The sequence below is a fragment of the Nitrobacter sp. 62-23 genome, from assembly GCF_001897285.1.
In the GTDB taxonomy this organism is placed as follows: Bacteria; Pseudomonadota; Alphaproteobacteria; order Rhizobiales; family Xanthobacteraceae; genus Nitrobacter.
The window spans coordinates 1-55,992 of record NZ_MKSM01000095.1 but is presented as its reverse complement, the minus strand read 5'-3'; the positions used below and the strand labels follow the sequence as shown (position 1 = coordinate 55,992).

The 55,992-nt window shown below is 59.8% G+C and carries 41 protein-coding genes, 1 tRNA gene and 3 pseudogenes; 24 read left to right on the top strand and 21 right to left on the bottom strand.

From position 1 onward, the window contains the following. Nucleotides 1-1,538 precede the first annotated feature (1,538 nt). The 4 genes from BGO16_RS08605 to BGO16_RS08590 all read left to right on the top strand — a co-directional run bounded on the left by BGO16_RS08605 (nucleotide 1,539) and on the right by BGO16_RS08590 (nucleotide 8,819). Nucleotides 1,539-2,114: a hypothetical protein gene (locus tag BGO16_RS08605; protein ID WP_292618208.1), complete on the top strand. Its 576-nt coding sequence runs from the start codon at nucleotides 1,539-1,541 to the stop codon at nucleotides 2,112-2,114. Between the two features lie 27 nt (nucleotides 2,115-2,141). Continuing rightward, nucleotides 2,142-2,516, top strand: a complete 375-nt coding sequence (locus BGO16_RS08600) for a hypothetical protein (protein WP_292618207.1) — start codon at nucleotides 2,142-2,144, stop codon at nucleotides 2,514-2,516. Between the two features lie 284 nt (nucleotides 2,517-2,800). After that, nucleotides 2,801-6,286: a formylglycine-generating enzyme family protein gene (locus BGO16_RS08595; protein WP_292618206.1), complete on the top strand. Its 3,486-nt coding sequence runs from the start codon at nucleotides 2,801-2,803 to the stop codon at nucleotides 6,284-6,286. A gap of 175 nt (nucleotides 6,287-6,461) precedes the next feature. Continuing rightward, nucleotides 6,462-8,819, top strand: a complete 2,358-nt coding sequence (locus tag BGO16_RS08590) for a tetratricopeptide repeat protein (protein WP_292618205.1) — start codon at nucleotides 6,462-6,464, stop codon at nucleotides 8,817-8,819. Nucleotides 8,820-9,253: 434 nt separating this feature from the next. Here the strand turns inward: BGO16_RS08590 and BGO16_RS08585 are convergent, their stop codons facing one another. Both BGO16_RS08585 and BGO16_RS08580 read right to left on the bottom strand, forming a co-directional pair. After that, nucleotides 9,254-10,417 carry a DUF2235 domain-containing protein gene (locus BGO16_RS08585; protein ID WP_292618204.1) on the bottom strand — a complete coding sequence of 388 codons (1,164 nt, stop codon included), beginning with the start codon at nucleotides 10,415-10,417 and terminating at the stop codon, nucleotides 9,254-9,256. Between the two features lie 35 nt (nucleotides 10,418-10,452). Continuing rightward, a complete protein-coding gene (locus tag BGO16_RS08580; protein ID WP_292618203.1) occupies nucleotides 10,453-11,535 on the bottom strand; it encodes an endonuclease/exonuclease/phosphatase family protein in 1,083 nt (360 codons plus the stop codon). A 477-nt stretch (nucleotides 11,536-12,012) separates the two neighbouring features. On the opposite strand from BGO16_RS08580, the gene BGO16_RS08575 reads away from it, so the two are divergent. The 4 genes from BGO16_RS08575 to BGO16_RS08560 all read left to right on the top strand — a co-directional run bounded on the left by BGO16_RS08575 (nucleotide 12,013) and on the right by BGO16_RS08560 (nucleotide 16,888). Next, a complete protein-coding gene (locus BGO16_RS08575; RefSeq protein WP_292618202.1) occupies nucleotides 12,013-12,531 on the top strand; it encodes a sigma-70 family RNA polymerase sigma factor in 519 nt (172 codons plus the stop codon). Nucleotides 12,532-12,660: 129 nt separating this feature from the next. Then, nucleotides 12,661-13,668, top strand: coding sequence for a FecR domain-containing protein (locus BGO16_RS08570; protein WP_292618201.1), 1,008 nt, complete (start codon nucleotides 12,661-12,663; stop codon nucleotides 13,666-13,668). Nucleotides 13,669-13,849: 181 nt separating this feature from the next. Continuing rightward, on the top strand, nucleotides 13,850-16,309 hold the full coding sequence (locus tag BGO16_RS08565; RefSeq protein WP_292618200.1) for a TonB-dependent receptor: 2,460 nt from the start codon (nucleotides 13,850-13,852) through the stop codon (nucleotides 16,307-16,309). Between the two features lie 285 nt (nucleotides 16,310-16,594). Beyond that, nucleotides 16,595-16,888 carry a PepSY domain-containing protein gene (locus BGO16_RS08560; protein WP_292618199.1) on the top strand — a complete coding sequence of 98 codons (294 nt, stop codon included), beginning with the start codon at nucleotides 16,595-16,597 and terminating at the stop codon, nucleotides 16,886-16,888. Here BGO16_RS08560 and BGO16_RS18135 read toward each other — a convergent pair. Further along, nucleotides 16,867-17,046: pseudogene (locus tag BGO16_RS18135) on the bottom strand (hypothetical protein); the annotation flags it as partial. The gene BGO16_RS08560 and the pseudogene BGO16_RS18135 sit on opposite strands and share 22 nt — an antisense overlap. Nucleotides 17,047-17,191: 145 nt before the next feature. Next, nucleotides 17,192-17,267 (bottom strand) — tRNA-Ile (locus tag BGO16_RS08555). A gap of 445 nt (nucleotides 17,268-17,712) precedes the next feature. Between BGO16_RS08555 and clpS the strand changes: the two genes are divergently transcribed. Then, nucleotides 17,713-18,018 carry an ATP-dependent Clp protease adapter ClpS gene (clpS, locus tag BGO16_RS08550; protein ID WP_292618198.1) on the top strand — a complete coding sequence of 102 codons (306 nt, stop codon included), beginning with the start codon at nucleotides 17,713-17,715 and terminating at the stop codon, nucleotides 18,016-18,018. Between the two features lie 15 nt (nucleotides 18,019-18,033). On the opposite strand, the gene aroC is transcribed toward clpS, so the two are convergent. Continuing rightward, the gene (aroC, locus tag BGO16_RS08545; protein WP_292618197.1) at nucleotides 18,034-19,125 is read right to left on the bottom strand and encodes a chorismate synthase; all 1,092 of its coding nucleotides are present in this window, start codon (nucleotides 19,123-19,125) and stop codon (nucleotides 18,034-18,036) included. Between the two features lie 154 nt (nucleotides 19,126-19,279). Next, nucleotides 19,280-19,873, bottom strand: coding sequence for a histidine phosphatase family protein (locus BGO16_RS08540; RefSeq protein WP_292618196.1), 594 nt, complete (start codon nucleotides 19,871-19,873; stop codon nucleotides 19,280-19,282). Nucleotides 19,874-20,066: 193 nt separating this feature from the next. On the opposite strand from BGO16_RS08540, the gene BGO16_RS08535 reads away from it, so the two are divergent. Continuing rightward, complete coding sequence (locus BGO16_RS08535) at nucleotides 20,067-20,900, top strand: alpha/beta hydrolase (RefSeq protein ID WP_292618195.1); 834 nt, start codon at nucleotides 20,067-20,069, stop codon at nucleotides 20,898-20,900. 82 nt (nucleotides 20,901-20,982) lie between these two features. Here the strand turns inward: BGO16_RS08535 and BGO16_RS08530 are convergent, their stop codons facing one another. Continuing rightward, nucleotides 20,983-21,954 (bottom strand): J domain-containing protein, encoded by a 972-nt coding sequence (locus BGO16_RS08530; protein WP_292618194.1) that lies wholly within the window; start codon nucleotides 21,952-21,954, stop codon nucleotides 20,983-20,985. A 211-nt stretch (nucleotides 21,955-22,165) separates the two neighbouring features. Further along, a complete protein-coding gene (locus BGO16_RS08525) occupies nucleotides 22,166-22,690 on the bottom strand; it encodes an RT0821/Lpp0805 family surface protein (protein ID WP_363091708.1) in 525 nt (174 codons plus the stop codon). Between BGO16_RS08525 and pdxH the strand changes: the two genes are divergently transcribed. Together pdxH and BGO16_RS08515 are read left to right on the top strand one after the other, a co-directional pair. After that, entirely contained in the window at nucleotides 22,689-23,330 is a 642-nt protein-coding gene (pdxH, locus tag BGO16_RS08520; RefSeq protein WP_292618192.1) for a pyridoxamine 5'-phosphate oxidase, read from the top strand. The two genes, BGO16_RS08525 and pdxH, sit on opposite strands and share 2 nt — an antisense overlap. After that, a complete protein-coding gene (locus BGO16_RS08515; protein ID WP_292618191.1) occupies nucleotides 23,327-24,118 on the top strand; it encodes an SDR family oxidoreductase in 792 nt (263 codons plus the stop codon). Before pdxH ends, BGO16_RS08515 begins: the two co-directional genes overlap by 4 nt. A gap of 389 nt (nucleotides 24,119-24,507) precedes the next feature. On the opposite strand, the gene BGO16_RS08505 is transcribed toward BGO16_RS08515, so the two are convergent. Next, the gene (locus tag BGO16_RS08505; RefSeq protein ID WP_292618190.1) at nucleotides 24,508-25,494 is read right to left on the bottom strand and encodes a magnesium transporter CorA family protein; all 987 of its coding nucleotides are present in this window, start codon (nucleotides 25,492-25,494) and stop codon (nucleotides 24,508-24,510) included. Between the two features lie 347 nt (nucleotides 25,495-25,841). Between BGO16_RS08505 and BGO16_RS08500 the strand changes: the two genes are divergently transcribed. Next, on the top strand, nucleotides 25,842-26,519 hold the full coding sequence (locus BGO16_RS08500; protein ID WP_292618189.1) for a L,D-transpeptidase: 678 nt from the start codon (nucleotides 25,842-25,844) through the stop codon (nucleotides 26,517-26,519). A 106-nt stretch (nucleotides 26,520-26,625) separates the two neighbouring features. Here the strand turns inward: BGO16_RS08500 and BGO16_RS08495 are convergent, their stop codons facing one another. Further along, nucleotides 26,626-27,702, bottom strand: a complete 1,077-nt coding sequence (locus tag BGO16_RS08495) for an extensin family protein (RefSeq protein ID WP_292618188.1) — start codon at nucleotides 27,700-27,702, stop codon at nucleotides 26,626-26,628. Between the two features lie 132 nt (nucleotides 27,703-27,834). Here BGO16_RS08495 and BGO16_RS08490 point away from each other — a divergent pair, with 132 nt between their 5' ends. Further along, nucleotides 27,835-29,463: a fatty-acid--CoA ligase gene (locus tag BGO16_RS08490; protein WP_292618187.1), complete on the top strand. Its 1,629-nt coding sequence runs from the start codon at nucleotides 27,835-27,837 to the stop codon at nucleotides 29,461-29,463. A gap of 104 nt (nucleotides 29,464-29,567) precedes the next feature. On the opposite strand, the gene BGO16_RS08485 is transcribed toward BGO16_RS08490, so the two are convergent. Beyond that, a complete protein-coding gene (locus BGO16_RS08485) occupies nucleotides 29,568-30,449 on the bottom strand; it encodes a pirin family protein (protein ID WP_292618186.1) in 882 nt (293 codons plus the stop codon). A 121-nt stretch (nucleotides 30,450-30,570) separates the two neighbouring features. On the opposite strand from BGO16_RS08485, the gene BGO16_RS08480 reads away from it, so the two are divergent. The 6 genes from BGO16_RS08480 (at nucleotide 30,571) to BGO16_RS08455 (ending at nucleotide 39,900) form a co-directional block, all read left to right on the top strand. After that, the gene (locus BGO16_RS08480) at nucleotides 30,571-31,509 is read left to right on the top strand and encodes a LysR family transcriptional regulator (RefSeq protein WP_292618185.1); all 939 of its coding nucleotides are present in this window, start codon (nucleotides 30,571-30,573) and stop codon (nucleotides 31,507-31,509) included. A 219-nt stretch (nucleotides 31,510-31,728) separates the two neighbouring features. Beyond that, nucleotides 31,729-32,580, top strand: coding sequence for a DUF1499 domain-containing protein (locus BGO16_RS08475; protein ID WP_292618184.1), 852 nt, complete (start codon nucleotides 31,729-31,731; stop codon nucleotides 32,578-32,580). 213 nt (nucleotides 32,581-32,793) lie between these two features. Continuing rightward, nucleotides 32,794-35,268, top strand: coding sequence for a TonB-dependent siderophore receptor (locus BGO16_RS08470; RefSeq protein ID WP_292618183.1), 2,475 nt, complete (start codon nucleotides 32,794-32,796; stop codon nucleotides 35,266-35,268). A 245-nt stretch (nucleotides 35,269-35,513) separates the two neighbouring features. Further along, nucleotides 35,514-36,044, top strand: coding sequence for an RNA polymerase sigma factor (locus BGO16_RS08465; RefSeq protein ID WP_292618182.1), 531 nt, complete (start codon nucleotides 35,514-35,516; stop codon nucleotides 36,042-36,044). A 75-nt stretch (nucleotides 36,045-36,119) separates the two neighbouring features. Continuing rightward, nucleotides 36,120-37,103 carry a FecR family protein gene (locus BGO16_RS08460; protein WP_292618181.1) on the top strand — a complete coding sequence of 328 codons (984 nt, stop codon included), beginning with the start codon at nucleotides 36,120-36,122 and terminating at the stop codon, nucleotides 37,101-37,103. A 316-nt stretch (nucleotides 37,104-37,419) separates the two neighbouring features. After that, a complete protein-coding gene (locus BGO16_RS08455; protein WP_292618180.1) occupies nucleotides 37,420-39,900 on the top strand; it encodes a TonB-dependent siderophore receptor in 2,481 nt (826 codons plus the stop codon). A gap of 194 nt (nucleotides 39,901-40,094) precedes the next feature. Here BGO16_RS08455 and BGO16_RS08450 read toward each other — a convergent pair whose 3' ends face one another. The 10 genes from BGO16_RS08450 to BGO16_RS08405 all read right to left on the bottom strand — a co-directional run bounded on the left by BGO16_RS08450 (nucleotide 40,095) and on the right by BGO16_RS08405 (nucleotide 53,849). After that, a complete protein-coding gene (locus BGO16_RS08450; RefSeq protein ID WP_292618179.1) occupies nucleotides 40,095-42,524 on the bottom strand; it encodes a TonB-dependent siderophore receptor in 2,430 nt (809 codons plus the stop codon). 113 nt (nucleotides 42,525-42,637) lie between these two features. After that, complete coding sequence (locus BGO16_RS08445) at nucleotides 42,638-43,600, bottom strand: FecR family protein (RefSeq protein ID WP_292618178.1); 963 nt, start codon at nucleotides 43,598-43,600, stop codon at nucleotides 42,638-42,640. A gap of 88 nt (nucleotides 43,601-43,688) precedes the next feature. After that, entirely contained in the window at nucleotides 43,689-44,189 is a 501-nt protein-coding gene (locus BGO16_RS08440; protein WP_292618177.1) for an RNA polymerase sigma factor, read from the bottom strand. A 259-nt stretch (nucleotides 44,190-44,448) separates the two neighbouring features. After that, on the bottom strand, nucleotides 44,449-45,252 hold the full coding sequence (locus BGO16_RS08435) for an energy transducer TonB (RefSeq protein ID WP_292618176.1): 804 nt from the start codon (nucleotides 45,250-45,252) through the stop codon (nucleotides 44,449-44,451). Next, on the bottom strand, nucleotides 45,252-45,407 hold the full coding sequence (locus tag BGO16_RS08430) for a hypothetical protein (protein ID WP_292618175.1): 156 nt from the start codon (nucleotides 45,405-45,407) through the stop codon (nucleotides 45,252-45,254). The genes BGO16_RS08435 and BGO16_RS08430 overlap by 1 nt, the downstream gene beginning before the upstream one ends. 502 nt (nucleotides 45,408-45,909) lie before the next feature. Beyond that, complete coding sequence (mdoH, locus tag BGO16_RS08425; RefSeq protein WP_292618174.1) at nucleotides 45,910-48,048, bottom strand: glucans biosynthesis glucosyltransferase MdoH; 2,139 nt, start codon at nucleotides 48,046-48,048, stop codon at nucleotides 45,910-45,912. Next, nucleotides 48,048-49,523, bottom strand: a complete 1,476-nt coding sequence (locus tag BGO16_RS08420; protein ID WP_292618173.1) for a glucan biosynthesis protein G — start codon at nucleotides 49,521-49,523, stop codon at nucleotides 48,048-48,050. The genes mdoH and BGO16_RS08420 overlap by 1 nt, the downstream gene beginning before the upstream one ends. A gap of 937 nt (nucleotides 49,524-50,460) precedes the next feature. Continuing rightward, nucleotides 50,461-51,240, bottom strand: a complete 780-nt coding sequence (locus BGO16_RS08415; protein ID WP_292618172.1) for a sulfite exporter TauE/SafE family protein — start codon at nucleotides 51,238-51,240, stop codon at nucleotides 50,461-50,463. Nucleotides 51,241-51,254: 14 nt separating this feature from the next. Next, nucleotides 51,255-52,919: a bifunctional protein tyrosine phosphatase family protein/NAD(P)/FAD-dependent oxidoreductase gene (locus BGO16_RS08410; RefSeq protein ID WP_292618171.1), complete on the bottom strand. Its 1,665-nt coding sequence runs from the start codon at nucleotides 52,917-52,919 to the stop codon at nucleotides 51,255-51,257. 42 nt (nucleotides 52,920-52,961) lie between these two features. Beyond that, complete coding sequence (locus tag BGO16_RS08405) at nucleotides 52,962-53,849, bottom strand: MBL fold metallo-hydrolase (RefSeq protein ID WP_292618170.1); 888 nt, start codon at nucleotides 53,847-53,849, stop codon at nucleotides 52,962-52,964. A gap of 332 nt (nucleotides 53,850-54,181) precedes the next feature. On the opposite strand from BGO16_RS08405, the gene BGO16_RS08400 reads away from it, so the two are divergent. From BGO16_RS08400 to BGO16_RS08385, 4 genes and pseudogenes are all read left to right on the top strand, one after another. Then, entirely contained in the window at nucleotides 54,182-54,814 is a 633-nt protein-coding gene (locus BGO16_RS08400; RefSeq protein WP_292618169.1) for a peroxiredoxin, read from the top strand. Beyond that, complete coding sequence (locus BGO16_RS08395; RefSeq protein ID WP_292618168.1) at nucleotides 54,811-55,206, top strand: metalloregulator ArsR/SmtB family transcription factor; 396 nt, start codon at nucleotides 54,811-54,813, stop codon at nucleotides 55,204-55,206. The genes BGO16_RS08400 and BGO16_RS08395 overlap by 4 nt, the downstream gene beginning before the upstream one ends. 38 nt (nucleotides 55,207-55,244) lie before the next feature. Then, nucleotides 55,245-55,480 (top strand): annotated as a pseudogene (locus BGO16_RS08390) (ATP-binding domain-containing protein); the annotation flags it as partial. A 301-nt stretch (nucleotides 55,481-55,781) separates the two neighbouring features. Then, nucleotides 55,782-55,901: pseudogene (locus BGO16_RS08385) on the top strand (IS630 family transposase); the annotation flags it as partial. Nucleotides 55,902-55,992 lie beyond the last annotated feature (91 nt).

Genomic DNA, 55,992 nt, shown 5'->3' with positions numbered 1-55,992 from the left:
TTCGAGTGAATCCTGATGTCTACCTTGCCACATGCGCTGGCTTGGCTGCCGACGCCATCCACACCTTCATCTCCGACGACGCCTGCCTGGCAAGAGCTTTTCTTCGTTTTGGCTCGATGGTCGGTTGCGGTCATCTCTCCGGCCTCTTCACGCGGTTCGATGACCGCCGGCCTTAATGGCAAGTCCGCTGGCTCGGTCCCAATAACAGTGTCGCACGCGCGGTGCTTGCATAGGTTCGGGTTTTCCAAGTCGTCGGACATGCGACCCGTAGCCATTACGTCGTTTCTGCCCCGCCATTCCGTTGAGGTGGTTTGCTCCGGTTATATCGACCGATAGGATCAGGAGACCGTCACGGCGCCACCCCTGCTGATCGGTCCACTCGGGCATACAGAGGATAGACGCCCGCTTGCATCCGCTGACGATCCAGTTCAACGATATATCATGTACATATCACGTAATCATTGTGCACATATAGACACAAACCTAAGACGCAAAACATTTGCGGCGTCGCGGCATCATTGCCGTATTACATTGTGATAAACTGCGCTCATCAAAACGTGAAGTTGTATTTTGCGATTTAGCTTGAACAAACGACAGCGTTCAAAGAACTATCCTCACCATATCTTTCGATTGAATCCGGATCATATGAATCTCTCGCGATCGCGATTGGCCATGCAGGCTTGATTGGTTTCGTTGGGTGGGGTGTCCACATGAGCCAAAGGCTGGTTAGGGCGTTTATCGAATTCTTCAAAGCCGGATCGCATTGGCGCGCCTGCCTTAGGCACAATACTAGTTGATAGCTGTGCTGCTCTTGTGGCGGCTGCTTAGTTTTGGCACTGGAAGGTCTATTCGCTCTATCGATCAATCGGCGACCGAGTAGCGGACCATACGTACGTTTCCTTTTCCTACCAACTTCAACACCCATTCAGACGACAGCTCTGTTGGAAAGCTGATCCTTTGGCTTCGTTGCCGCCGGAGCTGTGAGCATGTGCGCAAACCGTCCATCGTCAGACCCGTTGGGCAGTTCTGATTATGGCCGGTTGGATAGGCTTCTTTTTGGCACTCTTAAGCACGATCTTCATTCATCAAAGTCAAGCACAAGGGCTGACGCAGATGAGCAACGTTTTGCCTTGACCGGAACTGTATCAGTTTCACGGATTCCCGAAGGTCTCTTTGCCGGACCGTATATGCTTTCGCAAGCCATGTTGACTACGTTGCCTCATTGAAACAAAAGCGCGTGGAGAATATCCGAAAGCAGATGTTGCGGTGTGGTTGCGCAGGCGTGTCTTGGACGCTTTTTGTCATTATGTTTGGCAGCAGACGTCATCCATGAGTAGAGCAATTGCCTTCGTGGGAACGGTAAATGGATCGATCTTTGCCGAAGGACTCTCTTTCGGGCCCCTTGTCTCGGGAAGGGTGGTTGCTCGCCCGGATGGAGAAATTAATTCAGTTGCCTCTGTCGGTATGCAAGTGGGAGCTGGAATTGGTTTCCCCTTTGTAGAGGGCGGCGTTCGAGTTCCGATATTCGAGGACAGAATATGAAGCCGCAGAGCAAGGCGTACGTTTTGCGCTCGATAATAGCTTTGCCTGTCGCGATTGGGCTCGCGTTTCTGCTTGAGCGGCCACTTTCTGCCTTCTTCCAGGCGGTCGGCATTAACATCGAGAACGCATCTTTCTTGATGCTTTCTAGGAAAAGCTACCAGTTTTTTGCACAGCGCAGCCTTGCCGACCAGACATCGATTCTTGATTTTTACATATTAGAAATGTTCATTTGGTTGGCTCTAATCCTGTGTGTCGTACATGTTGTTGCGACTCTCACCTCCACAAATTCTGTTAATAGTTATCTCGAAAAGCTCCAGGAGATTCGAGATCAGCGTCGATCGCAAAAGAAGCTGTTTGTTGTGCTTCTGGGCGGTGGCCTCACTGGTATGATCGTCGCTGAAAACTTTAGTTTGGCGTATCAAGCTGATCTGGCTCGTTTTGCAATGGAGACATCTCCACGTGTCTACATTGCCTTGAGCGCTATCTTATTTTGTTGGTCCGCGACCTTCTTCAGCGAAGGACTGTTGTTCCTTTGCTATTTCTTCACCCTCAGAGAGGCGCCGAGGCCGTAAACATCCAAACATTGGAAAGGGCGTCACATGTCTGAGCAGCAAGTTGGAAGTGAGCCATCGTTTGGTCCGTTTGACGCTGGTTTGCAAATGACTGCGAGCTTTTACGACGGAGCCTTTGCGTACATCAGAAGTGTAAATCCCGCCGGGGCAGGCGTGATCGATAATGCGTCGTCTATATTCGGCTATTCGTTTCTTGGCGGCAGCGCCGCAATGATCAAGCGCACGGGGCTGCCTGTTCGCCCTGCGGACAGCGCTTGCTCTGCATATGCCCTCTCGACTAACCTCTGTTCTTCCCCTGGGGGAGTGAACAAAGAAGATGGTGTTCGTTCTTTCATCGATCGTCGTGCTCAGCACTACGCCTGTCTTCGCGGCAACGATCTTTCCCGAAAAGCCGCCGGATGAGCAAATCGGAGAGACCCAAATGGTCGCCTATCGATCCAAATGGTGTGAGGCTCGCTATCATAACTCTCCGTTCGCGGTCGCAACGAGGCTACATGGAAAGGGCGTCGTTCTGGTTGGTTGCTTTTCAGAAAGCGGCGCGGCGGCCAAATAGCGTTTCGAAAGCATGGGCGAACGCAGGGCGCAATAGCTGAGCGTTGCATGACGGGACCCTGCGATCGACCCAATTCATTTCGTATGGTGAGTGAGCGATCCGCCTCGTATTCTATCGTTTCGGAGGGTGGAAGGTGAGCAAGTTCACGGCGTTATTGGCGCTACTGACGTTAATTGTTGGTGTCAATATTTCAGCAACCGGACGCGCCTCGGCCGAGGGATGCCAAGACCTTCAGTTTTTTCCCGGCAAAGACGGTCTCCTTCTGACGGGCATCGCACCGGCGGAAGGCGTGACCTGTTATAGGCTGGCTACCGAGATCGGCCAGGAGTTCACGCTGAAAATCCTCGGCGGAGACAATACCGTCTTCTCGATCCTCGATGTTGCGGATGCTCAAGATCGCTTCACATTCACCGCGCAGAGGACGGACTATGAGGTAAGAGTCGGCCAACTGATGCGGTCGGCCGGACCGGAGAATTTCCGCATCTCGATCCAACGACGCAGGGGTGAACAAGCGGCCCAGGCGACCGCGCCGGATGCGGCCCGGCAACTCGGCACGCCCATGCAGGCCGGAACAGTAACCAAAGTCGCAGGCTCGGCTGCGGCTGTCGGTCAGCCCTTCCGCGATTGCGCGAACTGCCCCGAGATGATGCCGCTGCCTCTTGGCTCCTTCATGATGGGCGCGAGCCCGAAGGAGGTACAGCAACTCAAATACGCAGATTGGTCCGTTCCGCAGCACAGGGTCACGATCGGCTATCCTTTCGCCATCGGCCGCTTCGAGGTCACGGTCGATGAGTTCGGAGCCTATGTGAAGGAAACCGGAGCGCATGTGGGCGGCAAGTGCGGCATACGGGTGATGGAAAGCGGCCCCCATGCGTTCAAATACACCGGCACGCCCGTCCCCGGCGGGGACAAGACCAAATCCGCGCCTTACGTGATCTATATCGGCGACGGTTCCTATGCGCAGCCGGGGCTGCCCGTGACCGGCAGGCAACCGGCTGTCTGCGTATCCCGCAATGAGATGAAGGGCTATCTCGACTGGCTGAGCACGAAAACTGGCAAGCACTATCGTCTGCCCACGGAGGCGGAGTGGGAATATGCCTACCGCGCCGGAACAGAAACATTCAGCTTTTGGGGGAACGATTTCAAGAGCACCTGCGACTATGCCAATTTTGCGGATCGCAAATCCGGCTATCAGGCCGCTCTCGCGGCAGCTTGCGCGGAAAAGATACATCCAGACTGGACGGCCGAGGTCGGCTCCTACAAGCCCAATCCTTGGGGCCTCTACGATATGGGCGGTAACGCACAAGAGACGGTCGAGGATTGTTTCCACAAGAGCTATCAGGGTGCACCTCCCGATGGCTCGCCGTGGAACGAAGCCGACTGCGTCGTCTTCGTCGCGCGCAGCGGCGACTATGAATTGACGCAGCTTTCGATGCGCGCGTCCGAGCGGCTGATCTTTGGTTACGACCGCGAGGGCAACGACGGCATGTGGAGCCCGCAGGAAAGTTCGGATGAACGCTTCAATGTCATGGGCTTTCGCGTAGCGGTCTCGCTCGACGGCACGGGCTGGGACAAGACAACGCGCGCCAGCCAGAACGAGCAGCCCTCGAACGTGAGGCAAGTGGCTGCCGAATTGCCGATGGCAACCACGGACGCGCAATATCAACATTTGCCTGCTGCGGTCAGGGCGTATGCTGAGACTGTCCGCAACAGTTGCAAGGAGTATAATTCGGAGGGAGTGCCCACTGATCGCATGGCGGGCATCACCTCGGTGACGCTCGACCACGGCCGCCCGGCGCTGATCCTGGACAATGAAACTCTCTGCGCCGACCATTACACTGGCGCGAATTGCAGCAATCGCGGCTGCGACGCCGTCATCATGATTCAGGGAGACGGTGCAGGGTGGAAAGAAATCTTCCACGAGCATCTCTATGAAAAAACCTTCAATATCAGCGCAGATAAAAAGCTGACATCGATTACTGCCCGTATCTACGCGGGCGATCCGCATTGCGCACCCCGTCGGGGCAGCAAGCTCATGTCCAGCGATTCCTGCGCCGTCGAGATTCGCTATCGGAATAATGACTGGATTTGGCGAAAAACCTCCGGCCTTCGTCAAGGTTCTGCTGATGCCCCACCGCGGTCTTCGCAACAATCGGCGAGCGCAGCAGCCTCGCCTCCGGCCGAATGGCCGGTCTTCGTGTCTCACGACCCCGAGCGGGTGAGTACTCAGCATAAAGCGACGGCGGGTCGTGCCTTCTTGACGATGGCGTGCAACACGGCGCTTGGCCCTGGCACAGGAGCCTCCCTCTATGACTACAAGGGAAACGCGCTGGAGAGAGCCGACGGCGTGGACCGGCCGGGCAGGCTGATCGTGACGCTGCAAGACGGGAGAACGATTCCTTTTCTCACAAGCATACGCTACTACGCGCCGGATAAGGCGTGGATCGTCGCCGAAGCCCTGCCGGCCGCATTTCTCGACGTGTTGCCGGGCAGTGCCTCTCTCAGCATCGAGAACTCGCGCGCTGAAAAAGCCGTGGATTTCGATCTCAGAGGCTCGGAGAATTTCGGCCGCAAAGCGCTGGAAGTCTGCGCAGGACGCAGTCAGGTGGCGCCTGTACCTGACCCGCACGCCCCCTCGGGCACGAAGGCTGGACAGTGCGAGGGTCTCTATACTTATTTCAACGTCAATGACACGAGCCATCTCGTGCCGATTATGGACAGGCGGATCGATCGTCGAGAAATCGACAACAACCCGGAGAATGCATCCTGGTATGATGTCGCCTGTGACACGGCGGGGCGGCCGACCATAGTCAAACGCTATGCCTTCAATCGGCTGGAATACACGAATAGCTACGAATACGTGAGAACATCCACCTATCTCGCCAAGATTACGACACGAAACCCGGACGACTCCATCCGTTCAATCACGCTCATAAGCCGCAACGGACACAACCAACCTGCTCGTGTTGAGATTGTCTCTGCGGCCGGAAAGATCGAACGATTCGGTGAATACAAATATTCCGATGATCGTCAGATATTTCGGATCGTCAATGCCCTGACCGGCGCGCAGATATTCGAGGTGGAGAAACAGCACTTCCCGGACGGCCGGCTTCGCTTCGCCAAATGGCATTATCCGAAACAAGGTTACGACTACTTATATGACCACGACACCGATCTCGTCGCAGATCAAACCAAGTTCAATGATACCGGGCCATTTGAGAAAACACAGTACGAATATGATACGTTCGGAAACACGCTCAAGCGCACGGGACGTTGCTTCGCTCCTCAGTGCGACACGCTTCAGACCGAGGGTTTCTTCACATTCGGGCTACTGACGAAAGAGACTGCTCTCAAGAAGACGGGTGAGCGGCTCTCCTGGGCAAACGAATACAATCAGGCGAGGCGTCTGGTGACGTCAACACTCGCCGTCAACGACCGCTTCGCGGTCAAATTCGTCGTTGAGATGAGCGGCGATACGGTTGTCAGAACCGTCGCTTATGCGCCGGATCAGCGCGTGCTGTTTATCTATCACGATCGTGCTGTTGTTTACATTAACCGCAACGGATCGCCAGTCGATGGTGGCCGCTTCGAGCGGGTCAGCGGCGTGGATGCATGGTAGCGATATGACTGGCAAGAAAAGACTGTCGCTTTGCGTTGCGTGGTAAACGTCGAGAAGGACGTATGCTGGCGAGAACTTCGACAGCCTCGATCGCCGTGGGCTACCTGTTTCGAGTGCTTGCGCTACACCGAAACTCTTCTTGATAGCCAGTGGGCGCAAGCGAGGGAAACGTTCGATGCGTAAATTGGCATTTGCTCTCGTGCCGTTGTTGTCCATGGCATCCTATTTTCCGGCGCTGGCTCAGGCACCGATCCAAGGTACTTGGCAAGGCCAATACATCTGCGGTGGCATCCCATATGCGCTCACACTCACGGTGTCCGGTGCTGATCAGACGCACATCGCGGCGCGGGCGACGGTTCGGCCTACCACAGGAACCACCGGCGCCGAATTTGAGATGACAGGGGTTGTCGATTCCAATGGGCTGTTCGAGTTGCGGCCAACACGACAGCTCAAGCGCTTTCCCGGCTTTCGCCCGGCCGGATATCGCGGCCAACTCTCATCGGACAAGCGAAAGGCCAATGCCTCCGTAATTTTTCCTGGCTGCGCTGAATTTTCCCTTCAGCAGACCGTGCAAGGAGCAGCAGTTACACAACAAGCTCCCCCACGCCTCGCGGCATCGAGGCCACCCGCGCCGGCCGCCCCACCGCGTTCGGAACTCCCCGGACCTATGACGGTGGCAACTCCGCGAGCGCCTGTCGCGGCGGCGCCCGTTGCATCTATGGCCCCGGCGCTGGAAGGCTCCGCCGATGTCATTTGCCAAGCCGAAAGCGACAACCAGACTTTGGCGCGATGCCTATGGGCGATCATCAAAGCTAACCCGGACCCGACCCGGCAATCCGTTGTGGGGTTCGGCACCGCACAGCTCATTGGAGCCAAAATATTCAAGGATGTCATACAGCAATATTCCGTCCCCTGTAGCGAGATGTCCCGTGATTTGACCACCGTTCTTGATGCAATTAAACGAGTCACGCGGAGCACACTGCGTTACGAGCCTAAAACGTGCGGCGAAATTGCGGGGCTTTTCCGCGCAATTTCCACCATCGACCCTCAATGGGCTGGCTGCCCGAATACAGATTATTCGATGAACCAGTTCGAAACGTGCATTCGCACGTTTCTGGACCGCGATGTTGAACCAGCGTTGCGTTACATGTTCTCGCAACTCACCGACAACCCAGACATGGCAGTGCCGGCACTCAAATTCACGCTTATGCGGACCAAATTGGACGATGCGCTGAAGGCTGCCGCCGAGTCGAAAGCGGCTCAGCGCCGGACAATCGCTTCCGACGCGGAGAACTGCCGCAAGTTCAATCCGAGTGCCTCCATGCTCCTCATTAGCCAGAGCTACGGCGTGCTTGCCACCGGGGCGATGGATGGTTCATCAAGCGATCGGTTTGCCGCTCTTCAGCAACGGCAGCACCAAGTCACCTGTCATGACATTATCGATCTGGCGGACACCCTGGAAGTTGCCGATCCGGGCACGCCTCCGGCCGTTGTGGCGGAAAAGAAATGCCGACGTGAAGCCGCGACAATCTACGAACCTGGAAGCAAGGGCGCAGGAGTTCCATGGGATCGGATCGACTCCGGGCGAGCTATAAAGTCGTGCGAAGAAGCCGTCAGATATTCGCCCGATGATCGCGTCATCAAATTAATGATGGCGCGAGCGTTGATCGTAAGCAGGCGCACGGACGAAGGAATAAAGATACTGCAGGATGAGGCCGCTCTCGGGAATCCTGTCGCCATGATGCTGATGCATGATTTATTTGCGGATGGTAGGGGACAGTTAGTCGATAAAGCGGTCGCCGCCAGTTGGGTCGCCACGGCAGCTCAAACTGGAAATGCAATCGCGCAAGGCATGCTCGGAACGCTGTATTTTACCGGCGATGGCATAAAAAAGGATTCGCAGCTCGCCGCGGAGTGGCTGAACAAAGCGGGTGACAGCAGACTTCCCGCAGCGACCACGTTGTTGGGGGTGTTGTACTACACCGGTGAAGGTGTTGGGCGCGATGATGTACGCGCGGTTAAACTCTTTGACTCGGCGCAAAATTTCGATTGCATGGCATTTCTTTATTACACACGAGCTCTCGAAGAGGGTCGCGGTGGATTGTCAAACCAAGGAGAAACTATCTACCTTGAATTGAAGGGTCGGTATGGCCGCGTGCCCGTCAATCCGAACTGTTCGCCAGAAATGACGGAGTTTGCAAATCGCCGTCGAGAAGAGGTAACCCTTAAAGGAGGCGTCGGTCCTGCACGCCCCGGTGACAAAGATTACAATCCTGGCGGAGGTTTTCCCGCGTGCGACGAAAGCGATAAGGTCAAGATATTATACTGTGGAATGGCGGCCTCGGTTCGACACTTCGCGCAGTTCCAGGTATTTTCGGATTTCCTCGATAAGTCTGGACTTATTTCAAAGCAGCAGCAGCTAAGCGTGGCAAAGAGCGTCGAAGAGAATTGGGACAGGCATCAGAAGGCGTTGGAAAGAGACTGTCAGCAGAAAGGGTTTACCGGCGTAAGCCCGTCGGGGCTTTGTTACTAACGTTCGGTGATTATGCGACACCGTTCCGGCCAGTAGGGCGGGAGTTCAGCCCGCCATCAAAGCAGGCGCTCAGAGACTTGAGGATCGCGATTGAAAATTATAGAGGCCCTGCAATGATATAGCCGTGCCCAGTTTCATCCTTTCGGGTGCGCCAGCTTTCTCCAATATAATCATATAATTACGTGACATCATCTCACGAGCGGTCAGGAACGAGATCGGAGTTGCAACCACATTGCAACCACGATGCCCACTGACTATTCCTGCGGCACCCGGGTTGCTACTGGTCCGAAGCACTCATGACGTTGACGTCTCTGCGAAGTGCCGCGCTTCATCGGCCTGCGTGGCGTGACGACCTGCGAGGCGGCGTTAGCAACGTACAAAGCGCGCAACGTCATCGTTCAAGACAAGGTCATGGGTTGCCGCGTCGGCCAACATCATGGCTCGATGTCAAATTCGTCCGGAAAGTTGACGGGCGCATAGTCAGACGTCTGCGCCTTGCGATCGACAACGGACTGGTGGATGCGAGGTTTGACGGACGGATCGGCTAAAACTCTTGGCTCCCCATCGGGAATGTAAAACCCGAGAAGTTCGCGACGCTCCCATTCCTTCCACTTCGCGGATTTCGGCAGCCACTCCAGAATTTTCCAGGCTGATGTCAGCGAATCGTGCAGCGGCCCTTGCGCATCCGGCGCGACATAGACGTGTCGCCCACCCTCGCGTGGCCGGCCGAGCACGAGGTGGTTTTTCATCGCGGTGTTGATCTTCAGTCCGTGGGCGACCGCCTCATCGATCATCCATACCAGGAGGAATTTGGAGAGGCCGCTTTCGGTTTCGGGGTAGCCGCCGCCGACGTCGGCATGGACGCCCGCAAACCATACCTGCTTGATGTCCTGGGCCTGAGGCGGCGCGGATGAATCGAAACGATTAGCGACGAACGGTTGCGGCGCGGTCCAGCGGTTCAGGCGGAACATGCGACGGCGTTCGTCGATCGCCATCGCGTGGCGGAAGACTTCGACGCTCGGATTGACGCGCGTGAAGGGTAGCATCAGCAGCGTCGGAATGATGCGGTCGCGACGTGGCACCAGCACCGAGGCGACCGTATCCCATGCGCCAATGAACTTGATGGTGGCGCGGCGGCCGCCGGCGATCTGGCTAAAATTCCAGGCAATGCTGAGATTGTTCTCCTCGCTGGCGCGCTTGTAGGCCGTCAGCGCGTAGTCCGCGATATTGAGCTGATCGGGCGGCAACAACCCGACCATGTGGATGAAGCCCGCCAGCGCGCGCACGGTGTAGGCGCCGCGGCTGAAACCGAACAAGAAGATCTGGTCGCCATCTTCGAATTGCTCAGCGATAAAGCGATAGGCACCGAGAATGTCGTCGTCCAGGCCGTAGCCGGTCGCCAGTCCGAACACAGCCCTGGTGTTCTGCTTCAGCCGCATCCAGGCATCGCGACTGCCGATCGTACCAATTCCAGGGTTGTAGTAGACGCGCTGATGTTCGTTCTTCTGAGCGATACGGAATAACTTGAGAACGTTCGAGAGATTGCCCTCGACCTCGTTGCCGGTGCCGTCGCAGCAGACAACGATGTTCTTGCTCATGCGAACAGCTCCTGGCCGGAAGACGGCGTGACCGATCAGCTATCGGAGGTCGGCCCGGCCTCGGGGCGCGGACCTGATTCAGGAGTGAATGTCGCCAGAGGCGTCGCGCCGGATTTCAGGCTGGTGAGATAGGATTCGGTGAAATCCATCTTGATCTCGGTCCACAGCGGCAGATGGTCCGACATCTGCCACGTGCGCCAGGTTTTATATGCCTTGTTGTCCGTCTTTGCGTCTTTGCCGGTCTTGGTCTTGGTCGGCATCAAGGGCTTATAGGCCGCATAGTCTGCTTCGTCGCGAAACACATAGTCCTGCCAGCGGAAGCAGCCGGCATTCCTGATCTCGACCAGCTTGTTCTGTGTTCTCAGCGCGATTTGATCGTAATAGTTCTCGCTCGCCAGCGCGGTTGGCTTGCGCAAGGCCGCCGGCACCTCGAAGCCGCCGCCCAGCAGCGCGTTCATGGTCGGATCGGAGGGGTTGAGGATATTGAAGTCGCCGAGCAGGATATAAGTCTCGCCGTCCTTCTTCTGCCGTGCCGTGAAGAACGATGCGATGTCGGCGATCTCACGCTTACGCTGCGCGGTGTCCTGCGCGGAGCCATAGTAGATATGCACGGTGCAAATGTTGAACTTGAACCAGCCCGCCTGGAAAGCGACAAGGAATGGCGTGCGGTTGAACTGAGCAACCTCTTTGCCCTTCTTCGCAGGCAGCACGATCTCGCCGGCGACATGGCGAAACCGGATCTTGCGCGTGTCGAACACGAACGCGAGGCGCTCCATGTTTCCGCTCTGGTCGGTTACGATATAGTCCCAATGCGGGCCAAGCAGCTTCATGACCTTCTGGAAGTCGGTCATGTTCTCGTTGACCTCCTGCACTGCAACCAGATCGAAGGCGGATATAACCTCCGCGATGTAGAGCAAAGATTCCGGCAGGCGTGGCGACGGGTTCAGCCGGCTGCCGCCGAAATCCCGGATATTCCAGGTCGCGAGGTGAAAGGAGTCCTGCTTGTTATTAGGCGTGACATCCTTGGTGAGGCCGGCGCGCAACGCCAACAGGCGGTCGATGGCGCGATCCCTTGCCCCAGCATCGCTCCAGAAGCGCAGTCCTGAATATTGAACCATGACCCACCCCCTTCGATCAGGAGGCTGACCTTATCAGAAAACAAGATGCTCGATCGTGGAAGGCGCGCGAGGGGTCGTGCTCCACAGTTATGGCGGAGGTGCCAATGGTAGTTCATGCTCTTTCGGCCGGGCGCACGCTGTTGGTCGAGGGCATCGGTCGGGTCTGGAGATGACGCTCTACCTCATGTCTGGCTCCGCTTGATATCGTCCGAGGCGGGGCGGAGCGTTGCCGAGCGTTCGGAGCCAAAGAACACAGCGCCCTGTCACTTTGGTACGACACTCACAAAAATAGACGTATTTTCAATGTGATGCGCTACGGAAACGTTCGACCAGATTTTCTGATCGTTCTCATTAAACTCATTCTAAATCATTGTGTTTGTGAAGGAATTTCGGCCACGTTAAGAGGCTCATGTCGATCGGTTGGCAGTTTTGCATTTGGAGTGACGCCCACCGCGCGCGTTGGTCAGGAGACCCGATATGCTCGTGACGTTGGTTCAGGAGTTACAGCAGACGGAGGAAAGTCGGCTTCGCCGGTTTTTCCTGCGCCGCTTCCGCAATAGGGCGGATGCCGCGGACGCGACTCAGGAAACCTTCCTCCGCCTTCTGGCATCGGCGCAGCGCAGCCTGATCGAAAATCCGCAAGCCTATCTGTTTCGGACCGCGCGCAATATCGCCGTCGACCAGGAGCGTCTGCAGAATCGTCGCGCCCAGGTCGAATGTCCGATCACGGATGAGAAGGCCATTCTCAATATTCCCTGCGACGCGCCGTCCCCGGAAATGGCGCTCATCGACAAGGAGCGGCTCCATCTCTTTGAGCAAGCGCTTATCGGACTTCCCGAAAGGCCGAGAAAGGTGCTTCTCCTGAGGCGGATGGAAGGCTGGTCCTATCCAGCTATTGCCCAGCATCTCGGTGTCTCTCCGAATACAGTCTATAATGACGTGCGGCTGGCGATGGCGCATTGCATGGCTGCCATGGCGCGGCCAAATCGCCTCTAGCCGAGCAGCCTCTCGCTCGTGTCTCACCCCGGCCGGCCTTGCCCAGGTTCTGGCGGCCTCTTTTTTTGTGAGATCGGATCGTGCATGGAGTCATACATTATGAGGCTCCCAAGCAAGCAGGCGATCTGAGTGACACGGGACAATCCTGCCGGCCCTGAAGAACGCAGTTCTTCAAAGCATGACGCCGACGACGATCCGTTCGCCGCCGAGGCGCTAGACTGGTTCGTGCGCTTGCAGGGGGCCGCCGGCGATCCCGGAACCAGCCGCGCCTTCAGAGCCTGGCTCGATGGCGATCCGCGTCGTGCGGCAGCGTTCGAGAAGGTCACAGAGGTTTGGGGCGCTCCGGAATTCTTGCAGGCGACCAGGAATGTTGCCAAGGCCACGGGATTCGTCGCGCCACGGAAAAAATCGCGCCGACGATCGCTGGGCAAAAAGGCGGCCGCCATTGTTTCAGCGGTGATCGTCGCGTTCGCACTAGCAAAAGCTCCTGATCTATCACTCCGGCTGCGCGCTGATTACGTCACCGTCGCTGGCGAACAACGGATCGTCGCACTTCCCGACGGTTCTCGCGTGACATTGAATACCGAGAGCGCGGTTGCTCTCGACTTTGCGAACGGACAGCGCAACGTCAGGGTGCTGAAGGGAGAGGCCTATTTCGATGTCCGCGCCGGCTTGCCGATTCCGTTCCGGGTCGCCGGCCGGTTCGGAGATGTCGAAGTCAAGGGCACGACCTTCTCCGTGCAACTGGATGACAGCCAAGACAACGTGGTTCTCAGCCGCGGCGTCGTGGAGGTCGCGAACCGCGCGCAGCCGCAAGAGCACGCCTCGCTGTCGCCGGGTGAGATGGTCAGCGTGACGGCGACCTCGATCTCGCCAGTTAGACAAATCGACACAGAACGTTCGCTCGCGTGGCTGCAAGGCCGCATTCGTTTCGATGACCGACCGTTTGGCGAAGTTCTAAACGATCTGCGCCGTTACTATCCAGGACGAATCTTCGTCACGAATAGCGCGATCGAGCGCGTCTCGGTGAGCGGAAATTACAAACTGGATCAACCGCTTCTTGTGATTCAATCGCTGGCGGAAGCGGCCGGCGGCACGGTGACGACCTTGCCAGGCGGCATCATCATCCTGCGCTGATCCGCGCAAACTTTTTTTGTGAGATTGGTGATCGTCCTCAGTCTTCAGGGATAGGGCGCGACGTTCGCATTCAGCGAGCGCGCGAACCCGGGGCTGACTGGGGGCGTTATAGATGGCATTTCGAAGTGAGGCAGTGAGAGGCAAGCAGGAGATTTCGGTTGCGACTGGAGGGCTCCGGCGCATGACGTCATGGCTGCTGGCTTCGACGATCCTGTGTTGTGCTGGCGCGGGTCTGTCATCGCCGTTATTTGCCCAACAGTCGGCATCTGCCTCAGTCCAGAGCCGGTCGGTTCAGTTCGCAATTCCCGCACAGCCATTGCCGGCCGCGCTCGATGCTTTCATTCGCGCAACGGGGTGGCAAGTCGGCTATTCGACCCGCATCACGGACGGACATCGCTCCGCCGCTGTCAACGGTACGATGCCGCCTGCACAGGCGTTGCGCACGTTGCTCGCCGGCACGGGAATTAATGTCCGTCTCACTGGAGCCAATACGGCCACCCTTATTTCCCCGAATGTCGCTGTTGGTGGTCTTCCTGATGGAGCGATCTCGCTCGATACGATTGATGTTCAAGGCGCTTCGCGGAACGATCCCGGCAGGACCGAAGGCACCGGCTCCTACACGCCAAGCGTCACCGCGACGGCAACGCGACTCCAACTTACCCCGCGAGAAACACCACAGTCGATCAGCGTTGTCACGCGACAGCAGATCGAGGATTTCAATCTCGGCACCATCAGTCAAGTGCTGGATCAAACGCCCGGCGTCAGCGCCATCGACTATGAAAACGGTCGACGTGAGTACTTTGCGCGCGGCTTCACGATCCAGAACTTTCAGTATGACGGCATACCGTCGTTCTACAACGTCACATATCCTGCCGGCGAAGGTCGTGGGGATACCGCAATTTATGATCGCGTTGAAGTGCTCAAAGGTGCGACGGGCCTGATGACGGGCAGCGGTGACCCGAGTGCGACCATCAATATGATCCGTAAGAAACCGACCTCAATTTTTCAGGGACATACGACCCTCAGCGCGGGCTCGTGGAACGACTATCGCGGCGAATTAGATGTCTCAGGTCCATTGAACAAAGAAGGCACGGTTCGTGGGCGCTTTGTCTCAGCCTATCGTGATGCGAATTCTTATCTAAATCATGTCCAGCAGAATGATGCGGTGGTGTATGGGGTTTTGGAAGCAGACTTGACGCCAGATACGACGCTGACAGTGGGCGCAGACTATCAAAATTACAAACCTGTTGGAATGTACCAGAGTCGCATACGATACTTTGACAAGAATGGTAATTTCAACTTTGTGCCGGATCGTTCATTCAATCCAGTAACGCGGTGGAGCACATGGGAAGAAGCAACCCGGACGGTTTTTTCTACCCTCGAACATCGCTTTGATAACGGTTGGTATGCAAAGCTCCAACTTAGGAATCAGGAAAACAGCTACAAGGCAAAACGTGGTGGGGCAGTCTACGGCGACCCAGACCCGATTGACGGTTCCGGTGTGTATGTAGAGCCAGCTCTGTTTAATGGCACCACAAGAAGCAACGCGGCGGATTTTTACGCGACTGGGCCGTTTCAGTTATTCGGTCGTGAACACAATCTAGTCTTCGGAGGTAGCGTTTCTCATCGCAGATGGAACGATATTTTTACTAGTACTAGCGGTTTCGCTGATATCGACATTCCAAACTACTACACTTGGGATGGTAACGTTCCGGAACCAAATTGGGTTGCTCCTACCACCAAACGAACGTTCATTGATGAAGTCACCCAGGAGAGTGGATACTACGCCACCGCTCGCTTCAATCTCCACGACAGATTCAAGATAATAGCTGGTAGTCGCGTCGCAAATTACGAGAGGCTGCGAAGCTCGATCGTTCAGATGAAAGCGTCAAATGTAGTCGTGCCGTATGTCGGTGGGATTTATGATTTGACTGAGAACATCTCAGCCTATGCTAGTTACACAGAAATTTTTAAACCGCAATCCAGACTGGATGAGCAGGGCAACACGCTTGATCCGCAGACTGGCAAGAATTATGAAGCCGGCCTCAAGGGCGAGTTCTTCAACAAACGCCTCAACGCCAGCGCGGCCTATTTTATAATTGAGCAGGATAATTATCCGGTGCCGACTGGAGGTCTGACGCCAAGCGGCGGCGCGGCTTATCGTGGAATAGATGGAGTGCGGACGGAGGGCTTTGAGATCGAAGTCTCGGGGTACTTGACTCCCAATTGGCAGCTGCACGGAGGTTTTACGCATAGTATTTCGCGTCGAGACGGCGTCAGGGTATCAACTGGGATTCCTGCGAACCAGGCCACACTTTATGCCACCTATAAGTTTGATGGTGCGTTGACTGGACTTACGCTTGGTGGCGGTGTGCGCTGGATGGACAAGACCTGGGATATTGCGGCGAACCCGAGTTGGGACCCCACAATGGACCCTGCCTATAAAAATGCACCGATCACTGCACCGAGCTATTGGGTTGTCGACATGATGGCGAGCTACAAATTCAACGACAATCTGAGCGCGACCCTTAACATCAGAAATCTGACGGACGAAAAATACTACAACATCATGGGCTATTACGGCAGCTACACTTGGGGTGCGCCGCGCAGCGTTCGTCTAAGTATGAAATACACGTTCTGATGCAACGACGAATGTGCTGGTCTGTTTCGCTCTCTCTCTACTGATGTAACAGGAGCATTCCACAGGTTTGAGAGATGACCATAAAAAGAGCTTAAAGAAGCAAACACGAATGGCAATTCCAAACCTTCCCGAGCCCGCATATGGTTCGTGGTTCACGGCTGGCTGGCGCTGCCGATCTGGGCGTTTCTGTTCTTCGTCTGCTTGACCGGATCGATCGCAACCATTAGCGAAGAAATCGTATAGCTGGCGAACCCCGCAGCGCGGGCTAACGCCCCAAAGGGAGACGTGCGGCTTCTTAGCTACGACGAGGTACTAGCGGCGGTGGAGCGCGAAGAGCCTGGCGCACGAGTACGCACGATCTCCCGACCGGTGAAATCGATCTTTGCTCTAACCGTCTCTGTCATTCGTCCCGACGGTGCCTCCAGCACGCTGTGCGTCAACCCCTATACCGGCGCGGTGCAGGGCGAACAGAGCGCGTTCGACTTCCGGCAATTTGTGCGCGCGCTACATGGCTGGCTTCTCTGTCCGGGGACGGATTCCGAATTGGCTGGTACGTCCCAGCGCGCCCGCGCGTCCTGAACCATCTGATCGCCGGAGACGGACGCGGCGTATTGTTGAGGGTAGAGCTGCTTGACCTGCTGCTCCAGCGTCCGCGCTGCCGTCAGCGCGTTCTGGCTGTAGTTGCTGGGATCGAACACCACGAGCGCTGGCCCGAAGGCTTCTTCCCGCTCATGCATCTCCGATCGAGCGGAACATGTGTCAACATTTGTTGACGTTACGAACACTTTACGATCAGGTCACCCGCATTGTGCCGACAAGCAGCCATCCAGGTCTGGCCACAAAGTGACGTGGGGAGGTCAATATCACGACTGGGAAAACTACTGGTGGGCCCGGAGGGACTCGAACCCCCAACCAGACCGTTATGAGCGGCCGGCTCTAACCATTGAGCTACAGGCCCGGGCCGGAGGTCGCGCATGCAACCGCCCGGCGCAGCCATCCCTTACAATGTCGGACGCCGCGCGGCAATCGGTGTCCAGACGCCGAGAATCGTCCGCGATGTCCAGCACGCGACCCCGGCACAGCGGCGCGAAATCGCCGCCAGGCACCCCGACGCGAGCCGCGGCACCGCGAAACCGGCCCGGGGTTGAGCCAGGTCCTGTCCGGGCGCAAGCACCGTCCACCAAAAATACACAACTGGAGATGAAAATCGAAAAAGTCCCCTGGACACGGCCGTGGGCCTTAGCGGAAGGCTGGGTGGCGCCGGATAACCCTGCCCCCTTTTGCAGTGGCCGCCCACGCTATATCCTGCGGGTTATCTTCTTTGTCGGTTGCAGTTCCGTATTTGACGCGTCTTTCGGCGCGAGCCGGTGCCCGAAACCACTTCAGTCGAAGATTGAGCCGGAATGAGCCATACCGCCATCAAACCGCGGACAAAGGTTGAAACCAGAACCGAGCGCCCGCGTCTGCACAAGGTCATTCTGCATAACGACGACTACACGCCGCGCGAATTCGTCGTGGCGGTACTGAAGGCCGAATTCGGCATGACCGAGGATCATGCGCACAATGTGATGATCACCGCGCACCGACTCGGCTCCTGCGTCGTCGGCGTGTTCGCAAAAGACATTGCAGAGACCAAGGCCACCCGCGCCACCGACGCCGGTCGTGAAATGGGTTTTCCGCTGCTGTTCACCACCGAGCCGGAAGAATAGCGGCTTCGAGGAGCGTCAGCGCGCGCCCATCTGGCCGCGATGACGCAGGAAATGGTCGGCCAGCACGCAGGCGACCATGGCTTCGCCCACCGGCACCGCCCTTATCCCGACGCAGGGATCGTGGCGGCCTTTGGTCAAGATATCGGTTTCGGTGCCGTTGCGATCGACGGTCTTGCGCGGCGACAGGATCGATGAGGTCGGCTTGACAGCAAACCGCGCCACCACCGGCTGGCCGGTCGAGATGCCACCCAGAATGCCGCCGGCATGGTTCGAGGTGAACACCGGACCGTCATTGCCCATCCTCATCTCGTCCGCATTCCCCTCGCCGGTCAGCGCGGCGGCATCGAAGCCCGCGCCGATCTCGACGCCCTTCACCGCATTGATGCTCATCAGCGCCGCGGCGAGATCGCCGTCAAGCTTGGCATAGATCGGCGCGCCAAGTCCTGCGGGCACGCCTTCGGCCACCACTTCGATCACGGCGCCGATCGAGGATCCGCTCTTGCGGATGCCATCGAGATAGCTTTCGAAAAACGCGGCCTTGTCGCTGTCGGGACAGAAGAACGGATTCCTCGCGGTTTCGTCCCAGTCCCATTTCTCGCGGTCGATCTTGTGCGGCCCCATCTGCACCAGCGCGCCGCGCACGCTCATGCCCGGGATGATCTTGCGCGCGATGGCGCCGGCCGCAACCCGCATCGCCGTCTCTCGCGCCGAAGACCGCCCGCCGCCGCGATAGTCGCGCAGCCCATACTTTGCCTCATAGGTGAAATCGGCGTGGCCGGGGCGAAACTTGTCCTTGATCTCGGAGTAGTCCTTCGAGCGCTGGTCGGTGTTCTCGATCAGCAGCCCGATCGGCGTGCCGGTCGTCACCTGCTCGCCGCTATCGGGATGCGGCATCACTCCGGACAGGATCTTCACCGCGTCTGCCTCCTGCCGCTGCGTGGTGAAGCGCGACTGGCCGGGACGTCGCCGATCGAGATCGCGCTGGATTTCCTCCACGGTGAGCGGCAGCAACGGCGGACAGCCGTCGACCACGCAGCCGATCGCAACCCCATGGCTCTCGCCAAAGGTCGTGACGCGGAACAGATGGCCGAAGGTGTTGTGGGACATAGCTTAAGCAGGCCCGCGATGGGATCGGTCAGAACCGACTTCTGATCGTTTGGTAACGTGCGGAGTCCGGTGCGTCAAACCTCCCCTGAAGCCCCCGCCCTCGCCTTGCTCGGAAAACCCTCTCCCGCAAGGGAGAGGGAAAACGCTGTCCTGGCTAGCTATGCTTCGCCAGTCCATCCTCGCGCAGGACATACACAGCGCCCTGCTCGATCCGCAGACTGGCGGCGGCTTGCGGCGTCTGGAGGCCGAGCACCACCAGCAGCGCTCGAGCCGTGCCGCTATGCGCCACTGCGACCGTGCCCGACTTCAGCGAGTGATACCAGTCACGCAACCGCGCCGTGGCCGAGGCGTAGCTTTCGCCGCCCGGCGGCGCCACGCTCCATTTGTCGGCCTCGCGGGCTGCAAAGACCTCGGGATGAGCGGCCTTCATCTGCGCCAGGGTCAGGCCTTCCCAGTGGCCGTAACCGACCTCGCGCAACCGGTCGTCGACTGAATAGTCATGCGGCGGCAGGCTCAGTGCACCGCGCATCAATTCCATGGTGCCGCGCGCGCGGGACAGCGGGCTCGTGACGAAGCCCAATCCAAGGGGATCGCGCCCCTCGCGCGCAAACAGCTTGCGCAGAATGTCACCCGCCTTCACCGCCTCGGCGCGGCCGAGATCATTGAGCGGAATGTCCTGCAGTCCCTGGAAGCGGCCATCGGCGTTCCATTCGGTCTTGCCGTGGCGGATGTAGTAGATGGTGTGCATATCAAGAGGACAGGATCTGGCATCGGCAGGGCGGGTTGCTGCGGGATATACACCATTTCGGCCCGACGACATACATCAGCGGCGATACGCCGCTGAACTGCGGCCACGGCATCGAGAACGAAGACGCAAGCCTCTTTCCCAGCCGATACATTTTGGTCATGGTCCGCACCACATCATGCGCGGAGGGGGATTTATGGCAACGACCGGAAGCATCACCACGGACGCGGGCCGGATCGCGTACCGCCAATCCGCCGGCACCGGCAGCGCCATCGTTCTGGTTCACGGCAACTCGGCCTCCTCGAAGGCTTTTGCGCAACAACTGGATGGCAATCTCGGCAGGGCGCATCGCGTGATCGCATTCGACCTGCCGGGACATGGCGAGTCCGACAATGCGGCCGATCCCAACTCCACCTACACCATGCCGGGCCATGCGCGCGTGATGCGCCATGTCGCCGAGCACCTGGACGCAGGGGACGCAATTTTCGTCGGCTGGAGCCTCGGCGGACATATCGTGCTGGAGGCCGCACCCGACCTGCCGCGGGCCAAGGGTTTTGCAATCTTCGGCACGCCGCCGTTTGCGTTTCCGCCCGCGGTCAAGCAGGCGTTCCTGATGCATCCGGCGATGGCCTGCACCTTCGCGCAGGATCTCACCGAAAAACAGGCTAAAGGCTATGTCGCCGCGGCTTTCAGGCCGGGCGTCGCCGACCTGCCGGCTTTCATGATCGACGATGTCCTGCGAACGGACGGCCGCGCCCGCAAGACTCTCGGCGCGAGCATCACGCCGGAGGGCTTCCGTGACGAGGTCGAGGTTATCGCTAGCCTGACCCGGCCGCTCGCGGTGCTGCACGGCGCGGAGGACCAGCTCATCAACGGCGATTATGTCAGGACGCTGGCGATGCCGACGCTGTGGCGCGGGGCAGTCCAGAGTATCCCCGACGCCGGCCATATCCCGCAGTGGGAGCAGGCCGACACCTTCAACGCGCTGCTCAATGCGTTTGCCAGCGACTGCGAACGACAAGAAGGCTAAATACTTTTCCGGTCATGCCAAATTGGCGAACGCGGGTGCGGACGGAGCACACAAACCGCATCGATGCTTTCGCTCGAATGCTCTATCCCTGATCGCGGCGGGGATTGTAGGGGTGCGCGTCGCGCCACTTCTCCATCAAGCCCTCAAGCTCGGCGTCGTTGCCGTCAGGCAGGATGATGCGCGTGGTGACGAACAGATCCCCGGATGCGCCGCCCTTCGGAATGCCTTTACCCTTGAGACGAAAGGTGCGGCCGCCGGAGGTATTCTTCGGAATGGACAGTTCGACCGCGCCGCCGAGCGTCGGCACTCGCACCTTGCCGCCGAGCACCGCCTCATAGAGGGTAATCGGCAAATCCGCGCGCAGGTCGTTGCCATCGACTTTGAAGACCGGATGCGGCGCCACGGTCACCGTGATGAGGAGATCGCCAGGGCGATGGCCGGGCGCGGTGTCGCCCTGTCCCCTCAGCCGAATCTGCTGGCCGTTAATGACGCCGGCCGGAACCCTGACGTTGAGTTCCTTGCCGCTGGGCAGACGGATGCGCTTGTCGCCACCCTTGACCGATTCTTCCAGCGACACCGTCATGGTGACATTGAGATCGAGATCAGGCGCGCCGAAGGTGCTGGTGTCGAAGTCGAACTGCGCGCCGCCGCGGCGTCCGCCCCGCGCACCGCCGGCCGGACCGCCACCGAACATGGTGTTGAGGATGTCCTCAAATCCACCGCCGTCATAGCCGGGGCCGCCACTTCCGCTGCGAAAGCCATACTGCTCGAAGCCACCGCCGGGCCGCGAGCCGCGCGGACCACCGCCGCCGGGGAAACCTTGAAAGCGCGGCTTGCCGTCGGCACCGATCTCGCCGCGGTCGAACTGCTTGCGCTTGGCCTCGTCACCGAGGATCTCGTTGGCGGTATTCAACTCCGCGAAACGTTCGGCGGCCTTCGGATCGTTCTTGTTGGCATCGGGATGATGCTTCTTCGCGAGCTTGCGAAAAGCACTTTTGATCGCCGCCGCGCTGGCGCCCCGCTGCACCCCCAAGACCTCATAGGGGTCGCGCATCCGTCTCAGTCTCCTTCAGGAAATTCGGACCATGGGCCCCCGGACCCACGTCTCTATCATCTGGGGCATCCGTGGCATTTTTGCAACGGGCCGGCGGGCCATTCGCCCCTGCAATCTATAGCCTTTTCGAGCAATGTGGGCACGACGCGTCGAGAAACACCCAGAAAAAGCCGAGCCGGCTTTTTAAGTCCATGCAGGCGGGAAAAGAACGCTAGCTTCGCTGCCAGGGTTTGAGCGACTGGATTTCCCACCGGCCGCCACCTGACCTGCAGGCGGCGCCCTGCAGCCAGCTTTCGGAATTTCCGTTAACGTAACTCGCCAAAAAATCGCGGCAGGTGCGACCCTCAGCCGTATAGGCCTGCGCCAACGGCGTTACCGAGCCCCGCGCGCCGGTCGAGGGATTTTCCCATGGCTGGCTCGCGTCCTTGCTTCCTTTGGTCAAGACGTCGGAGGCGGCGGTGCGGGCGAAGGCGAGATCGGTATCCGTCGGACCGGTGCGTGCGGGCGCTCCGATCGACCCGGTGGCGTCTCCCCCCGTCATCTGCGCGAAGGCCCCCTCGTTGCGCGCCAAACTGCAACCTCCGGCCGACGCCCCGATCAGGATCGCCGTCACCATCGCCGCGGCGGGCCTGATCGCAAATAGGCCAACGCGCGGACGTGCCCTATCCAGGTTTGCCCTGTATAAGGACCGCAACGGACTATCGACGATGGACCGGCGCAACCTGGACTCCCACATGAACGACACCACGCACATCAAGGACACAAGCCAGTTAACGTCCGGTGATTTCACGGAGAGCCCGGAGCCGTTTGCACTGTTCGCGGCGTGGTTCGCGGAAGCCGCCGCGTCGGAACCCAACGACCCCGACGCCATGGCGCTCGCCACCGTCGACGCGGACGGCCTGCCCGACGTGCGCATGGTGCTGATGAAGGGCTACGATACGCAGGGCTTCGTGTTCTACAGCCACATCGCCAGCGCCAAGGGCCGCGAACTCGCCGCGAACCCCAGAGCCGCGCTGCTGTTTCATTGGAAGTCGCTGCGCCGGCAGGTCCGCGTGCGCGGACCGGTGGCGCCCGTCACCGACGCCGAGGCCGATGCCTATTTCGCCACCCGCCCGAAGCAGGCGCAGATCGGCGCCTGGGCCAGCAGGCAGTCGCAGCCGCTGGAAAGCCGCTTTGCATTTGAACAGGCGATCGCGAAGGAAGCCGCAAAATACATTGTCCGCAGCGTGCCGCGGCCGCCGGGCTGGAGCGGCTGGCGGATCGCGCCGATGCAGTTCGAATTCTGGCACGACCGCCCGTTCCGCCTGCACGACCGCATCCAGTTCCGCCGCACGGCGCCTGACGCGCCGTGGACCAAGACAAGGCTGTACCCATGACCCCCGACAAGGCAAACCCTCGAACCGATATGGCGACGGTGGTCGACCCCAACGCGCCGCGCCGCACGCTGCTGCTGACCGGCGCGAGCCGCGGCATCGGCCATGCGACCGTGATCCGCTTTTCCAGCGCGGGGTGGCGCGTTATCACCTGTTCGAGGCATCCTTTTCCGGAGCAGTGCCCGTGGGATGCCGGGCCCGAGGATCACATTCAGGTCGACCTGTCCGACCCTGAAAATACGATGCAGGCGATTCAGGAGATCCGCTCCCGGCTCGAGGGCGGCAGACTGCACGCGCTGGTCAACAATGCCGCGATCTCGCCGAAGGGCGAAGGCGGCGCGCGGCTCGGCTCGCTGAACACCGACATGGAAACCTGGGAGAAGGTGTTCCGCGTCAACTTCATGGCGCCGATCATGCTGGCGCGCGGACTGATCGGCGAATTGAAGGCCGCGAAGGGTTCCGTCGTGAACGTCACCTCGATCGCCGGCTCGCGCGTGCATCCATTCGCGGGCGCGGCTTATGCGACCTCGAAAGCGGCGCTGGCCTCGCTGACCCGCGAGATGGCGGCGGACTTCGGCCGCATCGGCGTGCGCGTCAATGCGATCGCGCCGGGCGAGATCGACACCACGATCCTGTCGCCGGGCACCGAGAAAATCGTCCAGCGGCAGATCCCGCTGCGCCGACTCGGCACGCCGGATGAGGTGGCGAAGATCGTCTACGTGCTGTGCACGGAGACGAGTTCATACGTCAACGGGGCCGAGATCCACATCAACGGCGGCCAGCACGTATAGCTTCGCCGCAGCACCGGTCACTCCGCACAAAACCGGCGTGGTGGCGCCCGTAGCGCGGACGTCCCGACTTCCGCGCTGGAACAATCGTCATCGCTCTCGCCATCGAGCAGCGCGGCGCCGCAATGCCGACATGTGCGCGCGGGCGAACGACGCACGGTGCCGTTGTCCGAGCCGAATCGACGCAACTGTTGATAGCTGCGAAAATCGAGGACATTACGATCCCCCGTTATGATTTTCTCAACCATTGCGGTCCCCGTGATTTCATTCACAGGTTATGGCAGCAATTTTTTTTGAAAACCGTTCAGGCGAACGCTCAAATTTTACGAGGAAAAATGTGGCGGACGTGCGCGATCTTCAATCGCGCAAACTCCGCATTGCCTTACTTCCGCTCACAGCCACTTCTTCCACTTGAACACCATGTAGGGCAGCACCGCGGCGATCACCATCATGGCTAGCGCAAACGGATAGCCGTGCGGCCATTCCAGTTCCGGCATCATCTTGAAGTTCATGCCGTAGACCGAGGCGATCAGCGTCGGCGGCATCAAGACCACCGCCATCACCGAAAACAGCTTGATGATGTTGTTCTGCTCAAGATTGACGACGCCGAGCATCGCATCGAGCACAAAGGTGATCTTGTTCGACAGATAGGAGGCGTGATCGGTCAGCGAGGCGACGTCGCGCTGCATGGTCTTGAGTTGCGCGCGCATCTCCTTCGACCATCTAATGCTGTCGGATTCGGTGGCGGTCGCGACGAAGGTGACGAGGCGGCCGATCGAGACAAGGCTCTCGCGGACCTTCGAGGTGAGGTCGCCCTTACGGCCGATCGCGATCAGGATTTCGGAATAGCGCTTGGCGTGACCGGTGCGCGCGGATTCATCCGGCTCGAAGATATCGTGGCTGACCTGATCGACGTCGGCGCCGGCGCGCTCAAGGATGTCGGCGCAGCGGTCGATCACGGCGTCGAGCAGTTCGAGCAGCACACCCTCGCCGGTCAGGCCGTGCGGGGCGGCGCGCGCGAGCTTGTTTTCCACCAGCATGAAAGGCCTCGGCGCATCGTGGCGCACGGTGACGAGTCGATGGTTGGACAGGATGAAGGTGACCGGGGTGATGCGCGGCGCGCCGGTCTCGCTGCCGCACATCAGGCTCGCGGTCATGTAGCGCGCGCCCTTCTCAAGGTAGAGGCGGCTGGATATCTCGATCTCCTGCATATCCTCCCGGGTCGGCACCGCGATCCCGACCAGCCGCTCCACGGCGCGATCCTCGCCCAGGGTCGGCTTCTCGAGATCAATCCACACCGCGTTATCGGGCAGCGCGGCAAGATCGTCCGGGCAGGTCTTCAGCAGCGCGGTTCCGACCGGCGCGAAGATCGAGAGCATGGAACCTCCGGAGATGACGGCGTGGGTTCCGCGCGTGACGCGGACAATCTGAAGTGCGCCAGATCGCATCGATTTGGCAAGCCGCAAAGGCCGCCGCGGTGGCCGGATGCCGTTTGCCTGCCGCGGTACCGCACGCATCCCGCTTGGAGCGGAGGGAACAGCGGCGACGTCCCTACGGCGAGCCGCATTTTTGCGGCAAAAATACCACAGATACGACGCTGCGTAGCGGCAGAATCTTCTAAGTGCTGGAGTTTCGGGGAAGTTTGACAATAATAGATGGCAGAGGAATCGTGGCGGTTCGGGTGCAAGCGACCACGATTCAACGGGGTATTTGGAAGAAGACCACAATGTCGTCTTTTCGGGTTATGCTTGGAATCCTGGCCGCGGGCCTGATGCTGTCAGGCTGCATGCAGGCCACGCATTACGAGGCCGCCAGCACCAGCAACTTGAAGCCGCGCGACAGGGAGTTGCTGTCGAAGGTTTCCTACGTGAGGACGCCGGTGGCCGCGCCGTTCCGCCGCGCCATCGTCGACTATCATCGCAAGGAAACGCCCGGCTCGATCGTGGTCGATTCCGACAACCACTACCTCTATTACGTTCTCGATGGCGGCAAGGCGATCCGTTACGGCATCACCGTCGGCGAAGAAGCGATGGCGTGGTCCGGCATCGCGAAGGTGGGCTCCAAGACCGAATGGCCGGCCTGGCACCCGACGCCTGGCGAAATCGAACGCCTCGGCGTGCCGAAGTTCGTGCCTCCGGGTCCCGACAATCCGATGGGATCGCGGGCGATGTATCTTTACGCCAACGGCAAGGACACGCTGTTCCGCATCCATGGCACCAACCAGCCGGAATATATCGGCGCATCGATTTCATCGGGCTGCATCCGCATGACCAACGAGGACGTCATCGATCTCTACGATCGCGTCAGGCTGGGAACGGTGGTGGTCGTGCTTGAGCCGCATCACGGCGACTCCCCATACAGTTCCAGGATGGCGTTGCAGGGCGGCGGCGGCAGTTTTAACTGATCGAAACCACTTCCCAAATTTGTAAAAGCGCCGGTTCACCGGCGCTTTTGTTTTTCTCCGCCGTCTGTTTCCACGAATTGGACGTGGAAAGCATTATAACTGGCTATCAGTCGAACAACGGCCTGAGAAACAGCGGCACGTCAGAGTGCCGCCTGCGCTTGCGTTTCACAGGCTTTGCGGTTGAAAGTCGCGTTGACGGCCCCGAAGCAGATGGCGACGACCCCGTTTTGCCAGCCGCATCTGCGGCCGCAGGTCGCTTCCGAGGGTCGGGGACCACCTTCCGAGCGTCGGGGACCACCTGCGCCGGTGGAGATGCCACGGGCACCACTCGTGGTGAGGGTGAGGCGGCACGAGACGTCGCCGCATGTTCCGGTGGCGCTTCCAGCGCCTTGCCCTTTTCTTCCACCATTTCGCGCGGTGATGCTTCCGCCGGGCGTTCGGCTGGCAGCAACGGCGCGAGCACGGGCATCGGATCATGGATCGCCCATTGACAGATCCGGTAGCCGTTCCGGCGTTCGGCGAGATCGAGATGGATGTGGTCTTCGTGGTACCCGTCCGAGCCCGGCCCCAGCACGGTCATGAACCGCATGCAGGCCGACTTCATCATCGTTTCACGCAACTCGTGCGGGACGTTACGATCGGTCAGCGCAATGGTCCGGCCATTGGCAAGCCTGATCGCACGAATATCGAGCGCATTGGCGCGCCCGTGCTCGGACAGTTTTGCACCGGCAACCCGGTTGCGTCCCCGGCATTCGAACGAATCAAAATTGTCGAGTTCGCTGACACGACTTCCCAGCCCCTCCGCCAGCGAGGCCATGTCGGTGCGAATCCAGTCGGCGATCGCAGACGCCATCGAACAGCGCAGCGTGGCGGCCGGTTTGACAGGGACGCGGCTTCGATCCGCCAGCACGACCGCTTCGAGCCGCACCAGATCGTCACCACCGCACGCGCCCGGGCCGATGATGGCGGGAACGCTCGGGGCGATGGCCACAGCATCGGTCAACGCCAGACGGCAGGCTGAAGGCGCTGTCGGCATTTCAGACATCGTCGGTGCGGTCTCGCTCGCCTGCCTGCCTTCCTGTCCCGCGGGCGCCAGTGCGGCGGGGCGAGGTTGCGGCAACGGAATCCTGGTTGCCGCTGACACCGCCGCCGGCAACATAACGACGGCGGCGAACACAACCATGGCCAATCGGTCGCGGCCCAATCCTGTGCAAGGCCGTATGCGACGCGTCATCCCCGCGTTAAACTTGTTCATGCTACCCCCTTGCAAGGCCACGATAACCGACGCCGGGCGCGGATCAGGAGGGATATTCGAATGCACGGCTTGATGCAGGACTGGCCCTTGCTGTGTCATCGGATCATCGATCATGCGGCGAAGGTTCATGGCAAGCGCGAGGTGGTGACGCGATCGGTCGAGGGTCCGATCCATCGGACGAACTACGCCGACATTCGCCGTCGCGCACTGAAAGTCGCGCAGCGGCTCGATCGTGAAGGCATCAAGCTCGGGGATCGCGTCGCCACGATCGCATGGAATACCTGGCGTCATCTGGAGACCTGGTACGGCATCATGGGCATCGGCGCCGTCTGCCATACCGTCAACCCCCGTTTGTTTCCTGACCAGATCGCCTGGATCATCAACCATGCGCAAGACCGCATCGTGATGATCGATATCACGTTCATTCCCATCCTGGAAAAGATCGCCGGCAAGTTGCCGAGCGTCGAACGCTACATCGTTCTCACCGACAGCGCGCACATGCCGCCGACCACCTTGAAAAACGCGGTCGCATACGAGGACTGGATCGCGGAAGCGGACGGCGACTTTGCCTGGACGATGTTCGACGAGAATACCGCGGCGGCGATGTGCTACACCTCCGGAACCACGGGCGATCCGAAGGGCGTCGTGTATTCGCATCGCTCCAACGTGCTGCACGCGATGATAGCCAACTCCGGCGACGCGCTGGGTGCGGCATCGAAGGATACTTTGCTGCCGGTGGTGCCGTTGTTCCATGCCAATAGCTGGGGTATCGCGTTCTCGGCGCCGGCCATGGGCACCCGGCTGGTGATGCCGGGCGCCAGGCTCGACGGCGCATCGGTCTACGAACTGCTGTCGACGGAGAAGGTCACCGTCACCGCCGGCGTGCCCACCGTGTGGCTGATGCTGTTGCAGCATATGGAAAAGAACAACCTGAAGCTGCCGGACCTCAAGGTTCTGAACTGCGGCGGCTCGGCGATGCCGCGCTCGACGATCAAGGCCTTCGACGACATGGGCGTCGAGGTTCGCCACGCGTGGGGCATGACGGAAATGTCGCCGCTTGGCACGGTGGGCGCGCTGCAGGGCGACTTCAGCCACCTCCAAGGCGACGCCAGGCTGGACCGGTTGCAGATGCAGGGATATGCGCCGTTCATGGTCGAAATGAAGATCACCGACGACGACGGCAAGGAACTGCCGTGGGACGGCAAGACTCCGGGACGGCTCAAGGTGCGAGGGCCCGCGATCTCCGGCGCCTACTATCGCATCAAGGACGATATCCTCGACGCGCAGGGCTTCTTCGACACCGGCGACGTCGCCACCATCGACGAGCAAGGCTACATGCGGATCACGGACCGATCGAAGGACGTGATCAAGTCGGGAGGCGAATGGATTTCCTCAATCGATCTGGAAAATCTCGCGGTCGGCCATCCCAAGGTGGCGGAAGCCGCCGTGATCGGCGTGCCTCATCCGAAGTGGGGCGAACGCCCGCTCCTGATCCTTCAGCTCAAGGAGCGTGAGAGCGTGACGCGCGAGGAGATTCTCGGGTTCATGGACGGCAAGATCGCCGGGTGGTGGATGCCCGACGACGTCGCCATCGTCGACAGCATCCCCCACACCGCCACGGGAAAGATCCTGAAAACGGCGCTGCGCGAACAGTTCAAGGACTACAAGCTGCCAAGCGCCGCGGCGTAAGTCACCCCCGTCAAGGAGACACCCCATCGAGGAGAGACACCCCATCGAGGAGCGACAATGTCAAAAGCGGGAAGCGGCGTACCGCCTCCCGCGTGCCGGTTCGATCAGACGTCAGACGCGACCGGCTCCAAGGTTCCAAAACGGCCGCTCTGGAAATCGATCATGGCCTGACGAATTTCGTCCGTCGTGTTCATGACGAACGGGCCTTGCATCACCACCGGCTCCTCGATCGGTTCGCCCGAGAGCACCAGCACCGCGGCTTCGCCGTTGGCTTCCAGCCTCACTTCGCCGCCGCTGCGGTCGAGCAACGCGAACTGCGCCTCACGCGCGATCTCGCCGCCGTTCACCAGCACCGTGCCCTTGAGCACCACCACCGCGACGGTATGGCCCCCGCGCGGATTGATCGTCGCGATGCCGTTGCGGTTGAGCTTCACGTCGTAAATGTCGATCGGGGTGAAAGTCTTCGCCGGTCCCTTTCGGCCGTCGAACTCGCCCGCAATCACCCGCAGCCTGCCGGCGCCGTCCGGAAGATCGACCGCCGGAATGTCGGCGTCGAGCAAGGTCTGGTAGCCGGGATCAGCGTTCTTCGCTTTGGCCGGCAGGTTGACCCAGAGTTGCACCATCTCCAGCATGCCGCCCTTTTTGGTGAAGGCGCGCGAGTGGAACTCCTCATGCAGGATGCCTGAGGCTGCCGTCATCCACTGCACGTCGCCCGGCCCGATCAGCCCGCCGTTGCCGGTGGAATCGCGGTGTTCGACCTCGCCCTGATAGACGATCGTGACGGTCTCGAAGCCGCGATGCGGATGAACGCCGACGCCGCGCGGCTGCTCGGCCGGGGCGAAATTCGCCGGGCCGGCATAGTCCAGCAGCAGGAACGGACTGACATGGTCGCCGTGGCTGGCGTGCGAGAATAGCGATCGCACCGGAAAACCGTCGCCCACCCAATGCTGCCGGGGACCGCTGAAAACACCGAGAACCTTTCGCATGATGAACCTCCTTCGGCGCGGCCGGAATCGGCCGCTGTGTGTTGCCATGGAGGATATTGGCGAGACAAATAGCCCGGTAGCTGGCAATACCGCGCCTCACTGTCCTATAAATGAGACAATGATGCGAGACCTCAACGATCTCTATTATTTCGCGCAGGTGGTCGATCACGGCGGCTTCGCCGCAGCCGCCCGCGCACTGGGAATGCCGCGCTCCCGGCTGAGCCGCCGCATCGCGGCTCTGGAGGACCGGCTGGGGGTGCGGCTGATCCAGCGTTCGACCCGGCGCTTCAGCGTGACCGAGATCGGGCAGGATTATTACCGCCACTGCGTTGCGATGCTGGTGGAAGCCGATGCGGCGCAGGAACTGATCGACCGCTCGCGCGACAAACCACAAGGCGTCGTTCGCATGAGCTGCCCGCCACCGCTCCTGTACTTTCAGGTCGGCGAGATGGTCGCCCGCTTCATGGCCGAGTGTCCGGACGTCGAGGTGCATCTGGAAAGCACGCCGCGCCGGGTCGACGTAATCGCCGAGGGCTTCGACATCGCGCTGCGCGTGCGCTTTCCACCGCTGGAGGACAACGATCTGGTGATGCGCGTGCTGGCCGAGAGCACACAGCGGCTGGTGGCAAACCCAACGCTGCTGAAAGGACTGAGCCACCCGCCCGTTCCCGCCGATCTCGTGATGCTTCCGAGCATCGGGTGGGGGCCGCCGCATCAGCGTCACCAATGGTGCCTCGACGGCCCCAGTGAGGCCACCGCGCTGATCCCCTATTCGCCACGCCTGATCACGGAAGATATGGTGGCGCTACGCTTTGCGGCCTTGCACGGCATTGGCGTCGGGCAGTTTCCGACCATGGTGGTGAAGGCCGACCTCGACGCGGGCGCGCTGGTGGACGTGCTCCCGCAGTGGAGACCCCGCGCCGGCATCGTCCACGCGGTGTTCTCGTCACGACGCGGGTTGCTGCCTTCGGTGCGGGCGCTGCTGGATTTCCTGGCGGCCGAGTTCGCCGCACTCGCCCGCGCCGACGCCGACGTTTCGCCGCATGACAAAATGCGCTAGTGGAATTTGGATTTGACATTCGCATCGCTAACTCGCGGGTCGAATGAGGTCGCGAATGTCAAATTCAATCCACCAGAGCATGATCCCGAAAAGTAGAAAACCGGTTTTCGGAAAAGGTCATGCTCAAATATAAAGATAAACGACGGGTCTGATTCAACGTATTGAAACAGACCCCAGGTGATCCCGCGACGAACCACCTGTCGCAACGAGATGCGCCCCATGGCTCGCAGGTTTTCCGCACCGTATCAATCCGAACCGTTCTCCGCGCTGGCGACGTGGTCGAGACGGCTTGCGGTGTTCTCGGCGATCGCGACGGTGGTCTCCGTCATGGTCGTCAGGTTCGGCTTCCTCGAGACCAAGTTTGCGCTGGCGACGCTGTTCGGCGCACTCGCCTTCGCGGGACTGTCGATCCTGGCGGCGTTCGCGGGCCTGGTGGCGATCTGGCGGGACGGCTCGCGCGGCATAGGCCGCATCCTGACCGCGCTGCTTCTGAATACGCTGGTGCTGGCCTATCCTGCATACCTTGCCGTGCGGTATCGCAGCCTGCCGGCGATCCACGACATCACCACCGATCCGATCAATCCGCCGCAGTTCGAGGAACTGGCGCGGCTGCGCGGCACCGATGGCGCCAATACCGCCGTCTACGCCGGTCTCTATTCCGCCGAGCAACAGCGCTTGGCCTATCCGGAGATCGAACCGGTCGAGTTGGACCTGACGGCCCAACGTGCCTTCGACATCGTCCAGAAACTTGTCGCCCGGCGCAAATGGCTGGTGATCGATGCACGCGCGCCGCAGCCGCGGCAGCCCGGCCATATCGAGGCCGTAGCGAAAACGCCGGTCCTGGGACTGCGCGAGGACATCGCGATCCGCATCGCGCCCGACAGCGACGGGTCGCGGGTCGACATCCGTTCTGCGTCGCGTTATTTCGAACACGATCTCGGCAGCAATGCCGAGCGCGTCAGCAAATTGATCGACGATATCAATACCGCCGCGGAAAACATCGTCGAGAAGCCGACGAAGCAGCCGCGCGCGCCGGTCAAGACTCCCGTCAAGGGCGAAGGCAAGCGATAGGGGCCAGAGCCTGACCCCGAGAGGCTGAAATCGCGTGCCGGATAAGGCGCCGAGTTAGAATCGCTCAAAATTTTTTTCTTTCCTTTTAGATCGCCCCCCGCCGCGCGTCTTGCCTGCGAGGAGATGATAGCGGTGAGCCGCTGCTCCTCGCCTCGCTGCCCCTTCCAGGGCTTGCTGAGAGAGTTTGACCGAGAGGCAAGGGGGACTTGGGGAATGGCCGTTATCAATAGCGGCGGAACGCCGAGAGGCATCCGCCGATTGTCGCGCGCGCTTCTGATGTCAGCGGCGATCGGTGCATTGACTTTACCCGTAATGCCGGGAACCAGAAGCGCCTCAGCACAGTCGCAGGCTCGCAATTTCGCCATTCCCCCACAGCCCTTGTCGTCGGCGCTGCGTGCGTTCGCCGATCAGTCGGGAATGCAACTCGCTTATCGGACGGCCGACCTCAGCGGCATCCGCTCCCCCGGCTTTTCCGGGACCGCATCTGGCGGACAGGCGCTTGCGCGGCTCCTCACCGGCACCGGCGTGACCTACACCGTCACCGGCGCCAACACCGTCACCATTCAACAACCCTCGGCCGCGATCGGCGGCGCGGCGCCGGCCGGCGCCATCTCGCTCGACACGATCGATGTACAGGGAGCCTCGACGAGCGATCCCGGCATGACCGAAGGCACCGGCTCCTACACGCCAAGCGTGACCGCGAGCGCGACCCGGCTTCAACTCACGCCGCGCGAAACGCCGCAGTCGATCAGCGTCATCACACGCCAGCAGATCGAGGATTTCAACCTGAACACCGTCGACGACGTGATGCGCCAAACCCCCGGCATCTCGACGGTGACGTATGAAAACGAGCGCGTCGAATATTACGCGCGCGGCTTCGCCATCCAGAATTTTCAGGATGACGGAATGCCCGGCCACTACGACAGCGGCTATCCCGCCGGCCAGTCGCTCAGTGACACGGCGATGTATGATCGGGTGGAGGTGCTGAAGGGCGCGAACGGCCTGATGACCGGCAGCGGCGATCCCGGAGCCACCGTCAACCTGATCCGCAAAAAGCCGACCCGGACTTTTCAGGGGCACGCCACTCTCAGCGGCGGCTCCTGGGATACCTATCGCGGAGAAATCGACCTGAGCGGTCCGCTGAACAAGGAAGGGACCGTGCGCGGCCGCTTCGTTGCAACCCATCAGGATCGCGGATCCTACATGGATCATTTCACGAACCGCGGCTCGCTGGTCTACGGCATTCTCGAAGCCGATCTGACTCCGGACACGCTGTTCACGGTGGGCGCGCACTATCAGCGCAACCAGCCGAAGGGGACATCCTTCGGCGGCATTCCGCTGTTCGACAGCAACGGCGACTTCAACGACATGCCTCGCTCCTTCAATCCCGGCGCGCGCTGGAGCAGTTGGGAACAGTATGTCTACAGCGTGTTCACCACGCTGGAGCATCGCTTCGACAACGAATGGCGCGTCAAGGTGCAACTCAAGCGCCAGATCAACGGCTACGACACCCAGCTCGGCTCCGCGAGCAACGGCAACCCCAATCCTCTGGACGGGTCCGGCGTCAGCATCTGGTCCGGAGCGTTTCTCGGCAAGACCCAGCTCGACGTCGCCGAAGCCTATGCCACCGGCCCCATCTATTTGTTCGAGCGCAAGCATGACCTCGTTTTTGGAGGAAGCATTTCCAGAAGACATTGGGTCAATTCGATTTCCTCAGCCGATCCTGCCTATGACCCCACGGTTCCGAACTTCTACAGCTGGACCGGGAACATTCAGGAGCCGGCATGGGTCCTCGACGGAACGGGTAACGAACTGGTGCAGAACCGCGCAGCCTATGCCGCCTTCCGGTTCAACCCGCACGACCGGCTGAAGCTGATCGCCGGCACGCGCCTTGTGCACTACGAATCCGCGCAGCGTCCCTATTGGGATCCTGCGAATGAACAGCGCATCGACAAGTCGGTGGTGGTGCCTTACTTCGGCGCGATCTTCGACATCAATGAGCACATCTCGATCTACGGCAGTCATACCGGCATCTTCCAGCCGCAATATGAGCAGACCGAACAGGGATTAACCCTGCCGCCGCGGGAAGGCACCAGCAACGAGGTTGGGCTAAAGTCCGCTTTCTTCAACGGACGTCTGAACTCCAGCGCCGCCTATTTCGAGATCGAGCAGAACAACTATCCGGTCGAAACAGGCGGCCTTGCTCCGGATGGCAATCCTGCCTATCGGGCGGTCGATGGCGTCGTCACCAAGGGGTTCGAGCTGGAAATCTCGGGCCAGCTCTCGCCGCAGTGGCAGATCCAGGCCGGCTTCACGCACAATATCTCGAAACGCGACAACATCAAGGTTTCGACGCTGACGCCCGAGAACCAGTTTACTCTCTATACCACCTACAAACTCGATGGCGCGCTCGACGGACTGACGGTCGGTGGCGGTGCGCGGTGGCAGGATATCACATGGAGCGATGAAGTCTGGAACGGGGTCATTGGCGAAGACGTCAGGAGCACGGCACCGAGCTATTGGGTCGTCGATCTGATGGCGAATTACAAGATCAACGAGAATCTTTCGGCCTCTCTCAATGTTCGAAACCTGTTCGACAAGAAATATTACTCAATTTACAACTGGTACAGCAGCTACACCTGGGGCGCGCCGCGCAGCCTGCAACTCAGCATGACGTACAAATTCTGATGGCCCACGTGTTCCGATCCTTTTGAAGGATGACGGTGAATTGCCGGAGTAAACCGGCAATGGCTGCATGGAAAGCGCTTCGAACTGAAGGGTCGGACTCATGCCCTCTGACCATTTTATTAGAAGCCATCTAAACTATCGACGTTGCGACGATTTTGCGGTTCTTCTATCAGGATTTGCGGAGGATCCTTCTCCGCTACGGCTGAAGGTTTGCCGCCGGCACTCCTGGAATCGCGCATCGCAGCATGGATACAGCGGCCACAACAGGCACCGATGATGACGTGATGTCGGTTTATCTCCGGCAATGGAAGGCGCTGTGCGCGCATTTGAAGAAGCGGACCGGGTCGCAGGAACTTGCTGAGGATGCGCTTCAGGAAACATGGCTGCGACTCGCGGGGATGAAGGGCGACGCCGTCGCGATTCACGATTATCACGCTTTCATTTTGCGGGTCGCCGGCAACATTGCGATCGACCTCGTCCGCAAGGAGCGGCGTCATAGCGTCCATTGCGTCAGTGACGAGGCGCTGCTGGCGGCGGTCGCGGATAACGCGCCGTCGCCGGAGATCTGCATCATCGATCGCGACCAGCTTCGTCTTCTGGCCCTTGCGCTGGCCCGGTTGCCAGCAAAGCCGCGGGCGGCGCTGCTCCTGAGCCGCTGCGATGGCCTGTCCCATCGGGAGATCGGCGCGCGGTTGAAGGTCTCGGAGAGCATGGTCGCGAAATATCTCGGGCAGGCGCTGCGCCATTGCCGCAATCATTACCGTCATCAGGTCTGATTTCTTTGCCGGACCGGTCTATGTTCGGCCGCCTCGCTTCGTCCTAGAAGAGGACCCGGCGCGTTGGGGCGCGGGATGAGGCCGGCGGGTGAAGGGCTGATTGCGATGAGGCCGGATAACGAGCGGCAAAAAGCCGATATTGCGCTGAGCGATGCCGCGATCGACTGGCTCGTCAGGCTCAAGTCCGGGCGGGCCACGGCCGACGATCATGCCGCTTTTGCGGCATGGCGGGGGCAGAGCGCGGAGCATGAAGTGGCGGCGTGCGAGGCCGAATCCATCTGGCATGGCGTCGGCGTTGCCGGCGATCGCGCCAAGAGGCTGGATCGAAAAGCGCGGCGTGCCAGGGTGACGCGACGGGCCGTGCTGGGCGGGGGAACGCTGGCGGTGGCCGGCTTTACTCTCGCGAAGTCCGGCGTCATCGGGCCACGGCTGCTTGCCGATTACGCCACGGACGTAGGAGAGCAGCGCACGGTCGCCCTCGCCGACGGGTCATCCGTGTTCCTCAACGCCAGATCGGCTTTGTCGGTGAAGTTCGGCGCGGCGGAGCGCCGGCTGTCCCTGCTGGAGGGCCAGGCAACCTTTGCAGTCGCGCACGATGCGGCCCGGCCTTTTATCGTCGAGGCGGGAGACGGGCAGACGCGCGCCGTCGGCACCGTTTTCGATATCGATATCCGCGCCGACGAAGCCATCGTGACGGTCGTGGAAGGCGTGGTCGCGATCACCACCGATGAGGCTCCCGACCCTGTCGTCGCGCGGGTGGATCAGCGTGTCCGTTACCTCAAGCGCGGACGACCCTCGGCGCCGGAGGCAGCCAATGCCGATATCGAAACGGCGTGGCGCCGCGGCAAACTGATCTTCAATCGTCGTCCGCTGGCGGATGTAGTGGCCGACATCGAGCGCTATCGCCGCGGGCAGATCGTCCTGGTGGGAGACGGGCTGCGGTCGCTGGAGGTGACGGGCGTCTTCGACCTCAACGATCCGGAAGCGATCCTGCGCACGATCGAGGACTCGCTGCCGGTGCGGATGACGCGGCTGCCCTTCGTCACCATCATTCGCTAAAGCGGTTCTCGATCAAACGAACCGATCCGCGCCCGTCAGTCCCGTGTCCCGGATGCAGCGCAGTATGAAATACTGCATTGCTGATCCGGAACCGTTCCAAGCTCAGCGTCTATGACGATCCCGGGTCTGCGGAGCACGGTCCGTACACGAGACGCGGCGCACCTCCGTCAAACCCGACAATAACGGAGATGAGCTTTTTTCACAAAAGCCGCTGCAAATTTCCGGGCGCCGTTTCGTCCTTGCTTCGGAGGGACGGTGCGGAAGCGTCATCGCCCGTAACCCTCACGCGCATCATTGGGGCAGCGGGCATCACAAAATGAGTCAGACAGGGGAAGCCGGGCGGGGCAAAGGTACGGTGTCCGCACTCAGGGATGTATTTCTGGGATCGGCGGCCGCTTTAGCGGTTGTGATGAGCGGTGCTGTCACCCAAGCGGCGGTCGCCCAGACTGGGTCGCCGCAGCAGGGAGCGTCGCAAGCGATCGCCTTCAACATCGGAGCGCAGGATCTCGGCAGCGCACTCAATGCGTTTGCCGACCGCGCCGGGCTGAGGCTGCTGTTCCCTTCAAATCTTGTCGCGGGACGGCGCAGCCCCGGCATCAAAGGGACGCTGACGCCCAACCAGGCGCTGACCCGCCTGCTCGCCGGATCGGGGCTTACCCACCGCTTCACCAGCGCGAATACCGTGACCATTGTCGACCCTTCCACGATCTCCGCCTCTGCCGCCGCCGGCGGGCTGCCGGCCGGCGCCATCCCGCTCGACACCATCGACGTGGAAGGCGAGACCGCGCGGGGTCCGGTCACCGGCTACGTCGCCAACCAGAGCATGACCGGCACCAAGACAGCGACGCCAATTGTCGAAATTCCGCAGTCGCTGTCGGTGATCGGCGCGGAACAGATACGCGACCAGAAGCTGGTTTCCAAATTCGACGATACCTTGCGGTATACGCCCGGCGTCGTGGCCGCGACTTTCGGGACGGATTTTCGCGATGACTGGTTCACGATCCGCGGATTTGACGCACAGAACGAGTCGCTGTTTCTCGATGGTCTGCAGCTTTTCTATTTTGGCTATGCCGGCTGGAAACTGCAGCCGTTCAATCTCGAGCGCGTCGAGGTGATGCGCGGGCCGTCGGCAATTCTCTACGGCGGATCGTCACCGGGCGGGCTGGTCAACGCCGTGAGCAAGCAGCCTCCCCTCGAGCCCATTCATTATATCGAGGCCGGCGTCAACAATTTCGGCAACGCCTACACCCAGTTCGACTTCGGAGGCCCCGTCGCGACGCAGCCGGGCAACGGCAAGATTCTCTACAGGATCGTCGGCCAGATCCAGGGCGGCGGCACGCAGACCAACTTCGTCAACGACGACAATTATTTCATCGCGCCGTCCGTGACCTGGCTGCCCGATGCCGACACCCGGCTGACCGTTTTCGCCATGTCGTCCTACAACAAGACGCGGGCGCTGAACTGGCTGCCTTATGTCGGCACCGTAACCGACGCTCCGTTCGGCCGGATCCCGACGAACCTGTTCACCGGCGACCCCGCCGTTGACCGTTACGCGCGGCAGCAACACATGGTCAGCTATCAGTTCGAGAAGAGCCTGTCGGACAATGCGACGTTCCGCCAGAACGGCCGCGCGGCGCACGTCGATGTGAACTACACCGGCCTTTACGGCATGGGCTACGCCACCACTCCGGAGGCCGCCGACCTCGCGCGGGGCAATTTCCTGGCCGCCTCGAAGGCGACACAACTCAACCTGGACAATCAGTTCGAGTATCGCTTCGCCACGGGCCCGTTCCGGCACACCGCGCTGATCGGGCTCGATCTCAAACACTACGCGCTCGACGACAAGGAAGGGGCCGGGCCGGCGACCGACCTGAATCTTCTCAACCCGGTCTATGGCACCAACACGGTCTTTGACGGCGATCCTTATCAGGACATCTATCTGACCCAGGGACAGGTCGGCCTCTACCTGCAGGACCAGATCAAGTGGAATCAGTTCACGCTGGTCCTGTCGGGCCGCAACGACTGGGTCAAGCTGGTCAACAACGACCGGATTTATACGCCGGTGAGTCGGCAGGACAGCAAATTTTCCGGCCGCGCCGGCCTGATCTACAATTTCGACAACGGTCTCGCGCCCTATGCGTCCTATGCCACGAGCTACAATCCCGTCATCGGCGTCGATGCCGCCGGCGAGTTGCTGCTGCCCGAGACCGGCGAGCAGACCGAAATCGGCGTGAAGTATCAACCTCCGGGCCTGAACGCGCGGTTCGGCATCGCCCTGTTCGATCTCAAGCGCAAGAATGCGCTGACGACCGATCCCAATAACCCGTTGTTCCAGACCCAGAACGGCGAGGTGACGTCGCGCGGCATCGAACTGGAAGCGCTTGCGAACATCACCCGCGATTTCAAGGTGGTTGCGAGCTACACCAACTACGAGCTGTTCGTCAGCAAGGATCTCGATCCCACCTTGATCGGCACGGTGCCGACCGCCAAGCCGCGGCAGGTCGCTTCGATGTGGATGGATTACACGTTCCGGGAGGGCTGGCTGGACGGCTTCGGTTTCGGCGGCGGCGTGCGCTACATCGGCTCGTCTTTCGCTGATGCGGCCAATACGCTTACGGTGCCGTCCGTTGTGCTCGGCGACCTTGCCGTTCACTACGAATGGGCAAAGAACTGGCGCGCGGCGATCAACGTCGTCAACATCGCCGACACCCAGTACGTCGCAAGCTGCGGCTTTCCCACGTCATGCTTCTACGGCGACCGGCGCCGCATTACCGGAAGCATTGCCTACCACTGGTGACATCGCGCTGCCGGACGCTGCGTCTCCGGGCGACCGAGAAAGCGGACGCGCCTCACGGCCCTCGTAGCCCCATGCTGCGCAGTATGGACTGCTGCGTTGCTGATCCAAGATCGTTCCACGCACGGCGGCAGCATCCGCAACGGTCCCGGCTCTGCGACACATCGCCTCGCGCCGCATCACGCCCAGGAAACGGACTACCAGCGATAGCTCACGGTGCCAAGAACGGTGCGTGTGCGCCCGACATTGCATTGGGCGATATAAGAGCATCCCGCGATATATTGCTTGTCAAACAGGTTGCTGACATTGACGGCGAAGCGCCAACTCTCGATGTCGTAACGGGCCATCGCATCCACAACCGTATAGGCGGGAGCATAGAAGGTGTTAAGGCTGTCGCCAGCGCTGGCAGAGACATAACGCACGCCGGCGCCAAAACCGAGCCCGTTCAGCGCACCGTTGCGAATGGTGTAGTCGGCCCAAATCGAGGCAAGATGCGGTGGCGCTCGGGTCGGGTGTTTGCCTAGGTCAGCGTCATTACTCTGCGTAACCTTGGCGTCGTTGTATGCATACGCGGCGGTGAGGTTCAAGCCGCTGGCCAGGCTGGTAACGGCCTCCAATTCAAAGCCACGCGATGTGATTTCGCCGGTCTGGATAGAGAAGAACGGATGCAACGGGTCCGATGTGGTGACGTTCTGACGCCGCAGATCGTAGACTGCCGCTGTAATCCGCAAATTCATGCCTTTCGGCTGATATTTAACGCCAGCCTCGTATTGCCTGCCGGTCTCAGGCTTGAACGGTGTTCCGTTAAACATCGTGCCGGAAACGGGCAAGAAGGATTCGGAGTAGCTGACGTAAGGTACCAGTCCGTTGTCAAACTCATAGCCAAGACCTCCGCGTTTGGTGAAGGCCTGATCGTTCTGATGGCTGATCGCATTGCTAAAGACGCCGACGGTCTTTGAACTGGCCCAATCATACCGACCGCCAAGGGTCAGAATCCATCGATCAAGCTTGATCTGATCCTGAAGGTAGATGCCGGAAAAGTTTTCAGTCTGCCGGGTTCCATAATTGTCTGCCGGGAAGAAAACAGGCTGGCCGTAGACAGGAGCATAGACATCGAGCGGCGCAGCCGTTCCTCCCCATCCTCCAATGCTACTGTACTGACGCCATCGATAGTCCACACCGAACAGCATCGTATGGTGCAGGATTCCGGTCGTGGCTTTCACCTCTGCCTGATTATCGATTGCAAATGTATCCCAGCTTGTATGATCGACGCTTGTGGAACGGTTGAGCGTACGGAGATCGGCCTGAAGACCGTTCGGCGTGACATTGCGAGAGTCCCAGTTTTCACGTGCGTACTGGAGGTTCTGCCTGAAGGTGAGGCTGTCGGTCGCGCGGTGCTCAAGATTGTACCCGATTACAGCCCGCTCCGTTATGTTGTAATCCATAGGCTCGCCGATAAAGCGCGTGACCGGAATTCGTCCGTTTGGATTCGGCAACACCGTTCCCTGCGCGGGAAGACCATAGTTCCATCTGCCCTTGTCTTTTTGATAAAGGCTGAAGGCCGTCAACTCGGTCGCATCCGTTGGGCGCCACGTCACCGCGCCTGAAACAAACGCGCGCCTGTCATTTGAGAAGTCGATGCCATTGCCACCCTCGCGCAGGAGACCTGTGAAGCGATAGAGGAGCGTCTTGTCTTTCGTCAACGGGCCACCAACGTCGATGGCACCGGCCCTATGGTCGAAACTACCGCCCTGCAACTGGATTTCGTGAATGGGCTTTTCAGTCGGGCGCTTCGTCACCATGCCGATCACGCCGCCTGGGTTGTTCTGCCCGTAAAGAACGGATGCAGGTCCACGCATGACTTCGACACGCTCCAGCCCGTAGGGCTCCAGATCGCCATTGCTGATGGTGCGCAACCCGTTCAGATACATCGATCCATAGTAAGGAATGGCGCTGAAGCCCCGCATTACGAGCGTTGGCGCACTTGACTGAATGCCGCCGAACTCGGCAAACACCCCCGGCGTATATTTCAGCGTTTCGTTTAAGGAATCGACTTGCCGCGTTTCCATCTGGTCGCGCGTCACCACCGAGATCGATTGCGGAACCTCGATGATCGGCGTATCGGTCTTGGTCGCCGTGGCGCTGCGGTTTGCAACGTAACCTTGCACCGGCCCCCATGCCGTCTCGCCCTGTACGTCAATAGTATCCAACGAAATCGCGCCCGCCGGAATCGCGCCAGCGCCGGCTGCCAAAGGATTGACGATCTGCACCGTGCGTTCGCCCGTGAGCCGGGCCGTCAGTCCAGTGCCGGCGAGCAGCCGGTTGACACCCTCACGCACCGTGAATGTGCCTGAGACGCCTGAGGTGCGCGCGTCTCGCGGCACCGCACCGTCGAACACGAGATCGACTCCAGCGGCGCGCGAGAACGCCACGATGCCGCTCGACAACGGCTGCGGCGGAATGGCGAACGCGACCGAGCGTTGCAGGTTGCCTGCCGCAGAAGCCGGGGACATCGCGGTCTGTGCAAATGCCGATGGAGCTGAGAACAGCAAGACGGCGAGCGATGTCGACCCCAGCAAGGCCGCCAGCCTGACCGCCCTGCCCTTCGAAACACGCCGCCCCGCCATTGTCCCCGCTCCTGTCATCAGATCAGGCCGGCGTGATGCCGCGCCCTCACCCGTTCAGACGAGGCGGACCCGGCGTTATCAGATGAACCGAAAAAAATTTTTGACTTAAGACCTCATGCCTCGAACACCAGCGTCAGATAGGGGGTCACACTGACGACCCGGATCGGGAGAGTGTCCTCGAGCGTGGCGAGAATATTTTCTGATTTCTGGAGGTCGATGATCAGTGTGACGGGGCGCGCCGCCAATGCCGATCCCATCACCATCAGCCTGCCCTGCCGCCAGCGATTGAGCGAAGCGATCACCCGTCCGAACGGTTGCGACAGAAAAACCAGGCGGCCGTCACGCCAGCCAAGCTCCGAGGCCGGATCGATGGCCTGAGGCGCGCCGATGCTCGCATGGTTGTAAGTAAGCTGCGATCCTGCATCCAGCCGCGCATCCGCCGCGCCGACGCGGATGTTGACGGCGTGCCGGGCGACCGTGACGCGCACGTCATCGTCGGAGATATAGTCCACATTGAACGAGGTGCCGACAGCCATGGTGCGGCCCGCCGCCGCCTCGACCACGAAGGGACGCGATGTCTCGGACTGAACCGAGAAATACGCCTCGCCCCGATGCAGCGTGATCAGACGCAACCGCGAATTGAAATCGACCGACAAAGCTGTCGCGCCGGCCATGTCTATCGTCGAATTGTCAGCGAGCTTGACCGTGCGCCGTTCGCCGGTGCCGGTGCTGTAGTCGGCGAACGGATGCTGCTGATAGGCGAGCCAGGCGCCGCCGCCGATCATGGCGGCGAGTGCGCCTTTGCCGAGTGTGCGGCGCGTGACGGCGATGCGCCGCTCGCGACGGCGCGTCTTGACGATCGGCAATTCCGAAGCGCCCGACCAGAGGCGCTGAACCTCCTCAAAGGCGGCGCGATGGCGCTCGTCCTGCCGCAGCCATGCGCGAAAGGCGCTCCTGTCGGCCTTCGTCACGTCATCGGCATGGAGTGTCGCAAACCACGTCACGGCCTCCCGCGATATCGGATCGAGATCCTTGCCGAAATCGTTGTCGTCGGTCCAATTGGGATCCGTCCCCATCAGACACGCTCCTCTCGCGGCCGGTCCTGAAGCACTCTTACTATCTGGAGACGATCAGGAGAGCGAGATATCCGGCGGGCGTGGAAAATTATTCACGGACCCGGTCAAGCGCAGCCTTCAGGTGCATCATGACCTTGAGCATATGGCTGAACGCGGTTTGCGGCGACACGCCCATGTTCCGGCCGATCTCGGCGAACGTCTTGCCGTCGAGGCGCGCCAGGAACACCTCGCGCGGGCGCTGCGGGATTTGATTGAGCGCCGCTTGCAGGGCCGCCAGTTCCTGGCGCGACAGCAGCACCCGCTCGGGCGACGGCGCTTCATCGACAAGGCGGCTGAGAACGTCGTCACTGTTGTCGACGAGCGGCATCAGCCGTTGCCGGCGCGCGAGGTCGATCGACAGATTGTTCGCGGTGCGGAAAATATAAGCCTGCACGTTGTCGACCGGCGCGGCCGGCGTCGCGGTCAGGAGCTTCAGGAAAGTCTCCTGCATCAGGTCGGCGGCGGTATCCGCAGTCGCACCCCGGCGGCGCAGGAAGCGCTTCAGCTCCTGGCCATGCCGCCGAAACAGGTCCTGAACATCGAACGCCACGGGCGAGCCCCTCGGTCGCAAGGATACGCTCGCGCGCCTTCCTGCTTGCAACCGCTGGAGCATTCCATATGTGACCGGCAATTGCCTTGCAATCTCACGTATTTAGACTTCTTCTAGGATCAAACCCCAAGCTATCGAAGCCGATCGGAGAGCTATCGTCTTGCTGATTTATGATGCTGGAATCCTGACGGATTTCACCGGCGTTGCATTTTTGCGACGGTGCAAGGTTTTGCGCGCAGGAACCACCTGACCTTCGCCGTTACATCCTGAACCGAACCGGTACCACGAGCTGCACGACCTGTTCGTTAAGCCCCGCAGGTGCTGGCGGCAGCGGCGAAGCCCGCTCGATCATTGCGAGAACCGCGTCGTCGAGTTCACGACAACCGGACGAGCGAACCAGGTAATAGGTGAGCACGCGGCCATCGCGATTCATCCCGAAGCTCAGGAGCGCCGTGCCTTCCTGATGCTGCGCGCGCGCTGCATCCGGATAACGCTTGTAGCGATCGAGATGGGACAGCAGCCTGTCTTTCCAGGCAGACGGCACATTGGAAGCCGTCGCGTCCGCGCCGGTGGTTCCCGCCGAATCGCCATCATGACGATCAGTCGCGGCGACCGGATTCGTTGCCGGCGTAATCGCCAGCGGCGCGCGTTGACGCTTCGTGGATGATCCCTGCGAGGCCTTTGACAATGAAGACAATGAATTTTTGGCAGCCGTCCTTGCCATGAGAACTGGATCTGTCGTTGCTGTCACAGGAAGCTGTGATGACAGCTCAGCCTGCTGCTGTTCGACGCCCGCTTGTGGCTGATCGGATGCAGCATCGTGCTCTCGACCATCTTCGTCAGAGGTTGCAGTCTCCTGAAATGCGGCTGCAGCGGTTGGCGCTGGCGCAGACACGATGTCGACCGTAACGGCTGTCGGCGCCTCGCCGAGAATCGGCTCACTCGCCTGCTGATAGTAGAGCGCAACCAGCACCGCGAGATGGCCGATGAGAGCGACAGCGATGCCGCCGGTGCGCCCGACACCGCGTCGTATCAAGCCGCCATGTGCGCTTACCGCCGGCATCACACCTCATCACGTTCGACCAGGCTCATCACCGCCATCGGCGAGAGCCGGCGCACATGCGACACGTTGGGGAAGGCAACCGCGCGGTGGAATTCGGCTGCGGCAGCGTCGATATCCGGATTGAACGGCATGGTCGTTCGCGCCTTCGCTTCCATGGGCTGAAGCCTGCCCGTCCGGAAAATGACCCCGGTCCCGGCCAGCCGCCAATGCCCCGCCGCGTGACAGATACGCCGGCGCTACGGTCCTATCAAGCCACTGTTTTGATTGAATAATTTGAATTGTTCTAGGGTGGCAGGATAAGCCGCAGATAAACGGACCTCGACAAGTCAACGGAACCGCCTGAAGTCGTTTTGCTTTTTTTCGGACCTTGGCGATCGCACGGTCGGTCGCCATAAACCGCTCGACCATCCGCGGCATGACGACCTCGGCTGATCTGGCGGCCTGGCCGCTTTCGCGGCCAGAAGGCTGTGGACCAAGTGGCGCAAGCAGAAGCTGCTCGCCGCAGTCGGTCGGTCTGCGGATCGATCGATATCCGAAGGCTATCGTACTGGTCGCGGCATCGCGGATAGCGTGATCGAGAATTGACTGCCGGCTGATAGGAAGAGCGAGGAAACGGAGAAATTTTCTTTTCGCACGAAGCGGCTTTTCTTGGCGATCCTACGAACACGCTTTTGACAAGAGCGCTTTCAGCACCATGCCGTCATTCAGCACGGCATATTTCTCTCGAGGCGTTAGCAGCTCAATCGCTTCTTCCAAATTTGAGCTGTCCTCCACTTTGGCTATTCCGACAAGCCGATCAACGTCATACTCGCCGCGCGGCCGCACCGGATTTTCCGAGACCACAGCCATATGAGCCATGAGAACCGCAGCATCGGTTCGCAACAGCGTTATCGCTTCAACAGGCGCTCGATAGCCGGATGACAACTCCAGGACGCCGGCACGACGAAGCACCTTCGGCGGCTTGGTATCCTCAGGCGTCAACAATAGGCCGAGAGATCCAACACACGCTCCAGCCCGCGGGCTTGCGGTCCATATCGCCAGCGGGATCGCCAGTAACAGGCCAATAACAACCGGCGTCATCCACAGAAAGAGAGAAAACGACACGGCATACGCACAAGCTGCAAGCAACAGACCGAGACCTGTCGGCCAGAGATACGCTCGAACGTATTCGCGGACAGACAGCTTTCCGCCATCGCGGCGTTGTGGCTGCCAGCCGGAGTCACGCCCCATTGCAATCTCCAGAATCGAGCGGGACTGCAGGAGCATCATAACCGGTGCAATCAGGCCCGAAATTAGAGTTTCTACCATCACGCTTACGAAGGCGCGGAGCGCACCGCCGCAGCTGCGGCGCTCGGGCGGTGAGCGGAGAAGCACCAAGTATCCCAGAACCTTCGGGACAAGCAGGATCGCCATTGTACCGAAGAATACCCATCGTGCGCGAACCGGATCCTGCGCCGGCCACTGGGGAAATAATGATCGTTCGCTGAAATACTCCGGACGGATGAATTGCGCCTGCAACGAGATGAAAATGCCGACGAGCAGGAAGAGCAACCACAACGGCGAGGTGATGTAAGAGCCGATGCCGGTCAGGAGATGAAGCCGCGACACCCAGTGCAGTCCGCGCGCTGGCAGCACGCCGAGATGCTGGATATTGCCTTGGCACCAGCGCCGGTCGCGAACCGCATAGTCAGTCAGTGACGGCGGGCATTCCTCAAAACTTCCCATGAAACCCGGCGCCAGATAGACACCCCAGCCGGCGCGGCGCATCAAAGCCGCCTCCACAAAATCGTGGCTGAGAATATGCCCTCCGAACGGCCTGGGGCCGCCAAGAAGCGGCAAGCCAGCCTGGTCCGCGAACGCCTTCACCCGAATTATCGCATTGTGGCCCCAATAATTGCTTTCCGAGCCGTGCCACCAGGCGACTCCTCTCGCAATGAGCGGCCCGTAAATGCGGCCCGCAAACTGCTGCAGGCGCGCAAAGAGCGTCCGCCCGTTAACGAGCACCGGAAGCGTCTGAATTAGCCCGACATTCGGATGTCGCTCCATCGCAGCGGCCAATCGGACAATACTATCACCCGCCATCAGGCTGTCTGCGTCGAGAACAATCATGTGATCATAGCGCCCGCCAAACCGAGTGACCCACTCGGATATATTGCCGGACTTTCGTGCGGTGTTCCTTTTCCGATGCCGATAGAAAATCCGGCCGGCGCCCACCTCCTGAACAAGCGAAAGATAGGCTGCCTCTTCGACAATCCAGATATCCGGGTCCGTCGTATCGCTGAGAATGAAGAACTCGAACTTTTCCAATTGGCCGGTTTCCGCCACAGATTCGCAAATGGCCTGAAGGCGGGAGAAGACGCGATGAGGCGGTTCGTTGTACGTCGGCAGCAGAAGGGCATTGCGGCTCTTCAACACCGGCAACGGCGAAGCCGGGTCGATCCCCAATGAACGATCGCATCGGGTTATCGTCGCAAAGAATCCAACCAGGGCGCTGACGAACGAGAAGGCGATCCACGCGAACAGCATGATGAACAGCGCCAGAATAACCATTTCGAGAATGGTCAAGCCGGCAACCTGCAGCACCTGATACATTTCGTTGGCAGCCACCGTCGTCATCGCGATCGTACTGACAAATACAAAGGCGCGCCGCAGGAAAACATGCCGCGGCGAAGTTGGCCGCTCTCCTGATCCTTCAATCCTTCGCCAGAGCGACTGTTTCGGCATCGCCAGGGGCGTTTCAGGCGGCAGGAAACGATCAGGCGACAATCGATGTTGGGCCGCTTTCGCCTCGCGCATCACTGCGTCCAACGATAGAGCCAGACTTCTGAAATTGGATCGTCGCCATGCAGCAGCTGGGCGCGCAACTCCGCAATCGACGCTTTCTTCGGATCAAGCTGAAAACTCAATCGCCAACCACCCGTGACCGGGTTAGGTTGCGTCACGATGTTTCGCAGTTCGCCATTGTTAGTTGTCACCTCGCCACGAACGCCAGCGTCTACGTCCTTGAGCTTTTCGCCCGCGAGGTCCAGGACAAAAAGCCGGGTATTGTCGGGACCGGCACCAACTCGCGTTCGTGCGAAAACCGCCAATGGCGACGTCCCTGCCTTCCCGGCTCCCCAATGCAATCTATAGGTAAAGATAGCCTCGCTCTTTGCGCGCATCGAATTCTTCGGCCGCCAGAACGCGACGATATTATCGTGAATCTCCTCCTTGGTCGGAATTTCAATTAAATGGATCGCACCCTCACCAGAATTGCCGATCGGCTCTACCCACGCACTTGGCCTGGTCTCGAAACGAGCCTCAATATCCTCGTAATCATGGAAATCCCGCTCTCGCTGCAGCAGGCCAAATCCGCGCGGATTGACATCGCCAAAAACGCTGATCTGAAGATATCTTGGGTTCGATAGCGGACGCCATATCTCCTCTCCCCGCCCATTGCGAATGGCTAGGCCGTCGGAATCATGTACGGCAGTCCGGAAATCATCGACACCAACCCGATCGTTGGCATCGAACAGAAACATACTCGTCAGCGTACCGATTCCAACCTGGTCGATATCGACACGCGGATAGAGAGCCATTTCCACATCATAGATGGTCGTCTTGCCCGGCCGGATCGTAAACCGATAGGCTGCCGCAGCGCTCTCACTATCCAGCAGCGCATGGACCACGATCGAGTCTCCATACTTCGGCGGCTTCTCGATCCAGAATGCGCGAAAGGCTGGAAACTCCTCACCTTCCGGGTTGCCGGTCTTGAGGGATAGTCCTCGCGCCGATAATCCGTAGGTTTGTCCCTTCGCCACAGCGCGGAAATAGCTTGCGCCCAGAAAGACGCCCACTTCATCATAGTAATCAGCACGGTTGATCGTCGCGTGAATCCGGAAACCCGCGAAGCCTAAATTCTCGTCCACTGGCGGAGATGGTACCTTTCCGAAGTCAAAAAGGTTGGGAGAGTAAACGACAGGACGCGCCTTCCCCTCGCTGACCTCGTAGATCTCAACCACATCTCTAAAAATAAACCCCCGATGAAAAAACTGAATTTGAAACGGCAAGCCTTCCCCGCGCCACAAGGCGCGGTCCGGACGAAATCTGACGGCGCGATACTGATCGTAATCGATGTCTTTCAGCGAGTCTGGAAGACTTTTACTTTGCGGTTTGAACGGCGCATCTGCAAGCGCGCGTGCGCGCCGACGAACCATGTTCGAATGAAATGAAGTGTCGCTCTCTTGCCGCGCATGTACCACTTGGTCCGCCAGAACAAATGGCACCGCCATGGAACCAGCAATGAAGTTTCTTCGATTCAACGAATATTCCCGGAACCAGCCGTTGAAATTTAAAACGAGCGCATATCAGGGCGCACAGTTTGACGGATGACAATGTGGATGAGACCGGACAAGTTCCAGATCGCCCTGCACGGTAGGACCGAAAGTCTAAAATTTTAAGATCTATTGTGTCAACTCGATTCGAATCCCACAACAGTTTCGTGAGCAAATCTTCTGCGAGCGATTTGTCCTCTTCAATGAAGTGTGTGCGCAAGACTGATAGCATCAAGAATTTGCGCATATCTTGCTCTTCTTTTCGCTTGTTGTTGGCGACGAGCTCTCATGCTGTTCGTGCGAACATCAGAGAGTACACAGCCTTGGAGAAGGCTGTCGACCAAAAGGTCGCGACCACGTTCAACGTGCAGAAGGAAACCGTCCGTGGAAGCGGTGCTGCGATAAATCTGCGCATCGCCGGTCGGCTACTGGCACGTCACAACGCAGCAGTGCCACGCCCGCGGGCAAATGCAACCGACGTTCCGACTCCATGGGACGCAATAGACGATCGTCCCTTGTCGCTACCGCCGACGCTTGCATCCCTCACTGCGGCTTCTCCGTGAGAGTCGAGCCATCAACAGTGCAAATTTACCGGTCGCAATTCAAGACGTCATCGCATCTCACGATTGAAGCCGATATGAGAGCGGTAGCAGCGGCCCCTGAACAGCTTGGTGTCGCTACACCGGGACAGGTTTCGATCGAAACCAGCATTTTCTGACTGTGGAGATTTGAGGTTGGACCGAAAATGGTCCGGACCCGGTTGGGCCAACCTTTTGAAAGCTCACATCTCGTCGATCAAGACTCGTTAGCCGCAGCAGGCATTGCCATCCGACGTGCACCGGAGAGTTTCGGAATAGATACCGCCCATCACAGTTCCAACTCGGACCGACGATTCTCAACCGAAGAGACCGCGGACGACGATGTAGATACCAACGCCCGCGACTATCACAGCGAATACAATAGACAGGGTTCGCTTCTGCCTCGCCAGCCGCGCGGCAATCTGGCCGCCGAAAAGACTGCCGGCGATGCCGCCCAACACAAACATGGCGACCAGCCGCCAGTCGATTAATCCGGAAAGCGCATAGTTCGTGGCCGTCGTCAGTCCGAAGGCGAAGACCGATACCAGGGACGATCCGATTGCAGCCAGCAGGGGCATTCTAGCCCCGGCGGTGAGGCCCGGCACGACCAGGAAGCCACCACCGATTCCGAAGAATCCCGCAAACAGCCCTGCCCCACCTCCGAAAACCGCCAGACGCGGAGCAACTGCCGCCACACTTTCCCGCGTCAATGGAACGAATTTCTTGATCTCACCCTTGGGCTTCCTGAGCATCAAGAGTGCGATGGCGATCATGAGCAATCCGAAAAGGAAGAGCAGCCGCTGACCGTCGAACGACTTGCCGATCGTCGAACCCAGACCGGCGCCGACGACGCCGCAAGCCGCAAACACCAGCGCGCAAGGCCAATGCACATTGCCGGCGCGGGCATGAACGACCAGGCTCGATAGCGCACTCAGTGCGACAGCCACCGCGCTCGTCCCGATGGCCACGTGCGTTGATTGTACGCCTACCCCGTAGATGAGAAGCGGGACGGCGAGGATAGAACCTCCCCCGCCGATCAGCCCGAGAACGAACCCCACCAGAGTCCCGGATCCGGCTGCGAGTATGTCATGGATCATAGACGCGCTCGCCCTTAGCGCACGTCGGGAGCGGCCATCCACTCTTTACCCTTGAGCATCGCATGCCAATAGATCGGCGGCAGGATTCTCTCCTTCAGCCACCAGGCCGCTCGGGTCGGCTTCTTACCATTCAGGATGAAGGCTGGGAAACTCGGCAGAAGCTTTCCGCCGTATCCGAATTCGGCAAGAACAATCTTGCCGCGCTCGACGGTTAACGGACAGGATCCGTAACCGTCATACACTGCCTGCTTCGTTCGAAGACCCAGATCGACGCAAATATTCTCTGCAACGATCGGCGCCTGCTTGCGGGCCGCCGCGGCTGTCTTTGCATTCGGAGCCGAGCAAACGTCGCCTAAGGACCAGATATTGGCATGCGTCTTGTGTCGCAGGGTTCCCTGATCCACGTCAACCCAGCCGGCTGCGTCCGCCAGTGGACTGACACGGATGAAGTCCGGCGCGCATTGAGGCGGCGTCACGTGGATCATGTCGAATTGCACTTCGACGGTCTCCGTCGGACCATCGGCGGATGTCCTGGTGAAGTACGCCTTCTTTTCCGGACCATCGATAGCGACGAGGTTATGCTGGAACTTCAGCTTCGCATCATACTTCTTCACGTATTCCATCAAGGCAGGAACGTAATCGGCAACGCCAAACAGTACGCCGCCCGCGTTATAGAACCCGACATCAATATCGCGGAGGTGGCCATGGCGATGCCAATGATCTGCCGATAGATACATCGCCTTCTGCGGTGCGCCCGCGCACTTGATCGGCATCGGCGGCTGCGTAAAGACCGCATTTCCCGATTTCAGCGAACGGACGAGCTTCCAGGTATAGGGCGCGAGGTCGAAGCGATAGTTTGAAGTCACACCGTTACGCCCGAGCGTCTCGGCCAGTCCATCAACCTTCGCCCAATCGAGCTTCAGACCAGGACAGACGACGAGACGGTCGTACTTCACGACACGGCATCCCTCCAGGATGACGGCGTTCTCGGTCGGCTCGAACGCGGTGACGGCAGCTTTGATCCAGGTGACGCCAGAGGGTACGACCGACGCCATCGTATGGACGGTTGCCGCGGCGTCGAAGATGCCGGCGCCGACCATGGTCCATCCGGGTTGATAATAATGAATATCGGCGGGATCGATGATAGCGACGTCGAGATCGGGGGCGCGCGCCAGGAGGCTCGATGCGCAGGCGATGCCAGCAGCGCCGCCGCCGACAATGACGACGTCGTAGCTTGCGTCTGCCGGATGTGCCGGGGTTCTGCCGCCGTTGGCGATCCTCCGCACGATTCCGGACATATCGTAGCCGGCTGCCTTGGCGGCACCGAGCAGCGCCGGAAGGGGTTGCGTGGATGCATTCGCCAAACACCAAAGCGAAATGGACCGAGTTCCGGTGCGGCAGAATGCCAGGGTCGGCTTCGGCAGGCTTTTCAACAGCCGCCCGAATTGCACGGCGTCGTCATCGGACATTTTGCCGGAGGCAACGGGCAGATGGACAAATTCGAGTCCGCGGGCGGATGCTGCCGCTTCCAATTCCGCAGCCGATGGTTGATCGGCGGCCTCGCCGTCCGGCCGATTGCAGATGATGGAACGGAAACCGGCCTGCTTCAGCGCGACCATATCCTGCGGCATGATCTGCGCCGATACGCTCAGTTCGTCGGATAATGTTTTCACATCCATGCGTTTTCCTTCTTTCTCATATCTGGCTTGTGGTCCCGCCTTTTAGAGTGTGTTGACCGGCACCTTCAGAAAGGTCTTTCCGCTCCCGTCCGGTTCAGGCAGGTGTCCTGCGCGCATGTTGACTTGAAGCGACGGCACAATGAGGCGCGGCATCGAAAGGGTCTTGTCGCGGGCTTCGCGCATTTGCACAAAACTATCCTCGCTGATGCCGTCGCGAACATGAATGTTGTGCATGCGCTCTTCGCGCACGGTCGTTTCCCATCGAATTTCGCGGCCGTCAGGTCCGTAATCGTGGCACAGAAACAACCGGGTTTCCGGCGGCAATGTCTCCAGGAGTTTCCGGACGGAGCGATAGAGCGTGCGGGCGTCTCCTCCCGGAAAATCCGCCCGCGCCGTACCTCCGTCGGGCATGAACAACGTGTCGCCGGTGAAGGCTGCGTCTCCGATGACGTGGGTCGTGCAAGCCGGCGTATGGCCCGGGGTATGCATGACAAATGCGGTCATAGTGCCGATCGAATAGGTATCGCCATCCTTGAACAGCCGATCGAACTGACTGCCATCGCGCCTGAACTCCGTGCCTTCGTTGAAGACCTTTCCGAAGGTCTCCTGCACGGTCACAATGTGCTCACCGATTCCGAGTTTGCCGCCGAGCTGTTGCTGGATGTACGGCGCAGCCGAGAGATGATCGGCATGCGCGTGGGTTTCGATGAGCCAATCGACTTGCAACCCGTTACGACGGATGTAAGCGATGATCCGATCCGCCGATTTGTAGCTGATACGACCCGCCGCGTAGTCGATATCCATGACGGAATCGATAACCGCACAGGACGGCGAGGACGGATCCTTCACCACATAGCTGATGGTGTTGGTCTCGGGGTCGAAGAACGGAGTGACCTCGGGCTTAATCGAGATATCGATCGGATAGTTCATTGTGAGACTCCCTGGGTCTCCGACCGCTCCCCGACCATCATGCTGAGGAACGCACCTGCCGAGTTTGTCGCGTTCTCAGGGCTAGACGCCATCAAATCCATCGGCGGGCCATATCTATCGGAGAGCATGGGTTGCTAGGGCCGTAAGTGCACAGGTCGTCACTTACATGTTATCATATATATAAATCTGTATATATGAAATTGATTAATGTCAAGAACAAGCTGACAGGATATGGGATATGTATCGTAAGCTATTTCTATAATTATGAAATCATGTAATTGTATGCTTTAGCCAACCATCAAGCGATAGGAACCTTGCAAGGTAACTCCGAGATGACCCTTCCGATGAACGACCCGACGCCTCGCCCTGCTCCTTTGCCCTTGCGGATGGGAGACACCGCTCCCGACTTTGAAGCCCGATCCACGAAGGGCCCGATCCGGCTTTCCGACTACAGGGGCCGATGGCTGGTGTTCTTTTCGCACCCCGCCGACTTTACGCCTGTATGCACGACGGAGTTCGTTGCGCTGGCCAAGGCGCAGAACCGCTTCGCCGCGCTGGACTGCGCCCTGCTGGGTCTTTCGGTCGACAGCCTCTATTCGCATCTCGCCTGGACCCGGACGATCACGGAGCTGTTCGCGGTGGAGATTCCGTTTCCGGTCATCGAGGACCCATCGATGACCGTGGGCCGCGCCTACGGCATGATCGACGAAGCCGCCGGGAACAGCGCCAGCGTGCGCGCAACCTATTTCATAGATCCCGAAGGCGTCATTCGCGCGATTACCCACTATCCGCTGACGATCGGCCGCTCGATCGAGGAGATGGTGCGGATGGTAGCCGCTCTGCAGGCAACAATGTCGGGCCAGAAGCTGGCGCCGGCAAACTGGCAGCCTGGAGAACCGCTGCTGCTGCCTGCCGATGAAAAAACGCAGAAGGATACCAACTGGTTCTGCCGGAGCGCGGCATGAACGCGATATGGCGATCGCGCAAGCAAGCAGATTTTGCAGCCGAAAAATTACGCAAGTTCGCCCAGCCTCAGCGCCTGATGATCCTTTCGCTGTTGCGGGAAGGCGAAAAGTCCGTGACGGAAATCGATATGGCGACCGGGATCGGACAGCCCGCGCTCAGCCAGCAACTCGCAGAACTCCGCAAAGCAGAACTGGTCACGCCACGGCGCCAAGCGAAGCAGATCTATTACAGCCTGGCGAATGAGTCAGTGGCGCTTTGCGTTCGCAGCATCGAGGCCGTGTTCAATGCCGGAGATCCCGAGCGGGTCTTGATGAACATGGCGAGATCCGACCTCCTTCCAGGAAGCGAAAACGCCGTATGCGGAGCCGCGAATTTCGCGCGGCTCCGTTAGTCATCGGGCTTCTCGGGGCGTCAAAACGTGATACCTACTATCTTATTCTCTCGACTATCCACTCCGCCAAAGGCCCGCAATGGTCGTCGGTGTTCTCAACGTCCTGGATGACTGCATACCCTCTGACCTTGAAGAGCGCCGGCTGCTCTATGTCGCTATGATGCGCGCAAAGAAGCAGCTTCATCTGATAGTCTCGCAGCGATTCTTCACGTACGGGCAGCGCAGCCTCGGCGACCACCACATCTATGCGCAGCGCACGCGCTTCATTCCGAACGCAACGATGAAGCATTCACCAGATACCCGGCACGAGCCGGAATCGCGTGTGGCGGGCATAATCGGTATAGACGTCAAGCTCTGTGCGTAGCAGAGCATCCTCCCAACTCGTGCGCAGTGTGTCATTCGGCCTGCAATATCGACCCTCTAAGCCGGGGGATCGGCGTCCAAAATTGACCCCCATAGGTTGGCTGTTGCGCTGCCTGCTTTGTAACGAAGCAGGTGGTGGGAGATGCTGAACCAAGGCGCGATGTCGCTCGATGGTGCGCGACGCCAGCTTTGACGCCCCGGCGCGCACCAGCCGAAAGGCGGCGGAGCGAACGGTCGACGGCCTGTGGAGCCGCATCGGCGCATTGTTGCCGACCTTCACGCCGCAGGAGTGCGCCAACTTCTTCGCCGCTGCTGGTTATGAGCCGGATTAAGCCGAACCCGCTCTAGGGTCGAGACTCAATTGATCCACCAAGTCAGGGTAGCGGCCAAGAGGATTGTAGAGAGGAAGATATCGGCCCGCTT

What these genes read in the sequence shown, in the direction of transcription:
- BGO16_RS08605 (WP_292618208.1), top strand. Translation starts at nt 1,539, where the DNA reads ATGAAGCCGCAGAGCAAGGCGTACGTTTTGCGCTCGATAATAGCTTTG.
- BGO16_RS08600 (WP_292618207.1), top strand. Translation starts at nt 2,142, where the DNA reads ATGTCTGAGCAGCAAGTTGGAAGTGAGCCATCGTTTGGTCCGTTTGAC.
- BGO16_RS08590 (WP_292618205.1), top strand. Translation starts at nt 6,462, where the DNA reads ATGCGTAAATTGGCATTTGCTCTCGTGCCGTTGTTGTCCATGGCATCC.
- BGO16_RS08585 (WP_292618204.1), bottom strand. Translation starts at nt 10,417, where the DNA reads ATGAGCAAGAACATCGTTGTCTGCTGCGACGGCACCGGCAACGAGGTC.
- BGO16_RS08580 (WP_292618203.1), bottom strand. Translation starts at nt 11,535, where the DNA reads ATGGTTCAATATTCAGGACTGCGCTTCTGGAGCGATGCTGGGGCAAGG.
- BGO16_RS08575 (WP_292618202.1), top strand. Translation starts at nt 12,013, where the DNA reads ATGCTCGTGACGTTGGTTCAGGAGTTACAGCAGACGGAGGAAAGTCGG.
- BGO16_RS08565 (WP_292618200.1), top strand. Translation starts at nt 13,850, where the DNA reads ATGACGTCATGGCTGCTGGCTTCGACGATCCTGTGTTGTGCTGGCGCG.
- clpS (WP_292618198.1), top strand. Translation starts at nt 17,713, where the DNA reads ATGAGCCATACCGCCATCAAACCGCGGACAAAGGTTGAAACCAGAACC.
- aroC (WP_292618197.1), bottom strand. Translation starts at nt 19,125, where the DNA reads ATGTCCCACAACACCTTCGGCCATCTGTTCCGCGTCACGACCTTTGGC.
- BGO16_RS08540 (WP_292618196.1), bottom strand. Translation starts at nt 19,873, where the DNA reads ATGCACACCATCTACTACATCCGCCACGGCAAGACCGAATGGAACGCC.
- BGO16_RS08535 (WP_292618195.1), top strand. Translation starts at nt 20,067, where the DNA reads ATGGCAACGACCGGAAGCATCACCACGGACGCGGGCCGGATCGCGTAC.
- BGO16_RS08530 (WP_292618194.1), bottom strand. Translation starts at nt 21,954, where the DNA reads ATGCGCGACCCCTATGAGGTCTTGGGGGTGCAGCGGGGCGCCAGCGCG.
- pdxH (WP_292618192.1), top strand. Translation starts at nt 22,689, where the DNA reads ATGAACGACACCACGCACATCAAGGACACAAGCCAGTTAACGTCCGGT.
- BGO16_RS08525 (WP_363091708.1), bottom strand. Translation starts at nt 22,690, where the DNA reads ATGTGGGAGTCCAGGTTGCGCCGGTCCATCGTCGATAGTCCGTTGCGG.
- BGO16_RS08515 (WP_292618191.1), top strand. Translation starts at nt 23,327, where the DNA reads ATGACCCCCGACAAGGCAAACCCTCGAACCGATATGGCGACGGTGGTC.
- BGO16_RS08505 (WP_292618190.1), bottom strand. Translation starts at nt 25,494, where the DNA reads ATGCTCTCGATCTTCGCGCCGGTCGGAACCGCGCTGCTGAAGACCTGC.
- BGO16_RS08500 (WP_292618189.1), top strand. Translation starts at nt 25,842, where the DNA reads ATGTCGTCTTTTCGGGTTATGCTTGGAATCCTGGCCGCGGGCCTGATG.
- BGO16_RS08495 (WP_292618188.1), bottom strand. Translation starts at nt 27,702, where the DNA reads ATGGTTGTGTTCGCCGCCGTCGTTATGTTGCCGGCGGCGGTGTCAGCG.
- BGO16_RS08490 (WP_292618187.1), top strand. Translation starts at nt 27,835, where the DNA reads ATGCACGGCTTGATGCAGGACTGGCCCTTGCTGTGTCATCGGATCATC.
- BGO16_RS08485 (WP_292618186.1), bottom strand. Translation starts at nt 30,449, where the DNA reads ATGCGAAAGGTTCTCGGTGTTTTCAGCGGTCCCCGGCAGCATTGGGTG.
- BGO16_RS08480 (WP_292618185.1), top strand. Translation starts at nt 30,571, where the DNA reads ATGCGAGACCTCAACGATCTCTATTATTTCGCGCAGGTGGTCGATCAC.
- BGO16_RS08475 (WP_292618184.1), top strand. Translation starts at nt 31,729, where the DNA reads ATGGCTCGCAGGTTTTCCGCACCGTATCAATCCGAACCGTTCTCCGCG.
- BGO16_RS08470 (WP_292618183.1), top strand. Translation starts at nt 32,794, where the DNA reads ATGGCCGTTATCAATAGCGGCGGAACGCCGAGAGGCATCCGCCGATTG.
- BGO16_RS08465 (WP_292618182.1), top strand. Translation starts at nt 35,514, where the DNA reads ATGGATACAGCGGCCACAACAGGCACCGATGATGACGTGATGTCGGTT.
- BGO16_RS08460 (WP_292618181.1), top strand. Translation starts at nt 36,120, where the DNA reads ATGAGGCCGGCGGGTGAAGGGCTGATTGCGATGAGGCCGGATAACGAG.
- BGO16_RS08455 (WP_292618180.1), top strand. Translation starts at nt 37,420, where the DNA reads ATGAGTCAGACAGGGGAAGCCGGGCGGGGCAAAGGTACGGTGTCCGCA.
- BGO16_RS08450 (WP_292618179.1), bottom strand. Translation starts at nt 42,524, where the DNA reads ATGGCGGGGCGGCGTGTTTCGAAGGGCAGGGCGGTCAGGCTGGCGGCC.
- BGO16_RS08445 (WP_292618178.1), bottom strand. Translation starts at nt 43,600, where the DNA reads ATGGGGACGGATCCCAATTGGACCGACGACAACGATTTCGGCAAGGAT.
- BGO16_RS08435 (WP_292618176.1), bottom strand. Translation starts at nt 45,252, where the DNA reads ATGCCGGCGGTAAGCGCACATGGCGGCTTGATACGACGCGGTGTCGGG.
- BGO16_RS08430 (WP_292618175.1), bottom strand. Translation starts at nt 45,407, where the DNA reads ATGGAAGCGAAGGCGCGAACGACCATGCCGTTCAATCCGGATATCGAC.
- mdoH (WP_292618174.1), bottom strand. Translation starts at nt 48,048, where the DNA reads ATGCGCGAGGCGAAAGCGGCCCAACATCGATTGTCGCCTGATCGTTTC.
- BGO16_RS08420 (WP_292618173.1), bottom strand. Translation starts at nt 49,523, where the DNA reads ATGGCGGTGCCATTTGTTCTGGCGGACCAAGTGGTACATGCGCGGCAA.
- BGO16_RS08415 (WP_292618172.1), bottom strand. Translation starts at nt 51,240, where the DNA reads ATGATCCATGACATACTCGCAGCCGGATCCGGGACTCTGGTGGGGTTC.
- BGO16_RS08410 (WP_292618171.1), bottom strand. Translation starts at nt 52,919, where the DNA reads ATGGATGTGAAAACATTATCCGACGAACTGAGCGTATCGGCGCAGATC.
- BGO16_RS08405 (WP_292618170.1), bottom strand. Translation starts at nt 53,849, where the DNA reads ATGAACTATCCGATCGATATCTCGATTAAGCCCGAGGTCACTCCGTTC.
- BGO16_RS08400 (WP_292618169.1), top strand. Translation starts at nt 54,182, where the DNA reads ATGACCCTTCCGATGAACGACCCGACGCCTCGCCCTGCTCCTTTGCCC.
- BGO16_RS08395 (WP_292618168.1), top strand. Translation starts at nt 54,811, where the DNA reads ATGAACGCGATATGGCGATCGCGCAAGCAAGCAGATTTTGCAGCCGAA.